The sequence below is a fragment of the Streptomyces sp. NPDC030245 genome, assembly GCF_055572995.1.
Genome location: NZ_JBVICF010000003.1, coordinates 694,514 through 749,700, shown reverse-complemented (window position 1 = coordinate 749,700; position 55,187 = coordinate 694,514). Strand labels below are relative to the sequence as shown.

The following is a 55,187-nucleotide window of genomic DNA, read 5'->3' as shown; positions in this document are numbered from 1 at the left end:
CGCAGCGGGTCAGGTCGGCGGGGGTGCGGGCGCCGAGCATGGTCTGCAACGCGGCGAGCTGGTCGAGCCATGTCGAGATCTGCGCGATCAGCGCGGAGACGCCCTCGTCCTTGAGGGTGCGGAGGAATCCGCCGGACGCGCCGACGCCGGAGGCGCCGAGCGCCAGCGCGCGGGCGACGTCGAGGGCGTTGCGCACGCCGCCGGAGGCGAGCACGGGGATGCCGACGTCCTGGTTGTCGAGGAGGCAGGCCGCGGTGGACTGTCCCCAGCCGTGCATGAACGCGTACTCGCCGAGTTCGCGCCGGCCGTTCTCGATGCGGGCGAAGTCGGTGCCGCCGCGCCCGCCGAGGTCGGCGACCTGCACGCCGAGGCTCTCGATGAGCAGGACGGTCTCCCGGCTGAGGCCGTTGCCGACCTCCTTGACGATGACGGGGACCTCGACGGCCGCCGCGATCTTCTCGATCTGCGGGACCCAGGAGGAGAACGACCGGTCGCCCTCGGGCATCGGGGTTTCCTGCGCGGTGTTGATGTGGATCTGAAGGGCGTCGGCCCGCACGAGGTCGATGGCGCGCTGCACCTTGTCGACCGAGGCCGTCGCATTGACGTTGGCCAGCACGAACCCGTCGGGGTTCTCCTTGCGCAGCACGCTGAACGTGTCGGCGCAGGACGGGTCCTTGAAGTAGGCGCTCATGGAGCCGGAGGCGACGGCCACGCCGGTCTCGCGGGCGGCGATGGCGAGGTCGCGGTTGATGATGCCGGTGCTGACGCTGCCGCCGGTCATCGCGTTGATGTAGAGCGGTACCGGCCAGGAGATGCCGGCGAAGGTCGTGGCCAGGGACACGTCGGGCCGGTCGAGGCCGGCCAGGGCGTGGTGGACGAACGACACCTCGTCGAACTGGTTGTGTCCGCTGTGCTGCCGCTGGTGCTCGACGGCGAGGCGGACGTGGTCGTCCTTGCGTTGAGAGATCATTCTGCGTTCCCTTCCATGGCGGGACGGATCGGCAAGGGCCGCACCCCCGCCGTGGTCCACCGTTTCCGTACGTGGGCGATGTCCGGTGCCGCGTCGGCGTCGAGCAGTGCGATGCCGCAGTCGCCGCCGCCCGCCCCCGAGGGCTTGGCCGCGCCGCCGACGGCTTCGGCGGCGTCGCACAGCGCGGTCAGCCTTGGTGTGAAGATGCCGAGTCCGGCGTCCTCGTCGATGCGCGCCAGCTCCTGGCGGGCGCGCCGGATCTGGCGCAGCAGGCCGTCGGGGTCGGCGCGGTCCAGCGCGTCGGCCGCGGCGTGCACGAAGTCGTTGCTGGTCTCCACGAACCTCCGGTGGGAGGCGCTGCCCCGCCAGGTCTTCCGGTCCAGGCCGGCGACGAGGGAGGGGGTGGAGGCGGGTGTCCCGGTCCAGCCGACTTCCAGTGAGAGGGCCGCGGGCCGCGGCAGTGCGCGTACGTCGTGGCCGGGCCAGGGCACGCGCAGGGCCTCCTCGACGCCCGCTCTCGCGGCGAGGTCGAGGACGGCGGCCCGGTCGGGTGCCCGGTAGGCGATCCAGCCGCCCCAGGTGCCCGCGGCGAGGTCACCGCCGGAGGCCTTGGGTTCGAGGCCCGCCGTGGCGAGCAGCGCGAGGCGGTAGCGGGCGTCGCGCGTCAGGTCGAGGCCGCAGTGGGCCGCCACGGCGGCGACGGTCGCCACGACGACCGCGCCGCTCGACCCGAAGCCGAACTTGGTGCCGTTGTCGTGGAGTTCGCTGCTGACGGAGATGTCGAGCGCGGGCTCGGGCAGGCCTCGTTCGGCGAGCAGCCTGGCGACGGTCTCGATGGCCGCCGCCACGTGGGCGAAGCTCTCGCGGAGCAGTTGTGCGTCCCGCGGCTGTGCCCCGGCGAGCCGGCCGTCCCGCCATCGGCAGTGGGCCGGGCGCGGGGCGAGGTCGGAGGACAGTACGACACCTGGGCCGCCGGGGCCGCCGGGGTCGGACACGGTGACGGTGACGTACCGGTCGACGGCGATCAGGATCGCCGGGTTGCCCGGCTCCACGACCGCGTACTCACCCGCGACGAACAGCTTGCCCGGCGCGCGCCGGACGGTGGTCGGCCGAGGGGTCACCGTCCGTCCTCGGTCAGGAGGCGGGCGCCGGGGCCCGGGCGGGCGATGTGGACGGCGCCGCCCTGCGCGGCGGTGCGCACGGCGTCGGCGACCCGGTCCGCGTCGGCGGCGCGGCAGAGGACCTTGACGTTGGGCCCGGCGTCCATGGTGGCGTAGGCGGGCACGCCGTCGCGCCGCAGTTGCAGCACGCTGTCGAGGACGGTGAGCGAGGCGGGTGACATGTAGCGCACGGCGGGGCGGGCGGCCAGCATCGTGGCGTGCATGCCGAGGGCGTTGCGTTCGGCGATCTCCCCGACCGCTTCGAGGTCGCCGCGGCCGAGCGCCCGGCGCATGTCGGCCAGGTCGTCCTTGCTGGAGACGGCCCACGGTTCGTAGAGCGGCGAGGTGTCGACGGTGCGTCGCATGGCCGCCCGGCTGGACACGTCCTTGGGTCCGGCGTTGACGACGGCGACGACGAGGGCGGGGTCGAGGGGCGCGGTGGGCACCGGTTCGGCGTACGAGCTGAGGTCGGCTTCCTCGTCGGTGCCGGTCTCACTCCCGGCGTGCCAGACCACGAAGTCCCCGAAGAGGGACCGGGAGGCCGAGCCGGAGCCGCGCCGGGCGAGGCGCGAGAGCGCGACGGCGTCGAGGTCGAGGCCGTAGGCGGCGGCCGCCGCCACCGCCAGGGCGGCGAAGCCGCTCGCGGAGGACGCGAGGCCCGCCCCGGTGGGCACGGTGTTCTCGGTGTCGACGACGGCCCGGTCGGCGACGCCCGCCCGCTCGCGCACCAGGTCGAGGAAGGTGACGATGCGCCGCAGCGCCTCGCCTTCCGCCGGGGTGCCGCCGAGCGTCACCTCGTCGTGGGCGGCCCCGGGGGTGAGCCGGACGCGGGTGGTGGTCGGGAAGATGTCGAGGGTCATGGACAGGCTGTCGGTGCGCGGCAGGATGAGCCGCTCGTCGCGCTTGCCCCAGTACTTGATGAGTGCGATGTTCGGGTGCGCCACGGCGGTCGCGGTGCCCGCCGTGCCCCCCGGTGCGGTGCGCACCGCGGTGGTGGTCCGCTGTTCAGCGCCCATGTCCGGCAAACCCCCTCAGCGGTACGACCCATGTCTGTACGGCGCCGGCTTCGTGCAGTCGCCGGGTCACCGCGCTCGCCTGCTCCGACTGGGTCAGTGCGAGCACGCAGCCGCCCATGCCGCCTCCGGTGATCTTGGCGCCGAGGCTGCCCGCGGAGACCGCGCCGTCGACCAGCGCGTCGATCCGCTCGGTGCTCAACCCGGCGGCGCGCAGCAGCTCGTGATACTCCGTCATACGTGAGCCGAGCTCTTCGGGCTTGCCGTCGGCCAGGGCGTGCCGGGCCTCGTCGGTCAGCTGGGTGGCGCGGCGCACGAACCGGTCCTGTGCTCCTTCGTGGCGCTGGAAGCCGTCGCGCAGCAGGCCGACGGCGTCCTTGGTGCGGCCCACTTCGCCGCTGTCGGCGACGATGAACAACCCTTCGCAGCCGATGGGCAGTTCCTCGGACCGGCCCTGCTGGAACAGGAGCGGTCCGGGGGCGCCGACGGCGGTGGCGTCGACGCCGCTGGCGCGGCCGTGGGCCACGTTCTCGGCGGTCTGCACCAGGTCGAAGGCGGTCTGCGGGGTGACCTCGCGGTCGAAGAGGTCGGCCAGGGCGAAGACGACGGCCCGCGCGCATGCCGCGCTGGAGCCGAGTCCGCGGCCGGGCGGGATGGCGCAGTCGAGGATGACGTCGAGGTGCACGTCGTCGGCGACGTTCATGGTTGTCCGGAATTCGGCGGTGAGCCGCCGCAGCCAGTCGGATGCCTGGGTGGCGACCGGCCGCGAGGCGGAGCCGGTCATCGTCAGAGACACGTCGCCGGTGTCGCCCGGGGCCCTGGCCGACCATCCGGCGCTCGCCGTGACCGTCAGCTGGGGCACCGGGAGTGCGAGCGCGGGAGCGCCGTACACCACGGCGTGCTCCCCCAGCAGAATGGTCTTCGCATGGGCGCGGCCGATTCCGACCGAGCGGGCCCGACGTATTTCCGACACCCCCTCCGCCGAGGTCGGTGGTGTCAACGCACCCAGCTCCCTTTGTCTTTTCTGCATGGAGATCGCATCATCCAGATTTCTAGGAAGGAACCGTTCCAGAGAAAAGGGCTTGGGGAGAGGCGATGTCCTCGCCTCTCCCCAAGCCCTTGGCAGGTCCGCCCCGGCGGGCGGGGAGCGGTGTCAGCCGTCGGCGCGCAGCAGCTTCTCCACGCGCTTCTGCCACTGGTAGTACGACGCGATCTTGTGGTACTCGCCCTTCGGCGTCGACGCGATGCCGTAGACGTAGTTGCGGCCCTCGGTGTCGTAGGGCGCGCTCTTGATGAGCCGCTCGAACGTCGGGGCGAGGTCCACCGGGAGGCCCAGCGGCTCCGGCGTCATGACGGAGTACGTGAACCGGTTGATCTTCGGCGAGTCCCAGTTGAGGGTGACGTAGATGACGAACGAGCGCTCGCAGAACCTGAGGAGCTCCTCGCTCGGCTCCGCGAGGCCGAGCTCGCCGAGGATCGCCCGGACGCCCTGCTCCTCGAAGACCCCGGCCGGCACGCGGTCGCCGACGCCGCCGCCGAAGTACAGGTTCATCGTGCGCTTCGAGTAGTCGATGCCGACCGTGCTCACCATGTCGGCGATGCCCCACTTCTCGAAGAAGTCGAGGTTCGCGGCGACGGCGTCCGGGATGGACGGGAGCTTGATCAGCTCGGAGACCTTGCCGAGGTTCTCGGCGCTGGGGAAGGACCAGGTCTTCGTGAAGCCGCCGGCGACGCCGAAGTCGACACCGCAGCTGGTGATGGGGAGGTTCTGGTGGACCTCCTTCAGCAGGCTGCCCGCGGGGTGGTCCGTCTTCGGGGTGAGGTCGTGCTCCAGGGCGCGGGCGTACGGGTCGAAGCCCTGGGGGAGCATCGTGAAGCGGCAGTCGAGGTCGTCCGCGCTGCTGCCGGTGGAAGCCCGGAAGGAGATCACGGAATCCGCGATCACGTCCTGGAAGGCATTCAGGATGGGCCACACCTTGTCGTGCGAAGCGGTGACGTCCACCAGCTGAGCCGTCTTCTCGATGATCGAGTAAAGCTCTGTCAGGTCGGCGCTTTCCGACATGGTTCCTCCACTGATCGAATGACCGAATGCTCGAATTTGGCGAATTCGCCGGGTTACATCACAACTTAGGATCGTCAATCCCCCCACCGTCCGCGAAAATCGCAGCAAAAGGGAGGGGGCGCCATCACGCGATGGAATGCGAAGGGGAATCGGTACTGCGTCGAGCGCGGACTCGGCCTCGCCGGCACGAACCGGCGGCTACGGCTCTCGACCCACGGCCTCGCGGCGGGTTTTGGGCAGAGTCGGCGTGCAGAAATAGTGACACGGGCGGCGCCTTCGAGCCAAGGCCCACCTGAAGTGACCCGGGTCACACCCGGGTGAAGTCGCGCCGGGGCCCCGCCAGTTGGGCGGGGCCCCGGTCGGTGCAGCTCAGAGATACGGTCGGTGCAGGTCGGACGTCCTGCCGGCACGGCTCACACGTACTGGCAGATGTCCCTTCGCAGGAACGAACCGTGCCCGGCGCGGCCCGTGTACACGCGGTCGTCGAGCACCGGCACACCACGGGACAGCACCGTCTCCACGCGTCCCGTCACTCTCTTGCCCTCGTAGGCGGAGTAGTCGACGTTCATGTGGTGGGTCCGCGCCGAGATGGTCTGCTCGGCGTGCGGGTCGTAGATGACGATGTCGGCGTCGGCGCCCGGGGCGATCGTGCCCTTCTTCGGGTAGAGGCCGAACATCCTGGCCGGTGTCGCGCAGGCGATCTCGATCCAGCGGCGCCTGCTGATGTGCCCCTCCACGACCGCCTGGTGCAGCAGGTCCATGCGGTTCTCCACGCCCGGCATGCCGTTCGGGATCTTCGAGAAGTCGTCGCGGCCCAGCTCCTTCTGCCCCTTGAAGCAGAAGGGGCAGTGGTCCGTGGAGACCACCTGGAGGTCGTTGGTCCGCAGCCCGCGCCACAGCACCTCCTGGTGCTCCTTCGGGCGCAGCGGGGTCGAGCAGACGTACTTCGCGCCTTCGAAGTCGGGCTCCGCGAGGTTGTCGGTCGACAGGAAGAGGTACTGCGGACAGGTCTCGCCGAAGACCGGGAGTCCGTCGTCCCTGGCCCTGGTCAGTTCGGCGACGGCCTCGCGCGCCGACACGTGCACCACGTACAGCGGCGCGCCCGCCACCTGGCTCAGCCTGATGACGCGATGGGTCGCCTCCGCCTCCAGGAGTGCCTTCCTGACCTCCCCGTGGTGGCGGGGGTCCCGTTCACCGCGCGCAAGGGCCTGTTCCACCAGGACGTCGATGGCGAGGCCGTTCTCCGCGTGCGCCATCACGAGGCCGCCGTTCGTGCCCGCTCGCTGCATCGCCCGGAGGATCTGCCCGTCGTCGGAGAAGAAGACGCCGGGGTAGGCGGTGAACAGCTTGAACGAGGTGACCCCGGAGGAGACGAGGGTGTCCATCTCCTTGAGCGAGGACTCGTTCACATCGGACATGATCATGTGGAATCCGTAGTCGACCGCGCACCGCCCGGCCGCCTTCTCGTGCCACGTGTCGAGGCCCTCCGCGAGCGTGCCGCCCTTGGGCTGGATCGCGAAGTCGATGATGGTGGTGGTGCCGCCCCAGGCCGCGGCGCGGGTGCCGGTCTCGAAGGTGTCCGACGCGAGGGTGCCGCCGAACGGCATCTCCATGTGCGTATGGGCGTCGACGCCGCCCGGGATCACGTACTTCCCGGTGGCGTCGAGCACGCGGTCGGCGGTCCACCCGTGGCTGCCCCGGGTGGCCAGCGCCGCGACCCGGCCGTCCGCCACCAGGACGTCGACGGGCAGTTCGTCGGAGGCCGTGACGACCAGGCCGCCGGTGATCAGAGTGCGGGTACTCATGTGGTGCGCTCCCTTTCCTGCGGGCCTGCGAGGATCGTGCGTACCCGAACTACGCGCTCCGCAGTGCGCGTTCGAGGATCGCAGCGCCCTCCTCCGCCTCCGCGACGGTCAGCGAGAGCGGCGGGGCGACGCGCAGCACGCTGGTGTCGTGGCCGCCGCCCTTGCCGACGAGCAGGCCGCCCTCGCGGGCCGCTTCGAGTACGGCGGCGGCCGCCCGCGGGTTCGGCCGGTCCGTGCCGGGCTCGACCAGTTCGATGCCGATCATCAGGCCGCGCCCGCGCACCTCGCGCACGACGGGCAGCTGGGCGCAGATGGCCCGCAGCCGCTCGATGAGGAGCCCGCCGACGCGCCGCGCGTTGCCCTGGAGGTCGTGCTCCAGGAGGTACGTGAGGTTGGCGAGGCCGGCCGCCATGGTGACCGGGGAGCCGCCGAACGTCGAGATGGAGTTGGCGTCGAGGGAGTTCATGACCTCGGCGCGGGCCACGACGCCGCCGACCGACATGCCGTTGCCGATGCCCTTGGCGAAGGTGAGGATGTCCGGCGGGCCGTGTTGCGCGTGTGCCTGCCAGCCCCAGAAGTGGTCGCCCGTGCGGCCCCAGCCGGTCTGCACCTCGTCGGCGATCCACAGGATGCCGTGCTCGTCGAGGACTTCGCGGAACGCGGCGTACAGGCCGTCGGGCGGCGAGGTGAAGCCGCCGACGCCCTGCACCGGCTCGGCGATCAGCGCCGCCACTCCCCCGCGGGTCTGCCCGAGCATGTCCCGCAGGTCGGCGACGCAGGCGGCGGTGAACTCGGCGTCGCCCATGGCCGCGTACGGACCGCGGCTGCGGCCACCCCCGTGCACGTACAGCGTCTGGAGGGGCGAGAGGCTGGTCGGCGACCACGACTGGTTGCCGGTGATGCCGACGGTCGTGAAGGACCGTCCGTGGTAGCTGTTGCGCATCGCCAGGATCTGGTTCGAGCGGCGGTGCGCCGTGGCGAGCAGGAGGGCCGCGTCGTTGGCCTCGGTGCCCGAGGTGGTGAAGAAGACGCGCGCGTCGGGGATGCCGGACAACGCCGCGATGCGCTCGGCCAGTTCGACCATCGGGCGGTTGAGGTAGAGCGTGGAGGAGTGAATAATTCTGGCCGCCTGCTCGCTCACCGCCTTGGTGACCTCGGGCAGGGCGTGCGCCGTCATGGTGGTGAGGATGCCGCCGAAGAAGTCGAGGTACTTGTTGCCGTCGGCGTCCCAGACGTGGCGGCCCTCGCCGTGGGTGAGTTCGAGCGGCCGCTGGTAGTAGAGCGCGAGCCAGTCGGGCAGCACCGCCCGGTGGCGGTCGTACAGATCGGTCACGGCTGCACCAGCCCTTCGTAGGCATCGGGACGGCGGTCGCGGTAGAACGCCCACTGTTGGCGTACTTCCTCGATGAGGCCGAAGTCGAGGTCCCTGACGACGAGTTCTTCCGCCTTGTCGCTCGCCGGTTCGCCGACGAACTTGCCGCGCGGGTCGACGAAGTAGCTCGTGCCGTAGAAGTCGTTGTCGCCGTACTCCTCCTGGCCGACGCGGTTGATGGCGGCGACGAAGTACTCGTTGGCGACGGCGGCGGCGGGCTGTTCGAGCTGCCACAGGTGGGCGGAGAGGCCGCGGTGGGTGGCGGAGGGGTTGTAGACGAGCTGGGCGCCGTTCAGCCCCAACTGCCGCCATCCTTCGGGGAAGTGGCGGTCGTAGCAGATGTAGACGCCGACCTTGCCGACCGCGGTGTCGAAGACGGGCCAGCCGAGGTTCCCCGGCTTGAAGTAGTACTTCTCCCAGAACCCCTTGACCTGGGGGATGTGGTGCTTGCGGTACTTGCCGAGGTAGCTGCCGTCGGCGTCGATCACGGCCGCGGTGTTGAAGTAGAAGCCGGACTGCTCGACCTCGAAGACGGGGACGACGATCACCATGCCGGTCTCGCGGGCGAGTTCCCGCATGCGGGTGACGGTGGGGCCGTCGGGCACGGGTTCGGCCCAGCGGTAGTGCTCGGCCTCCTGGACCTGGCAGAAGTAGGGGGCGTTGAAGACTTCCTGGAAGCCGATCACCTTGGCGCCCTGCCGGGCCGCCTCGCGTGCGTGCTCCTCGTGCTTGGCGATCATTGACTCGGTGTCGCCCGTCCAGGTGGCCTGGACCAGTGCGGCGCGTACGACGTTGGCCATGAGCTGCTCCTTCGTAGGCCCGTGGGAGGGCGTCGATGAGCTTCTACGCACGTAGACCTGCTGCGTGGATCAGGAAAACGTATGCCTCCGCCGAGGGGCTGAGCAAGACCATCGCCGTCAACCGGCGGAGTCGATCATGTTTCGCACCCGAGCGGGCCAGAAACGGGCAGGGACGATCCCGGTCAGGCGCTGGTCCCAGGCTCCCTCAGACGCTGCTCCCTGGCCCCCTCAGGCGCTGGTCCCAGGCTCCGTCAAGCGCTGAATCCGGCTACGCGCAGCGCGTGCACCAGGTCCCAGTGGTGCGCGTCCGAGACCTGCCGGGCCGTCTCCAGGAGCAGGGGCACGAGGCGCCGCGGGTCCGCGTGCGCGCACCGGGCCACGTCCTCCGGGGTGCGGACGCGGAGGCAGGAGTCGAGGAGCGCGCGGGCCTCCGGCTCGCGGCCCGCGTCGATCAGCGCGAGGACCGCCTCGGCGATCTCCGGCGCGGGGCGTGCGACGCCCTGCCGCAGCAGCTTCCCGCAGTCGTCGGCGCGGCCCGCCCCGGCCAGCGCGTCCGCCAGCGCGACGAGTTGGCCCGGCGGCAGCGAAGCGGCCTCCCACAGCAGGGTCTCCCAGTCGGCGCCGAGGCCCGCGCGGTGCAGTTCGACGGCGAACAGCGGCAGCCTGGCCGCGGGCCAGCCGGCGGCCTCGACGAGCACGCCGTGCGCCTCGCCGCCGCGGCCCTCGCCGCGGAGTGCGACGAGCTTGCGCACGGCGTCGGAGGTGGCGCGCCCGTCGGGGTCCTCGTCGGGGACGTGCGGCGCTTGTGGCGCGGGTACGGCGTCGGGGGCAGCGGCGTGCCGCCCGTCGTCGCCGAGACCGGCGAACCGCGCGCCACGGGGATGGCCCGCCGCGCGGTGCGCGGAGGGCTGCCGGGGCACACGCGGCTCGCCTCCCGGGGACGGGGCCGCCCCGAACCCGTCGTCCGTCGCGCCGATGTCCACCCACGACGGCCGTTCCACCTCGGCGAGGCGGTCCATCCGCTCCTGGAGTTCGGCGCAGCGGGCGGTCGCGCGCTCGTGGTCGTCGCGCACCCAGGCCAGGTCGAGGTTGATCCGGTCGGCCTCGTCGGCGTCGGCCGCGGCGGTCAGCCGGTGCGTCAGGTCGGCCTGCCGCTCCAGGGCGAGCCGCTGCTCCGTGAGCATCATGTCGAGCCGGTCGCCGAGGAGTTCGCGGCCGCCGGGTCTCGCGTCGTAGGCGGCGACCGACGCGCGGTGCAGGGCGCGCGCCACGGCTGCCTCGCGCTCGGCCTCCGGGAGGCCGCGGCCCGCCGCGAGGTCGTGGAGCAGCGCCTGCACCACGTCCCAGGGCGGCACCTCGGCGCCGTCGAGACAGGCGCGCATGCCGTCCGGGTCGCGCTGCCAGAACACGCCGCACCAGCCTGCTTCCTGGTCCAACCGTCCCAGCAGATCCCTCAAGTACTTCGCGAACTCCCGCACCTGCTGCGGGAGTTGTTCCCCTACCATCCGACCGGCACCGCCCCGTGGAGACTGGAGTCTTCCGGTCCGGAAGATAACACCAGACGTGTTACGGGACGACTACATGCAGTTTTCCGCACGTTGTGAAACCGGCACACCCGGAGCTCTCAGACGGCGGCCGGCTCGCACCGGACCACCAGCTCGTCCAGCGAGAGCCCCAGCACGGAGGCGAGCGCCGCCACGGTGAACAGCGCGGGCGTCGGCGCCCGCCCCGTCTCGATCTTCCGCAGCGTCTCCGCGGAGAGACCGGCCTCCGCCGCGACCGAGACCATGCTCCGCTCCCCCCGGGCCTCCCGCAGGAGCACTCCGAGGCGCTCGCCGCGCTCACGCTCTTCCGGGGTCAAAGGAGTCCGCACCATGCCCCCACCCTACCCGACCCCCGATTTGTATACCGGGATTCAAATACCGGTATAGTAATTGGCATGGTGGAACTCAAGACAGAGAAATCGATCGAAGCGATGCGCGAGGCGGGCCGCGTCGTGGCGCAGGCCCTCACCGCCGTCCGCGAGGCCGCGGCCGTGGGCGTCTCCCTGCTCGACCTGGACACGGTGGCGCGCGCCGTGCTCCGCGAAGCCGGCGCCTCCTCCCCCTTCCTCGGCTACCGGCCGCACTTCGCGCCGACCCCCTTCCCCGCCGTCATCTGCGCCTCGGTCAACGACGCGATCGTGCACGGCATCCCCGACGCCTACCGCCTGCGCGACGGCGACCTCGTCTCCATCGACTGCGGCGCCCACCTCGGCGGCTGGGCGGGCGACTCGGCGATCAGCTTCACCGTCGGCCAGCCGCGCCCCGCGGACGTCCGCCTCATCGGCACGGCGGAGCGCGCCCTGGCCGCGGGCATCGCGGCGGCGGTCGTCGGCAACCGCGTCGGCGACATCGCACACGCCATCGGCACCGTGTGCAGGAAGGAGGGGTACGGCATCCCGGAGGACTTCGGCGGCCACGGCATCGGCCGCCGGATGCACGAGGACCCCGGCGTCCCGAACGAGGGCCGCCCCGGCCGCGGCATGCCGCTGCGCCCCGGCATGGTCCTGGCCATCGAGCCGATGGTGATCGCGGGCGGCGGCGACGGCTACCACCCCGCGCCGGACGGCTGGACGCTGCGCACCAACGACGGGAGCCGCGCGGCGCACGCCGAGCACACCGTCGCGATCACGGAGGACGGCCCCAGGATCCTCACGGCACTGTGACGCGACGAGGGCACGCCCCGGCGCGGGGCCCGCGGACAGCGGCGGGGGCGCGGCAGGCCCGCGCCGGCTCCCTGCACGCGGCGCCGCACGACTGATGACCCGGCCCGCGCCGTCCGCCGCGTGGGCGGACGGCCCCCTGCGCGGCACGGACGCCGACCGCACGTCCGTGCCGCGCCCGGACGACGCTGACCGAGGCTCCCTATGGACCGCGCGTGGCGGCCCCGGCTCACCTGCCGGGGCTGACCACCATCGCCGACCCGCCACCCCTGCGGACCTTCTCCGCCGCCGCGAGCCACCTGCCGTCCGGCAGCCGCTGCACGCCCGTGGCCGCGCCGATCTCCGGGTTCTGCTTGAAGGAGTGCCCGATCGACTCCAAGGACCGCCTCGTCCGGCTGTCCCACAGCCCCGGTTCGAGCTCGGTCTGCGCGGCGTTGCGCTGGCTGGCGCGCGGCGCGGCGATCGCGTCGACCAGGGGCAGGCCCCGGTCGAGGAAGCCCGTCAGGGTCTGGAGGACGGTCGTGACGATGGTCGCGCCGCCCGGCGAGCCGAGCGCCACCACCGGCTTGCCGTGCTTGAGCACGATGGTCGGGGCGATCGAGGAGCGCGGCCGCTTGCCGGGCCCCGGCAGGTTCGGGTCGTGCACTCCGGGGCTCGCGGGCGCGAAGGAGAAGTCGGTGAGTTCGTTGTTGAGCAGGAAGCCGCGGCCCGGGACGGTGATGCCGCTGCCGCCGGTCGACTCGATGGTGAGGGTGTACGCGACGACGTTGCCCCACTTGTCGGCGACGGTCAGATGCGTGGTGTTCTCGCCCTCGTACGTCGTCGGGGCCGCCTTGCCGCCCGTGGCGCACGGCCGCGGGTGGCGCGGGTCGCCGGGCGCGAGCGGGCTTCTGAGGACGGCGTCGTCCTTGATCAGGCACTCCCGCGAGTCGGCGAACCGCTGCGAGAGGAGCTGCTTCGTCGGTACGTCCTCGAAGGCCGGGTCACCCACCCAGCGCCCCCGGTCGGCGAACGCGACGCGGCTCGCCTCGATGAAGCGGTGCAGGTACTTCGTCTTCGACGCCTTGGACAGGTCGGTGCGCTCCAGGATGTTGAGCGCCTCGCCGACGGTGGTGCCGCCGGAGGACGAGGGTGCCATGGAGTAGACGTCGAGGCCGCGGTAGGAGGTCTTCGTCGGGGCCTGGTGTTTGACCGCGTACGCCTTGAGGTCCTTGAGGGAGAGGTCGCCCGGCCGTACGACGCGGTCGGCGTCCGGGTCGACGGGCGGCTTGTTCACCGTGCGCACGAAGTCCTCGGCGAGGTCGCCGTGGTAGAGCGCGCCGACGCCCTTGCGGGCCAGTTCCCGGTAGGTGCGCGCCAGGTCGGGGTTCTTGAACGTCGAGCCGACCACGGGCAGTCTGCCGCCGGGCAGGAAGAGCTTCGCCGAGGCGGGGAAGTCCTCGAACCGCTGCTGGTTCGACTCGGTCTGCGCACGGAAGGTCGCGTCGACCGTGAAGCCGTCGCGGGCGAGGCGCTCGGCGGGCTTCAGAAGCGTGCCGAGGCGCTTGGTGCCCCAGCGGTCGAGTGCCGACTGCCAGGTGGCGGGGGTGCCCGGGGTGCCGACGCCGAGGCCGCTGGTGACCGCATCCTGGAAGGGGATCGGCTTGCCGTTCTCCAGGAAGAGCCCGGAGTCGGCGGTGCGCGGGGCGGTCTCGCGGCCGTCGATGGTGCTGACCTTGCGGGTCGCGGCGTCGTAGTGGACGAAGTAGCCGCCGCCTCCGACGCCCGCGGAGTACGGCTCGGTGACGCCGAGCGCGGCGGCGGTGGCGACGGCCGCGTCCACGGCGTTGCCGCCCTTGCGCAGGACCTCGATGCCGGCCGCCGAGGCGTCCGGGTCGACGCTGGCGACCGCTCCGCCGTGGCCGACGGCGACGGGCGTCTTCTCCGGTGCGGCCGGTTCCGCCGAGCGCGCAGAAGAAGGGGGCGCGGCCGCACCCACCGACACCAATACCCCTCCGACCGCCCAGAGCGTCAGATTCCGTACGACAGCGCGACGCATTCGTACCTCCTGTCAACAACGGTCTGCGCAGCGTAACTTCGGAACCACCGTCGCGACAGGACCATCTCGAACAGGGTTCCGGCGGGCCGCTAACATGCGCCCCCATGACTGACGACGTGCGCACCATCGTGCTCGGCCTGGCCGGCGGCCTGCTCGCGGTCGGCCTCGGTGCCGCCCTCGGCTGGCTCGCCCGCGGCCAGCTGTCGAAGCGCAGGCTCCGCCGCAAGCAGGCCTTCTTCGGGCTGCCCGACAACGCCGAGTCGCTGCTCGTGGTGAACCGTGACGCGGGCGGCCCCGAGCCGACCGTGGTCCGCCAGGACGTCTTCGCGCTCCTGGAGCTGGCCGCGGTCGTCAAGGAGTGCGGGGCGCACTCCCAGCTCGTCGCGCACGACACGGCCCAGCAGGGCTTCGGCGAGCGCACCGAGTTCTGCGTGGGCAACCCGGTGGCGAACCGCCGCATGGCCGCGCACATGCACTCCCTGCTGCCGGGCGTCCGCGTGAACAGCGAGCCCGAGCCCGTGCCCGACCGCGGCGCCTTCCAGATCGGCTCCGAGCGGTACCGCCTGGAGCCCGGCCTCACCGAGTACGTGATCCTCGCCCGCCTCACCGCCGACCAGGGCCAGGACGCGCGGCCCGTCTTCCTCTTCTGCGGCCAGCGCGCGGTGACCAGCCAGGCGGCGACCCGCTATCTGGCCCGCCACCACGAGAAGCTCGCCCGCAAGCACGGCAACAGCTCCTTCGTCCTCCTCCTGAAGATCGTCAATTCGCAGGCGTACGGACCCGACGTCGTGGAGCTCGTCGGGGACGTGACGCGCGCGGCGCAGACCCCGCTCCCCACTCCGTCGGCCCGCACCTCCCATCGCGCCAAGTGACGCGCCCCTCACCCTGCGCCGACCCGACCCGGCCCCTTATGTGATCTAGCGGGGAATTTCCGGACAACAGGCAACCCGTCCGGCCGATCGTCCCTCTCACCGTGCAGTCCACATTCGCACGGAGGTACGTTCCTTGACCCCCCAGAGCTCTTCGAGCCGCCGACGCCCCCTTCGCACCCGCCACGCGGCGAGCGCGGGCCTGGCGGTCCTCGCCGCCGCCCTGACCGCCTGCTCGGGCGGCAGCGGCTCGTCCGGCGCCGCCGAGGCCGCCGAGAAGCCGAAGATCTCGGTGAACCTCTCGGGTCAGCAGGCTCAGGCGGGCAAGCCCGTGAAGGTCAGCCTGGCCGACGGCCGGCTCAAGAAGGTCACCGTCGCCGACGACAAGGGCGCGAAGCTGCCCGGCAAGGTGTCGGCGAACGGCTCCACCTGGACCTCGGAGCGCAAGGCCGCGCCCGGCACGGCGTACCGGGTCGAGGCGAGCACCGACAAGGGCGGCAGCGCCAAGGCCTCCTTCAAGACGGCCGCGCCCAAGCAGGTCAACAAGGTGACGCTCACCCCGGGCAAGAACTCCGCGGGCGGGTTCCCCACCGTCGGCGTCGCCCAGCCCCTGTCGATCACCTTCGACCACCCGGTGCGGAACAAGGCCGAGGTCGAGAAGAACCTGAAGGTGACGACCTCGAACAACACGACGGGGTCCTGGGGCTGGATCAAGAACTACGACGGCAAGGACCGCGTCGACTGGCGCCCCAAGGAGTACTGGAAGTCCGGCACGAAGGTGAAGCTGGACGCCCGGCTCAACGGCATCGACTCGGGCGGCGACGACTGGTTCGTCCGCGACTACGCGACCGGCTTCACGGTCGGCGAGAACCAGGTCGTCAAGGTGAACCTGGACAGCAAGACGACGACGCTCACGCGCGACGGCAAGACCGTGAAGTCGGTGCCGATGTCGGCCGGCACCCCCGGCGGCGAGAAGGCCTCCTGGGGCGGCACCTCGGTCCTGATGTCGAAGGAGGGCACGATCAACATGCGCTCCGAGACGGTCGGCCTCACCGGCAGCAACAGCTACAACAAGATGGTCGACTACTCGATGCGGCTGACCTGGTCGGGCATGTACGCGCACGCCGCCCCGTGGAACGCCGCGTACTTCGGCAACACCAACCACAGCTCGGGCTGCGTCGGCATGAGCACCGGCGACGCGGGCTGGCTCTACCGCGAGGCCCAGATAGGCGACCCCTTCGAGGTCACCGGCAGCGGCTCGAAGGGCGTCCCGGACCCGGGCAACGGCTTCGGCGAGTGGAACCTCTCCTGGTCCGAGTGGCAGGCGAAGAGCGCCCTGAAGTAACCGTGCCCCCTTCAACGATCGTTACCGGGGCGTAACTTACCGACGGGTTACCACCGGTAAAGGTTCGCGGTTACCGTCGGGTCACTTTGCACTTTCAACGAGTGAGGAAGTGACCCGTGAGAGCTCCGCTCCCCCACCGGGCCCTGCGTACGACCACCGTGGGCGCCGTCTCCGCGACCCTCGTCGCGGGCGCCGCCTTCGGTCTCGCCCCGGCGGCGCAGGCGGCCCCCGCCGCCGCGCCGGCCGCGAGCGCCGCGGACGTACGCTTCGTCGACATACCCGGCGACGGCGGCACGGTCCTCAAGGCCAACGTCTTCACTCCCAAGGGCGCGCAGCCGGGCACCCGGCACCCCGCGATCGTGCTGCCCACCAGCTGGGCGATGCCCCAGATCGAGTACGTCGCCCAGGCCCAGAAGCTCGCGAACTCCGGCTATGTGGTGGTCAGTTACAACTCTCGCGGCTTCTGGCAGTCCGGCGGCGAGATCGAGACCGCGGGCCCCGAGGACATCGCCGACGCGTCCAGGGTCATCGACTGGACGCTGGCGAACACCCCTGCCGACCCGGAGAAGGTCGGCATGGCGGGCGTCTCGTACGGCGCGGGCATCAGCCTGCTCGCCGCCGGGCACGACAAGCGGGTCAAGGCCGTCGCCGCGCTGAGCGGCTGGGGCGACCTGATCGACTCGATCTACAGCGGACGCACGCAGCACGTCCAGGCCGCCGCCCTGCTCGGCGGCGCGGGCGTGCTCACCGGCCGCCCCAGCGCCGAACTCCAGCAGACGCTCAAGGACTTCCTCGGGTCCAACCTGGACAAGGAGGACGAGATGATCGCGTGGGGCGCGAAGCGCTCCCCCGCCACCCATCTCGACCGGATCAACGACAACGGCGCGGCCGTCATGCTCGGCAACGCCTGGGGCGACACGCTCTTCCCGCCGAACCAGTACGCGGAGTTCTACGAGCGCCTGACAGGACCCAAGCGCCTGGAGTTCCGCCCCGGCGACCACGCGACGGCCGAGGCGACCGGCCTGCTCGGCCTGCCCAACGACACCTGGACCTCCACGCAGCGGTGGTTCGACCACTACCTCAAGGGCGCGGACAACGGCATCGACAAGGAGCAGCCGGTCCAGATCAAGTCCCGGTCCACCGGCGGCTACGAGGGCTATCCGGACTGGAAGTCGGTCGGCCCCACCCGTAAGAAGATCGCCATGGCGGGCACCACCACGATCCGCGCGAACGTCGACTCGGGCGCCAACGGCGGCATCGCGATCCTCTCGAACGCCCTGGAGCAGTTCCTCAAGGTCCCGCCGACGGCCTCGGTGCCGCTGCTCCCGCGCCGCTACACGGGCGTCTGGCAGTCGGAGCGGTACGCGTCGGCCCAGCGGGTGCGGGGGACGGCGAAGCTGCACACCACGCTCACCAGCACCAAGGAGAGCGGCACCCTCGTCGCGTACCTCTACGACGTGGGCCCGCTCGGCCTCGGCAAGCTGGTCAGCAACGCGCCGTACACCTTCCACGGCAAGACGCCCGGCAAGCCGTTCGGCGTGGACCTGGAGCTGTTCTCCACGGCCTACGACGTCCCGGCGGGCCACCGGCTCGCCCTGGTGGTCGACACGGTCGACCCGCTCTACATCGAGCACAACCCGTCCGGCGCGCAGCTGACCTTCTCCTCGCCGGCGACGGACCCGTCGTACCTGTCCGTACCCCTGCGCGAGCAGTGATCTCCGGCTGCTGCCGGGTGGGCCTGCTTCAGCTACCGCGCACCTGGCAGCAGCGTCCCTGGTTCCGCCGGGGCCACGTCCGCGGCCTCGGTCTTGGGATTGCGCCGCTGACGCCTGGACACCCACTGGGCGAACCACGACAGCAACATGCACATCCCGATGTAGATCGGTGAGATCACCATGACAACGGGGATGAACGGCAAATCGTAGTCGAGGTTCGACGCGATGAGCTTCCCGGCATGGAGGAACTCCTCGTAGGTGATCAGATATCCGAGCGAGGTGTCCTTCAGGGCCACCACCAGCTGGCTGATGATGGCGGGCAGCATGGCCCGCACGGCCTGCGGTGCGAGGACGTGTCCCATGACCTGTGTCTTGCGCATTCCGAGCGCGTAGGCCGCCTCCCGCTGTCCCCTCTCCACGGAGTTGACGCCGGATCGGAAGACCTCGGCGAGTACGGAGCCGTTGTAGAGCGTGAGCCCGGTGACCAGCGCGGGCAGCGGCTGGACCTTCAGCGCCACGAAGACGAAGAAGATCATCACGAGCACGGGCATCGCGCGGAAGAACTCCACGACGAGCGTGGCGAGCCAGCGCACGGGCCGGTGGTCGGAGAGCCGTCCCATGGCGAGCAGTCCGCCGAGCGCGAGCGCGAGAACGGCGGAGATGGCGAAAGCCTTGAGCGTGTTGCCGAGGCCCCGCAGAAGCAGCTCCTGGATGCCCTCGTACTCGAACGGCGTCCACTTCGTGGCCGTGAACTGGTCGGTGTCGAACAGCAGGTACAGGACCCACCCGACGAGCGCCAGCACGATCAGGGTGGAGAGGACGCCGTACAGCTTGTGGCGGCGCACGGTCTTCGGGCCCGGGATGTCGTAGAGGGCGGTGGAATCGTGGGAGAGGGCTTTCATCGGGCGACTCCCCAGCGCTTTTCGAGGACATTGAAGATCGCGCTGATGGCGAGGGTGATGATGAGGTAGCCGAGGGCGATCCAGACGAACGTCCAGATGATGTTGTAGCCCAGCTCGCTGAGCGTCTTGTACGTGCCGAGCAGTTCGGTGACGCTGAACGCGCCCGCGATCGCCGAGTTCTTGGCGAGCGCGATGAGGTTGGAGCCGACCGGCGCGATGACGGACCGGAAGGCCTGCGGCAGCACGACCACCGACAGCGTCTGCCCGAAGCTCATGCCGAGGCTTCTGGCCGCCTCGCCCTGCCCCTTGGGCACGGTGTTGATGCCGGACCTGAGCGCCTCGCAGATGAAGGCCGAGGTGTAGCAGCCGAGGGCCAGCACGGCGAACACCTTGAAGGGGAGCACGAGTCCGAAGCGCGGCAGGCCGAGGAGCACCGCGAAGAAGAGCAGCGTGAGCGGGGTGTTGCGCAGGACCGTCACCCACACCGTGCCGAACGCCCGGAGGGACCCCACGGGCGCCACCCGGAACGACGCCATGACGAAGCCCAGCAGGAGCGCCAGGAGCGAGGCGAAAACGGTGAGTTCGACGGTCCCGAGGAAGCCCTCGCCGAACGTGGAGAAGTTGTCTGTCAGTACGTCCACGACGCCTCCTCAGCTCGCCGGGTAGCGGTCGATGGCGGGCGGTTTCGGCGCGGGGACCCCGGAGAGGCCGAGCGTGGCGTCGTACGCCTTCTTCCAGTCGCCGTTCTTCTCGCCGGCGGCGAGGGCGTCGTCGACGGCGAACCGGAGGGCGTCGTCGCCCCGGGGCACCCCGATGCCGTACGGCTCCTCGGAGAACGGCTTGCCGACCACCTTCAGTTCGTCGGGCACCTTGGCCGCGTAGCCGATCAGGATCGCGTCGTCGGTGGTGACGGCGTCGACCTGATAGGTCAGCAGGTTGTCGACGCAGACCGAGTACGTGTCGTAGGCGACGAGGGTGGCCTTCGGGTGCTCCTTCTGGATCCGCTGGTACGGGGTCGATCCCGCGGCCGAGCAGACACGCTTGCCGGCCAGGTCCCCGGGTCCCTTGATGTCGTCCTCGTCGCTGCGCACCAGCAGGCCCTGGCCCGCCAGGTAGTAGGGGCCGCCGAAGCCGACGAGCTTCTTGCGGTTGTCGTTGATGGTGTAGGTGCCGACGTAGTAGTCGATCTGCCCGTTCTGAAGGGCGGTCTCGCGGTTGGCCGACGCGATGGTCTTGAACTCGATCCGCCGGGGGTCCAGGCCGAGCGAGGCCGAGACCAGCTTGGCGATCTCGATGTCGAAGCCGGAGTAGGTCCCGGTCGCCGGGTCCTTCTCGCCGAGGTAGGGCTGGTCCTCCTTGGCGCCGACGACGAAGCGGCCGCGGCTCTTCGCCTTCTTCCAGGTCCCCGACTCCGGCAGCTGGAAGCCGGTCGCGATCCGGTACTTCGGCAGCTCGTCGGCGGCGGGCCCCTTGGTGGGCGGGCTGCCCTCCTTGCCGCACGCGGCGGCGGCGCAGGCGGCGAGCACGAGCGCCGCGAGCAGGCGCGTCGTACGCATGGAGTCTCTCCTCACGTCCCCTCCCCCGTCAGTGCTTGAGGATCTTGGAGAGGAAGTCCTTGGCGCGTTCGCTCTCCGGGCGGGTGAAGAACTCCTCGGGGGTCCGGTCCTCGACGATGCGGCCGTCGGACATGAACACGACGCGGTTGGCGGCGGAGCGGGCGAAGCCCATCTCGTGGGTGACGACGACCATGGTCATGCCCTCCCGCGCGAGCTGCTGCATGACTTCGAGGACCTCGTTGATCATCTCGGGGTCGAGGGCCGAGGTCGGCTCGTCGAAGAGCAGCGCCTTGGGGTCCATGGCCAGCGCGCGGGCGATGGCCACGCGCTGCTGCTGGCCGCCGGAGAGCTGTGCCGGGTACTTCTCGGCGTGCGCGGCCAGGCCGACGCGTTCCAGGAGTTCGCGGGACCGCTGCTCCGCCTCGTCCTTCCCGCGGCCGCGCACCTTGATCTGGGCCAGGGAGACGTTCTGGAGGACGGTCTTGTTTGCGAAGAGGTTGAAGGACTGGAAGACCATGCCGACCTCGGCGCGGAGCCTCGCGAGTGCCTTGCCCTCGGCGGGCAGCGGCTGCCCGTCGAGCCTGATCTCGCCCGACTGGATGGTCTCGAGCCGGTTGATCGTCCGGCAGAGCGTTGACTTGCCCGACCCCGAAGGGCCGATGACCACGACCACCTCCCCCTTGCCGACGGTGAGGTTGATGTCCTGGAGGACATGCAGCTCTCCGTAGTACTTGTTCACATCGCGCAGCTCGATCAAAGGATCGACGGCCATGGCAAGACCTGCCCACTCTCAGCTGTGTACGTCCGCGCAAACTATCCACGTGAAAACGGGACTTACTGGACGACACGTACTTATGGGCATTAACCGTATTTGACGCAATTCCGGTTACGTCTGCCGTGCTCGGAGCCTCCTCCTCACGTCTCGGAGGCCTCTCCATACACCTGTGACAGCTGCGGCGCCCCCTGCACCGCCCAGTCGAGCCCCGCCTCGACGACGTGGATGTCCCGCCCGGTCTTCAGCCGCACGACGGGGCTGCCGCCCGGCCAGACGTGCCAGGTGGCGCCCGGCACCGTCCGCACCACGACGGTGCCCAGGTAGAGCCCCGCGTCGTTGCCGAGCCAGGGCAGCAGCTCGGGATCGTCGCGCCAGCGCGGCAGGAGCTGGTCCAGGGCCGCCAACGACGCCGGGGAGTCGTCCAGTTCGAGCCCGGCGGCGCTCGCCTGGGAGCGGAGCAGCTCGCACTCGGAGAGCAGCGCGGCCACGCCGTCCGGGTCCTCCTCGAACGCGGCCGCGAGCCCTTCGGACCCGTCCGTCCCGGAGTGCCGCCTGCGCCATTTGTCGAGGAACGGAATGTTCATGGTCGGCCTCTCCGTCGGGTGGCGCCCGCCGGATGCGCGGCCTGGCGCTGATTCCGTATGTCCAAGATTCCGTGTGTCCAAGAATGTATCTTGCATCAGTTGATCACGGAATGAGCGGATAGGGGCGGGGGGCCCGTGACGGCCCGGCCTGCTCCGACCCCGGCGGCCGCGGCTGTCGACCGGGGTCGTACACCCGTGGTCGATTCCCGGCGCACGGCTTGCTGGCTACGATCGGCGCATGTCAGCCACCCCGCCGATATCCCTGCTCAAGCAGCCGGTATCCCTGCTCAAGCACGCGACGCCGGGCGTCTGGGCGGCCCTCGCCTGGTGGCTCGGCATGGTCTCCGCCGCCCGTGCGTACTACGGGATCTCGTGGCTGCCGACCAGCACGCAGGAGGCGCCCGAGCCGTGGGAGTGGCTGCTCGTGGCCGTCGCGGCGGGCACGGCACTGGCCGTAGTGCGGCTGCTGGGCCGCCGCCCGCTGGTGGCGCTCGGGCTGCTCGTCGCCGCCTCGTACGTCGCGACCCTCGCGATCGGCGCGACGAACATCGGATTCGCGCAGTACGCGGCGGTCGACATCGCCATGGGCTACGTCGTGGCGACCGGGGCGCGCCGGGCCCGCGCCACCGCCGTCGTCCTGGCGCTCTGCGCCCTGCCCGGCTACGCGCTGCTGCGGCAGCTCCTCGGCCTTCCCCTGCGCCTCGACCACACCCTCAGCTCCAGCTGGTCCGACTGGCGGACCGTCGCCCTGACGGCCGCCGTCGCCTGGCTGGTCGGCAACTCGGTGCGGCAGGCCCGCGCCTACACGGAGCGGCTCGGCGCGCAGGCCGCCGCGCAGGCCGTCACCGCCGAACGGCTCCGCATCGCCCGGGAGATGCACGACACGGTGGCGCACAGCATCGGCATCATCGCGCTGCAGGCGGGCGCGGCGGCGCGGGTCGTGGAGACCCAGCCGGCGGGCGCGCGCGAGGCGATGGTCGCGGTGGAGAAGGCGGGCCGGGAGACCCTGGCCGGGCTGCGCCGGATGCTGGGCGCGCTGCGCGAGAGCGACCCCGGCCACGGACCGCGGAGCGCGCGGGAGCCGGTGCCCCGCGGTCCGGCCGAGGGCCTCGCGGACGTGGCGCGGCTCGCCGCGTCGACGACGGCCGCCGGGGTCCGTGTGGACGTGGTGTGGCGCGGTGAACGGCGGCCGCTGCCCGCGGACGTCGACCTGTCGGCGTTCCGCGTCATCCAGGAGTCCGTCACCAACGTGGTGCGGCACGCGGGCGTCACGTCCTGCACGGTGTCCGTGGACCACCGCGACGAGGAGGTCGTCATCGAGATCGAGGACTCCGGACGGGCCCGCCCAGGTGCGCGGCCGCACGGCACCGGATACGGCCTGCTCGGCATGCGTGAGCGCGTCGCCCTGCTGCACGGCGAGTTCAGCGCCGCGCCACGCCCCGAAGGCGGCTTCCGGGTGAGCGCCCGGCTGCCCGTCCCGGCCGCGGCGGGCGCCCGATGACGATCCGCGTCCTCCTGGTCGACGACCAGCCCCTCGTCCGCACCGCCCTGAGCATGGTCATCACCGAGGCCCCGGACATCGAGGTCGCCGGTGAGGCGGCGTCGGGCGACGAGGCGGTCCGCCGGTGCGCCGAGCTGCGCCCGGACGTCGTGGTCATGGACATCCGGATGCCGGGCATGGACGGCATCGAGGCCACCCAGCTGATCACGTCGGGCCGGGCGCCCGCGCACGTCGTCGTCCTGACCACGTTCGACGACGACGATTACGTGTACGGGGCGCTGCGCGCGGGGGCCGCCGGGTTCCTCGTGAAGGACATGGCCCTGGACGACATCCTCGCGGCGGTGCGGACCGTCGCGAGCGGCGACGGCCTGATCGCGCCGAGCGTCACACGCCGCCTCATCAAGGAGTTCGCGGACCGTCCCGTGCACACGCCGCCGCGCGACGCGCCGGTCGAGGGCATCACGCAGCGCGAACGCGAGGTGCTCACCCTGGTCGGCCGCGGCCTCTCGAACACCGAGATAGCCGGGGAGCTCTGCCTCAGCGTCGCCACCGCGAAGACCTATCTGACCCGGCTGCTCGCCAAGCTCGGCGCCAGGGACCGGGTGCAGCTGGTGATCATCGCGTACGAGAAGGGGCTGGTGTCGGCGGACCGCTGACGGGCCGTCCGACGCGGCCGGCGAGTTCGCGTCGCGTTCACACGCCCCTCATTGACTTGCCTCCCGCGTCTCCTTAGCTTCGTGGCGCATCCGCCAACTCAGGAGGGGTCTGTCGTGCGCCGACGTAGACGTATCTGGGGGGCGGCCGCCGTGCTCGCCCTGCTCACGGGCCTCGTACCGGTGGCATCGGCGCAGGCCGCGGCCCCGCACGCACCTGTGCCGCTCCCGCTGGAGCGGCTCTTCGACAACCGCGCGGTGAGCGACGACGCCCGGCCCGCCGACGCGGACTTCGACGGGGCGGGCGGTTCGCTCTCCGCGCGGGACCTGGCGGCGGCGGGGTGGACTCCGGGGCGGTCCCTCGCCGTCGACGGGGCCCGCCTCACCTGGCCGCGCACCACGCCGGGCGCCCCGGACAACGTGCGGGCCGACGGGCAGTCGGTGCGGCTGCGCGGCCGGGGCGACGCCCTCGCCTTCCTGGTCGCGGGCACGGGCGGCGAGGCGAGCGGCACGGGGACGGTCCGGTACCGGGACGGCTCGCGCGGCGGCTTCCGGCTCACCGCCCCGGACTGGCGTTCGGGCCCGCTCGCCACGAAGTCCGTGGCCCTGCCGCACATCAACACGCCCGGCGGCCGGCTCGCCGAGAAGGCACGTCTTTACGTGGTGACCGTGCCGCTGGCCCGGGGGCGCGAGGTCGCCTCGGTGCGGCTGCCGCGCGACCCCGGCGCCGCCGACCTGCACGTCTTCGCGCTGTCCGTGCGGACGGAGGCGAGGGGCTGGACGGGCACCTGGTCGGCGTCGACCTCGGGCTACACGGCGGTGGCGCCCTGGGCCGACCGGACCGTGCGGCTCGTCGTCCACACGAGCACGGGCGGGCCGCGGGTCCGCGTCCGGCTCGACAACACCTTCGCGGCGGCTCCGGTACGGATCGGCGGCGCGACGGTGGCGGTGCAGGGGTCCGGAGCGGGCGCGAAGGGCGAGCCCCGGAGGCTGTCCTTCCGCGGCTCGTCCAAGACGGAGATCCCGGCGGGCGCCCAGGCGTTCAGCGATCCGCTCGACTTCGACGTGCCCGCCGACGCGAACCTCCTGGTCAGCTTCCACCTGCCGGGTCCCGTGGCGGCGGCCCCCGTGCACAGCCAGGCCATCCAGCGGTCGTACGTCAGCGGCCCCGGGGACCACACGGCTGACGGCTCCCCGGCCGCGTACACCTCGACGATCACGACGTGGCCGCTGCTCACCGGCGTCGACGTGGGCGGCGGGCCCGGGTCCGTGGTGCTGCTCGGCGACTCGATCACGGACGGCGTGAAGTCCACGCAGGACGCCAACCGGCGCTGGCCCGACGTCCTGGCCGACCGCCTCCGGGCCCAGTCCACCGTGCCGCGCTACGGAGTCCTCAACCAGGGCATCTCCGCCAACCGCGTGGTCGCCGACCGCTACCCCGGCGACGGCGTCTCCACCGACACGGGCGGCGTGAGCGCCCTGCACCGCCTCGACCGCGACGTCCTCGCCCAGACGTCGGCACGCACCGTCGTCGTCTTCGAGGGCGTCAACGACGTCCGCTGGGGCGCCTCGGCCGACCAGGTGATCGCCGGCCTGCGGGAGATCGCGGACCGCTCCCACGCGCGCGGGCTGCGGGCGGTGGCGGCGACGATCGCACCGTGCGAGGGCGAGAGGCTCTGCACCGCGGCCGCCGACGCACAGCGCGAGAAGGTCAACGCGTACCTGCGGGGTACGGACGACTTCGACGCGGTGCTCGACTTCGACGCGGTGCTGCGTGATCCCGCCCGTCCGGCGCGGATGCTGCCCGCCTACGACAGCGGGGACCACCTGCACCCGGGTGACGCGGGGCTCGCGGCGCTGGCGGAGTCGGTGGACCTGCGCCTGCTGGTGCCGTGAGGTCTTATACGTCCAGGTCGACCACCACCGGTGCGTGGTCCGACGCGCCCTTGCCCTTGCGCTCCTCGCGGTCCACGTACGCGTCGGAGACGGCCTTCGCGAACGGCTCGTTCCCGTACACGAGGTCGATGCGCATGCCCTTGTTCTTGGGGAAGCAGAGCTGGCGGTAGTCCCAGTACGTGAACGGGTGGTCGTACTTCAGGGGGCGCGGCACGACGTCCGTCAGGCCCGTCTCGCGCAGGGAGGCGAGGGCGGCGCGCTCGGCGGGGGTGACGTGCGTGGAGTCGACGAAGAGCGCGGGGTCCCAGACGTCGTCGTCGGTCGGCGCGACGTTGAAGTCGCCGAGGACGGCGAAGGGGCGGGAGCCGCCCGCGTCCCCGGCGACCGCGGCCTTCAGGGCCTCGAACCACTGGAGCTTGTACGTGTAGTGCGCGTGGTCGACCTCGCGGCCGTTCGGCACGTACACCGACCAGAGGCGGACCGGGCCGCAGGTCGCGGAGATGGCTCGGGGCTCCTGCACGCCGTCGTACCCGGGGTCGCCCGGCAGGCCCGGGACGACGTCTTCGAGGCCGACCTTGGAGACCAGCGCCACGCCGTTCCACCGGCCGGTGGCGTGCACCGCCGACTCGTACCCCAGCTCGCGGAGGGCTTCGGCGGGGAAGCCCTCGGCCGTCGTCTTGGTCTCCTGTATGCACACGACGTCCGTGCCGGTGGCCTCCAGCCAGGCCAGGAGCCTCGGCAGACGAGCGGTGATCGAGTTCACGTTCCAGGTCGCAATGCGCATGCCTCACAACCTACCGGGCGGCACTGACAGTCAGAGGTCGGCGCTCTCCCCCGGCGTCAGACGCAGGTGCTCGGCCCCGCCGAGGGCGCCGATCTGGTTGTCGTAGATCGGCCGGGCGAGGTCGGTGAGGAGCGCGTCGTGGATGTCGTAGGCGCGCCGGGGCTTGACCTCGCGTACGTAGTCGATCACTTCGGAGATCTTGCTCCAGGGGGCCATGACGGGCAGCATCAGCGTCTCGACGGGCTGGTCGGGGACGGTGAGCGCGTCGCCGGGATGGAACACCGCGCCGTCCACCAGATACCCCACGTTCGTGATCCGCGGGATGTCCGGGTGGATGACCGCGTGCAGTTCGCCGTGGACCTGGACGTCGAACCCGGCGGCCGTGAACGTGTCGCCGTGCCCGACGGTGTGCACGCGCCCGGGGAAGGCGGCCGAGATCCGGTCCGCGACGGACCTGAGCGTCCAGATCTCGGCGTCGGGGCGGTCCTCCAGGGCAGCCCGCAGCTGGCCCTCGTCGAAGTGGTCCGGGTGTTCGTGCGTGACCAGGATCGCGTCGGCGCCGAGCGCCGCGTCGTCCTCGCTGAAGCCGCCGGGGTCGACGACGAGCGTGCGCCCGTCCTTTTCGAGACGCACGCACGCGTGGGACTTCTTCGTGAACGTGATGCGCTCCGCGCGCGTGGAGGAGGTGTCGGAGGAAGTCGTCATGCCTCCCATCCTGCTACTCCTGCGGCGTGGTTTCCTCACGGATCACGGCCTGCGCGACCTTGAAGGCGGAGTTCGCCGCGGGGACGCCGCAGTAGACGGCGGCCTGGAGCAGGACCTCCTTGATCTCCGCCGGGGTGAGGCCGTTGCGCAGCGCGGCCCTGGTGTGGAAGCCGAGCTCGTCGAGGTGGCCGCCCGCGACGAGCGCGGTGAGCGTGACACAGCTGCGGGAGCGGCGGTCGAGACCGGGCCGGTTCCACACCTCACCCCAGGCGTACCGCGTGATGAGCTGCTGGAAGTCTCCGGAGAAGTCGTCCGCGGCGTCGAGCACCCGGTCGACGTGCGCGTCGCCCAGCACCTCGCGGCGAACTTTCATCCCCGCCTCGTACAGGTCAGGTCCTGCCCCACCCACCACGGCCGCGGGCTGCTCCGCGGCGGCGATCTCGGCGACGGGCGCGACGGGCGGCGGGGCGAGGACGGGCTTGACGGGCGGCGCGGAGATCGCCGACTGCCCGACGGTCGCCTCGGTGGCGGGCTGCCAGGCCGACGTGAAGTGGCGTACGAGGAGGTCGGTGACCGCGGCGGGCTGCTCGACCGGCGCGAGGTGCGAGGCGGCGGGCACGACGGCGAGCCGCGCGTCGGGGATGCCGGCGACGAGCGTACGGGCCTCGCCCTGCCCCGTGACCTGGTCCTCGGAGCCCACGAGCACCAGCGTCGGCACCCCTATCCTGCCCAGCTCGGCGCGCACGTCGAAGGCGGCGAGGGCCTCGCAGGCGGCGATGTAGCAGCCGGGGTCGGTGGTCCGCACCATCTGCACGGCCCAGTCGGTGATGGCGGGCTGGGCGGCGGCGAAGCCGGGCGTGAACCAGCGGTCGGGGGCGGACCGGGCGATGGGGTCGAGACCGTTGCTGCGCACGATGACGCCGCGCTGGCGGAACTCGTCGGCCGTGCCGAACCGCGGCGACGCGGCGATCAGCGCGAGCGAGGCGACGCGCTGGGGGTGCCGGAGCGCGAGCTCGATGCCGATGGCGCCGCCGAAGGCGCAGCCCGCGTATCCGAAGCGCTGCACGCCGAGCTCGTCGAGCGTCGCGAGCAGCCGCTCGGCGAGCTCCCCCACGGACCCGCACGGGTGCGCGGGCGCCCCACCGTGCCCGGGCATGTCGAACCGGAACACGCGCCAGTGCCGGATCAGCTCGGGTATCTGCCGGTCCCACATGTGCCAGGTGGTACCCAGTGAGGCACCCAGGATCAGGACCGGGGCGTCTTCTGGCCCGTCGAAGCGGTATTGCAGGGTGCTCTTCGGTGTCTCGCTCACTCGCCCGACCCTCTCATCTGTCACGGACGTCCCTATAACAGGGGGGCGCTGGATACCGTTTTGACCGGGTTGAATACCTCGCGGGCCGCGTAGCGCTTGAGGCAACGAACAATTCCGCGACGGGTCTTCCCCTCCTTGATCCGACGCTCGTAGTAGTCCTGCGCGCGCTCGTATGACTCCTCGTCGCCGAGGGCACCAGCGCCGTGTACGCCTTGAACTGCACGAGTCTCAGCACGAGGGCCAGACCGCACAGGCGTGGGTGGCCTGAAGGCGCCACCCGCGAAGTCGTTTACTGTGCCCGCCGCTCAGCGGAGAGCTGCAAAGCCGAGCCTGGTGGTAAGCCCGACAACCGGTGCTCGGCGGCGGGTTACGCGAGACGATCGTTTGCGGCAGGGCTATTTGTAGTTTTCGTCGCCGACGAGGACGGACGTGAAGTACGTGGGGAGTCCGTGCCGGTCGCGTGGCACCTCCTGGGACGTCTCCCGCGTGAAGGCCAGGGTCACTCCCGGAATGAACGGCCGCTCGGGATTGGACGCGTCCACGGTCCAGCCGCGAGCTGCGGCTCGTTCCAGGATCTCGTCAGCCGGCGTGGTGAATACGTCGTCGCCCTCCAGGAGAACGCGCGTCGTGGACACTCGGCCTTCGCCGGGCCACCACAGTTCGACCGCGGTGACGCGCTCGTCCCTCTCCAGGAGTGCCTGGAATCCCACCCTGTCCAACTCGATGTCGAAATCGATTGAAGGGTCATGGGCGAAGGGGCCGAAGACCCTTGGTGTACCCCAGCCAGACACCGCTTCTACAGCCTCTTCGAGTGTCATGCCGAGCCTCACCGGCGCCACACCGCGAGGCGGGTCCAGCACGAGGTCAATGGCCATCCACGTTCACCTATTTCAGCAGGTCGTAGTCGATCGTCCAGTCGCGCTTCGTCAGCATGGCCTTCGGGCCAGTGCTCCTGGGTCTGGTTGCCCGCGGGGTCATAGGCGTATTCCTCGGTCCAGTTCTCGGCTGTGACGTGCCGCGGCCTGCCGGCCAGGTCCAGTTCGAAGGACGTACTTGTCCCGAGCAGCCGGTCGGATATTCGTTCCAAGAGCCCGTCAGCACGGTAGTCGTAACCGAGGTCTCGCACGATGCGGTCAGGAGTGGCCAGGACTTGCGATATCAGACGGTCGCATTCGTTCCAGGCTGAGGTGAGAGTGACGGGCCGGTCGGGCCGGCCGAAAGCCCGCGATACTTCGCGGCCCCGTGCGTCGTGAGCGAAGACCAGTGGGCGGCCGCCGCACCTTCCGACGTCCATCTGTTGTCGAAACTGTTCACGTTGTACGACAGCGTCCAGCGATCCCCTGTAAGCATCGGGCCTCCAACGCAGTGGTCCTTCGCGTGGCGAACACAACAGACCCAGCGCCGCACGGCGAACGCGGGCTCTGGGTCGGCTCTGCTCAGTACTTCGTCAACCGTCCGGGCCGCTCGAAGTAGAAGCCCCTGGGCCCCTGCCGCTCGCCACTCTCCCCAAGTGGTGGAGCCGCCGCGACACCCTCGACCAGTGCGCTGCCGTTGAGGACGCGCTTGCCGTCGAACCGGTGGCCGGTGAAGCCGAACATATGGGTTCCCCGGCCCAGCCGCAGCAGCCCCAAGGTGATGTGTGTCGCCGAGAGGGCCACACCGTCGGACACGAGCGGGATGGACAGGAAGAGGTTCTTCTTCTCGCGCGCCGCCGGGCCGGTCCACAGCGCAACGGTCACCCGAGGCTCGTCCAGGTCTGGGATGCACCCGCGCACGTAGTACGGCTTGGCGACCGGGGTGGTGGTGTAGTGCCACAGCGCATCCGCGACGGCGCACTGCGTACGGAACAGTACGTCTGGGGAGACGGTCGCTGGCGGTTGACCCATGACGGGCACTTCTGCACCCCTCTGCGGTAGGCGGTGATCACGCCGGTCCGATCCCCCGTACTCGAGGTTGCGCTGCTGGTCGGTCTTCTTGCCAGGTTTGCCGTCGAGGGCCGGCCGCGCGGACGAGATCCGGGAACTCTCCGGGCAACTGCCCGTGAAAGAACGCGGACGCGTGGCGGCATACCTGCGGAGCGGACGGCACCTGTGATCATCGCTCTCATGGGATTCACCGAGGACGTCGTGGGAAGCGAGTTCTCCGTCATGGGCGGGTCGGCTCTGCACAGTGACGGGACCTTCTACTGGCGCCGCGACACGGCCGAGTACGTGGAGGCCTACGGCACGGGGCTTCCCTCCGCGTTCATGGAACACGGCGCCCGATTGGCGTGGCGCGTGCCCTCCCTCACCGACGAAGAGGGACTGGAAATCGACGACTTCTTCGTGTTCCTCAGGTCGGGCTCTTCGCACACGGCCGCAGCTCGGTCGTAGAGCCGATGGTGCCACTCGTTGGCATCCGGGGCGGGGCGTTGCCGCACTACGGGGTTCGGGGCGGTCTCGATGAGGTGCAGGAGGGTCCAGGCGACGCCGTAGCAGTCGTCGGGGCCGAAACAGTCGGCCAAGGCGATGGCTTCCTCATCGGTCACCGGCTTGGCGATCGCGTCGAGTTGAGCGACGCGTCTGTCGATCTCTGCTTCGTCGGCGTCCCAGTCGGGGAGCGGGCCGTCGGAGACGAATGCATGCACCTCAGGAGTCATCCTCGGATTATCGGCTGGGCATTAGCCGGTGGCGACCGTTTGTGGTGCAGCGCGTGGGATCATCCATCCATGAGCAGTGATCTGGACGCAAGTGCTCTGGCGATCAATGTCGCGATCCCGCAGGCGCTCCGGTGGACGGATACTCGACGCGGGGAAGCGTTCACGCTGACCACGCTCAACGTGCGGCTCCTACCGGACGGTCATCTCGCCGTGAAGGCCTATGGCAGGCCGGTTGGTGGTGGCCGGGGCGGGTATGTCTCGTTCCCTGTCCCTGATGAACCCGAATTGGCGGCTCTGGTCTCCGAGGCTGCCAGTCGTGCCGGGGCATTGTGGGCCGCCCATCGTGGTCTCGGCTGATCTCTAGGACGCGGACGGGGGCCAGTCGCGCCCGGTGGGACAGCAGGGCCCGGAGCGCGCGTCGCGGTCCGGGCCCTGGCCCATGTGGTGCCGCCCTGCGGCGGCGATGTGTCAGCTCTGTGCGGTGTCGTCGCGCTCGGCCGCGCCCACCTTCTCGCGCATCTTGCGCACCAGCTCCGCCTTCTGGTCGGCGGCACCCTGGCGGTCGAGGTTGCGGTGCGGGCCGTTGTTCTGCCGCTCGGCGCGGGACAGCCTCTTGCGCTTGCCGCCGCCCATGCCCACAGGGTTGTTGATGTTTTTGCTCACGGGTTCTCCCGGAATGGTGAGGGTGTGAAGTGACCTACGGATTTATCGGTGGGGGACGGGCGCGGCGACATCGGAGTGCGTCAGCAGGAGCCCGTCACGCTCTCACTCGTAAATCGGCGTCTGGAAGAACATGACCGAGACGTTACCCGGTTTCGGCGGCCTCGCACACCGAGTTGTCCACCGACCGGACGGCAGCTGGCCTGCCTGCCGGCCCGGGGCGGGGGTCAGCTGCGTGGCGGCGTTCACGGAGCGGGCCGCGGGTTCCCCGTCGCGGGTTGGTCCGGCGCGGCGGATGGCGCAAAGCGTCCGGTCGTCCGGGAACGGAAGGGGTAGGGGCAGCTGCATGAGCGTACGAACCGCACGGACCGCACAGCCCGCACAGAGCACACACGCCGGCGCCACGCCGTACCTCGACGCCGCGGCAGTGGGCCGGCTCGTCCCTATGTCCGCCGCCGTCGACGCGCTGGAGGCCGTCCTCGGCGCGGGGCTCGATCCGGCCGCGGAGCCTGCCCGCGCAGTCGTGGACGTGCCCGGGGGGCAGCTGTTGATGATGCCGTCGGCCACGGCGTCGTACGCCGGCGTGAAGGTCGCCACCGTCACGCCGGGCAACGCGGCCCGCGGCCTCCCCCGCGTCCAGGGCATGTACCTCCTCCTGGACGGGGTGACGCACACGCCACTGGCCCTCCTGGACGGCATCGCGTTGACCTCGCTGCGCACTCCGGCGCTGTCCGGTGTCGCGGTGCGGCACCTGGCGGTCCCGGAGGCCCGTCGGCTGGTCGTCTTCGGGACGGGGCCGCAGGCCTGGGGGCACGTCGAGGCGGTACGGGCGGTGCGGCCCGCGCTGCGTCACGTCGATGTCGTCGCGCGGCATCCCGGCCGGGTGGCGGCCTTCGTCGACCGATGCCGCGCCGCCGGGCTCACGGCGGCCTCGGCGAGCCCGGAGGCCGTGGCCCACGCGGACGTGGTCTGCTGCTGCACCACGGCCCGCGAACCCCTCTTCGACAGCGCCCTGCTGCCCGGCCGTGCGACGGTCGCTGCGGTCGGCTCGCACGAGCCGGACGCCCGCGAGGTCGACGCCCCGCTGGTGGGCCGCGCCACGGTGGTGGCGGAGTCCCGCGAGGTGGCGGCGCGGGAGTGCGGCGATCTGGTGCTCGCCGCCGCCGAAGGGGCCTTCGACATGGCGGAGCTGCACACGCTGGACGCCCTGGTCCGCGGCGAGGTGCGGGCGGCCGACGGACGGCCCCGGCTGTTCAAGTCGGCGGGGATGGCGTGGGAGGACTTGGCGGTGGCGGCCGCCGCGTACGAGAAGTGGACGGCCGCCGAGTGACTGCCGCAGGCCCTAGGCCTCCACCGTCACCGCGTGCCGCAGCACCGCGTCGAACAGGTAGCCCTGCGTGTTGTGCACCGTCGTCTCCGGCTGGGTGCGGCCCGTGGAGTCCGTGGCGCGGGAGAGGAGTTCGGCGGGGCCGGACTTGCGGGGTGTCCACGGGATCGACCAGCGGGTCCAGGAGCCGCGCTGCCCGGGGTCGTGCAGGCGGGCGGCGCGCCAGGACGCGCCGCCGTCCGTGCTGACCTCGACCCGGGTGACCGCGCCGTCGGCCGACCAGGCGCGGCCCGTGAGCCGGTGGCGGGTGTGTGCGGACAGGCGCGCGTTCCAGGGGAGTTCGAAGGCCGACTTCAGGGTCTGGCGGGTCAGGGGGGCGCTGCCCTCGGAGGGGTACGCGTCGCCGTAGAGGCGGTAGAAGTCCGTGTTCCAGGGTGAGTAGAGGGGCACGGTCGAGACCTCGATGTCGCCCAGCCACTTGATCGAGGAGATGCCCACCCAGGACGGGGCGAGGAGGCGGACCGGGAACCCGTGGTCGGGAGGTAAGGGCTCGCCATTCATCTCATACGCCAGGAGGACGTCGTCCAGCGCCTTGGAGATCGGCATGGGACGGCGTACGCGACCGTAGTTCGTGCCGTTCGACGTGACGTACTCGTCGTCGAGGCCGCGCGGCATCACGTCCACCGCCCGCGGGGAGAGGCCCGCCCGGCGCAGGACGTCGGAGAGGCGGGCCCCGCGCCAGCGCGCCGCGCCGATGGCGCCCGTGCACCACGGGGTGCCGAGCACGGACTGGTTCTGCTGGGTCGTGAAGAACCTCCTGGCGTTGCCCGCGCACTCGACGAACGCCGTGCGTGTCACCGGGGGCAGGCTCCGCAGCTCGGCGAGGGTGAACTGCCGTGCCGCGCCCGTCAGTCCGTCGCCCCAGATCCGCAGCTTCCAGGACGCGGCGTCGACGCGCGGTGTCGTCGTGTGGTTGCGGACGAAGAAGTGCGAGACGGGCGTGGTGAGGCCGGTGCCCGCGAGGGCTTCGAAGCGGGTCTCCGCGTTCGTGCCGTGGATGGTGAACAGCTCCGGTGGCAGCGGCTTGACGATGCCCTCCCCCGCCGCCCGTGCCCGCACCGGCCGCGCCGCGCTCCCCGGGCCCGCCGCGCCCGCCGTGGGCGCCGACAGGGCGACCGGCAGCGCGGAGGCGAGGCCCGCGGCCGCGAGGAGCCGCACCATGTCGCGGCGCCCCACCCCTTCGGCGCGGGCCTCCCCGGCTAACCACTGGTTCAGTCTGCGCCGGTCGTACGCCGACTCCGATTCCGTGATTCTCGTCATGGCCCACACCGTAGGAGGCGGGGCCGGGCCTGGCCTGGAGATCGCCTCGATCTTCACAAGCCCGCAGTGTTCAGAGCGTCGGTACGTCCGTTCAGGGAGTCGTCGTCGACACCACGTACACCATCGGGTGCTCCGCGTTCGAACGGTCCACGACGACGTCCTGCGTCGGCTTCGGGTCGTCCTGCTCGTGCGTGAGGCCGGACCAGGGTCCCGGGCCCGTGAACTCCCAGCCGACGACGTTCTGGTCCCGCTTGCTGATGGTGATGTCGTTCGGCTTGAGGGCGCCCTCGACCGTGCCGATCTGCTTGAGGAACCTCTCCAGGCCTTCGTTGCTGGTGAGGAACTGGACGTAGAGGCGGCTGGTGCGCCAGTTGTTCGTCTCGTAGTAGGCGACCTCGTCCGAGTACGGCTGGACCGGCACCTCGTACAGGCGGCGCTGCACCTTGGAGGGCCAGCCCGCGGTGAGGCCGGTCGCCGAGTACTTGTCCTCCTTGTCGCGGCCGCTGTTGCGGCTCTGGTTCGCGGAGATCACCAGGTAGCCGGCGGGCACGCCGATGAGCAGCACGATGATGATCGCCGTCAGCCACCGGCGGCGGATCATGTGGCTGCGGTCCTCGGTCTTGCGGGCCTTGCCCCCGTCCCGGTCCGGCTCGGGTGCGCCGGGGCTGTCCGGGGACGAGGGCTGGCGGGGCACGGTCATCTACTGGGTTCCCTGGGCTGTGCGGTCGTTGGTGCGGCGCGCCTCTGCGTAGCGCTCGTAGCGTTCGTAGCGCTCCACGCGGCGGCGGTTGGCGCGGCGGAAGCGGCGGGCGACCAGGCGGGCCAGGTCGGCGGCGCCGACCATGCCGGCCTCGGGGCCGAGCTGCGCGCGGGCGATGCGGGCCTCGGGGCGGTAGCCGCGGCCGGTCAGATGGCGGCGGAAGGCGTCGCGGGCCGGGCCGATCAGGAGGTCGTCGGCGGCGCTGACACCACCGCCGATCACGAAGCAGGACGGGTCGAGGGCCGCCGCCAGGTTGGCGATGCCGACGCCCAGCCACTGGCCGATGTCCTGGAGCAGCTCGACGCACATCGCGTCGCCCTCGCGGGCCAGCTCGGTGATGAGGGGGCCCGTGATGTCGGGGACGCTGCCCTTGACGCGCTCGATGATGTTGTACGCGACCGGGGAGTCCGCGGCGGCGAGCTCGCGGGCCTCGCGGACCAGCGCGTTGCCGGAGCTGTACTGCTCCCAGCAGCCGCGGTTGCCGCACGGGCAGCGGTGGCCGCCGGGGACGACCTGCATGTGCCCGAACTCGCCGGCCACACCGAACTTGCCGCGCTTGACCTGGCCGTCCTCCAGGATCGCGCCGCCGATGCCGGTGCCGAGGGTGATCATGACGAGGTGGTCCTCGCCGCGGCCGGCGCCGAAGCGCCACTCCGCCCAGGCGGCGGTGTTCGCGTCGTTGTCCACCATGACCGGGACCGCGAGGCGGCCGGAGATGCGGTCGCGCAGCGGTTCGTTGCGCCAGGACAGGTGCGGGGCGAACAGGACGCGGTTGCGGTCCGCGTCCACCCAGCCGGCGGCGCCGATGCCGACGGCGTGCACGTCGTGGCGGTCGGAGAGGTCCAGGACCAGCTCGATGATCGTGTCCTCGACGACACGGGGGCTCTTCGACTTGTCGGGGGTCTCCGTGCGGAGCGTCTCCAGGATGTTGCCGTCGGGGTCGACGACGCCCGCCATCACCTTCGTGCCGCCGATGTCGATGCCGACGGTGTTGACGCGGGGCGCCGTCAGATGTGATCGGCGCTCACGCGTGCCCACGGTCCGCAGGACGGTGGCTCGTGCGGAGCCGCGGTGCGCGAGGTCGCGGTAGGTGCTCATTGCGGCGATTCTGCCTCACGCTCGCGGGGGCGCGCACACGGGACCCCGGGGCGGGGGCGCCGTTCCCGGTGACCCCGGGCCGGGTAGCTCAGGGGCGCGGGGAACTGCGCGCTCAGCCCACGAAAGGCCGCAGACGCGTCTGCCGAGCACTGAGCAGATGCGTCTGCGGCCACGTCGTGGCTGGTCGCGCAGTTCCCCGCGCCCCTGACGGGGCGCCCCCAGCCGTCAGGCTGAACCGCGGCCCTCCAGCTCATGACGGAGGTCGTCGAGTTCGGAGCCGCCCGCCATCTCACGGGTGAGGTCGTCGAGGGAGATCTCCGCGCGGGTGTAGGAGCCGGACATCACGCCCCGCTTGAGGAGGACGAACCGGTCCCCGACCAGGTACGCGTGGTGCGGGTTGTGCGTGATCAGGACCACGCCAAGACCCGCGTCCCGCGCCGCGGCCACGTACTTCAGGACGACGCCGGACTGTTTGACGCCGAGCGCCGCGGTCGGCTCGTCGAGGACGAGCACCTTCGCGCCGAAATAGACGGCGCGTGCGATCGCCACGCACTGGCGCTCACCGCCGGAGAGCGTGCCGATGGGCTGGTCCACGTCGCGCAGGTCGATGCCCATGCGGAGCAGCTCAGCGCGGGTCGTCTCGCGCATCAGGTCGACGTCCATGCGGCGGAACGGTCCCGTGCCCTTCGTCGGCTCGGAGCCGAGGAAGAAGTTGCGCCAGACCGGCATCAGGGGGACCACGGCGAGGTCCTGGTAGACCGTGGCGATGCCGAGGTCCAGGGCCTCGCGGGGCGAGCCGAGGCGCGTCTCCTCGCCCTCGATGCGGAAGGTGCCCGCGTCGTGCTTGTGCAGACCCGCGATGATCTTGATGAGGGTGGACTTGCCCGCGCCGTTGTCGCCGAGCACGCAGGAGATCTCCCCCGCGTGCACCTCCAGGGAGACGCCTTCGAGCGCGCGGATGTTGCCGTAGTACTTGCTGACGTCGTCGAGCTCGACGAGCGGCGTACGCCCGCCCCCGTCCTCGGGGACCGCGTCGGTCTGCGTCATGTCCGTGGTCACTTCGTCGCCTCCGCGCGCTTGCGGACCCAGTGGTTGAGCAGGGTCGCCAGGAGCAGCATCACGCCGAGGAAGAACTTGAACCAGTCGGAGTTCCACTCGGCGAACACGATGCCCTTGCTGACCATGCCGAAGATCAGCGCGCCGACGGCCGCGCCGACGGCGGAGCCGTAGCCGCCGGTGATGAGGCAGCCGCCGATGACGGCCGCGACGATGTAGATCAGTTCGTTGCCGACGCCCTCGCCGGACTGCACGGTGTCGTAGCTGAACAGCAGGTGCTGGCCGGAGATCCAGGCGCCGAAGGCGACGCCCATGTAGAGGCCGATCTTGGTCTTGGCGACCGGGACGCCGACCGCGCGGGCCGCGTCCTCGCCGCCGCCGACCGCGAAGATCCAGTTGCCGACGCGGGTGCGCAGCAGGATCCAGGTGGCGATCAGGATCAGGCCGAGCCACCACAGAATGGTGATCTTGAAGTCGACGCCGCCGATGGTGATCGTCGAGGCGAAGACGTCCTTGGCCGAGGAGAAGCCCTCCATGTCGGCGATCGACTTGGTGGAGACCGTGCCGCTGATCAGCTTGGTGAAGCCGAGGTTCATGCCGGTCAGCATCAGGAACGTGCCGAGCGTGATGATGAAGCTCGGCGGGTCCGTGCGCGTCAGCATCACGCCGTTGAAGACGCCGATGGCGAGGGTGACGAGCAGCGAGACGCCGACACCGACCCAGACGTTGGCCGTCATCTGGTAGCTGAACATCGACGAGACGAGGGCGGACGTCGTCACGAGGACGCCCGCCGACAGGTCGAACTCGCCGCCGATCATCAGCAGCGCCACCGGCACCGCCATGATGCCGAGGGTCGAGGCGGCGTACAGGACCGTGGCGAGGCTGGTGGCCTGGAGGAAACTGTCCGCGACGATCGAGAAGAAGATGAAGACGGCGACGGCGCCGACGACCGAGCCGAGCTCGGGGCGGCCCATCAGCTTCTTCAGCGGTGAGGTCTTGACCAGGCGTTCGTCGGTCCTGGAGGCCGGGGCGGGCGCGGGTGCGGGCGCGGGTGCTTTCGCGGTCATCGGGTCCCTCGCTTCGCGTAGTCCTCCAGCTCGTCCGCCTGGTCCTTGGTGACGATCTGCGGTCCGGTGAGGACGGGCTTGCCGCCGCCGAGGACGTCGGCGTTGTACTTGTACAGCCACAGCAGGTCGACGGCCTGGTAGCCCTGGAGGTAGGGCTGCTGGTCGACGGCGAAGCCGAGGTCGCCGGACTTCAGGCCGGCGGCGACCTTCTCGTTGAGGTCGAAGGTGTCGACCTCGGCCTTGCTGCCCGCGCTGTCGGCGGCCTTCACGGCGGTGTCGGCGAAGGGCGCGCCGAGCGTGACGACCGCGTCGATGGACTTGTCGGTCTGGAGGCGGGCCTCGATGGAGGACTGCACGTCGGGCATGTTGGTGCCGGTCACGTACAGGTTCTGGAGCTTGCCGTCGAAGGTCTTCTTGGCGCCTTCGCAGCGCTGCTCGTGGCCGACGTTGCCCTGCTCGTGCAGGATGCAGAGCGCCTTCTTCTTGCCGCGCTTGTTGAGCTCCTCGCCGACGGCCTCGCCCGCGATCGTCTCGTCCTGGCCGATGTGGGTGAGGGCGCCGAACTCCTTGGACTCCGCGGAACCGGAGTTCACCGTGATCACCGGGATGCCGGCCTTCTTCGCGCGGGCCAGGGCGCCCTTCATCGCGTCGGGCTTGGCCAGCGTGACGATGATCCCGTCGACCTTCTTGTCGATGTAGGAGTCCACGAGCTGGGCCTGTTGCTGGGCCTCGTCGTCGTGGGCGTACAGGAACTTGATGTTGTCCTTGACGGCGGCCTGCTTGGCGCCGCTCTGCACGATGTCCCAGAACGTGTCGCCGTCACCCGAGTGGGTCACCATGCCGAAGGTCCAGCGCGGTGTGTCCACCGCCGCCTTCCCGCCCGCGGCGGCCGCCTTGCGGGCGTCCTCCGCGCGCTTTCCGCCGGTACTGCTGCATCCGGTCAGTCCCGCGGTCACGCCGAGCACCGCCACCAGCACGGCGCCCACCGCGCGTACCCCTGTCTTCACCCTTGTCACGACGCCGTGCCCTTCTTGCTCTACTGCTCTGTGCGGCCGGTCCGGATCCCCGGCCCCAGCCGCCCAAGTATCGACCACGCGGATCACGCGTGTGTTCATCGGGTACCGCGAGCGGTGTACTTCTCCAGCTTCGGCACATCCTTCCTCGTGACGACGGCGGGTCCGGTGAGGACGGGCTTGCCGCCGCCCAGGACGTTGGCGTTCGTCTTGTAGAGCCAGAGCAGGTCGACGGCCTGGTAGCCCTGGAGGTAGGGCTGCTGGTCGACGGCGAAGCCGACCTCCTTGGCCTTGAGCTGCTTGACGACCTCGGCGTTCAGGTCGAAGGTGTCGATCTCCGCCTCGCTGCCCGCCTCGTCCTTCGCCTTCACCGAGTACGCGGCGATCGGCGCGCCCAGCGTGACGACGGCGTCGATGTCCTTCGTGGCCTGGAGTTTTGCGCTGATGGAGGACTGGGCGCCGGGCGCGTTGGTGCCCTCGACGTTGAGGTTCTCGACCGTGCCGTCGAAGGTTTTCCTCACCCCGGCGCAGCGCTGTTCGAGGGAGACGTTGCCCTGTTCGTGGATGACGCAGAGAGCTTTATTCTTTCCGCGCGTGTTGAGCTCCTCGCCGACGGCCTCGCCCGCCACCGACTCGTCCTGGCCGATGTGGCTGAGCGCCCCGAACCGCTCGGAGAACTCGCCGCCCGAGTTGATCGTGACGACGGGGATGCCCGCGTCCGCCGCCTTGCCGAGGACGGACCGCATCGCCTCGGGCTTGGCCAGGGTCACCACGATCCCGTCGACCTTCTTGTCGACGAAGGACTGGACGAGCTCGGCCTGGCCCTTGGCCTCCTTGTCGTTGGCGTAGAGGAACTCGACGTTGTCCTTGGCGGCCGCCTGTTTGGCACCGCTGCGGACGATGTCCCAGAAGGTGTCGCCCTCACCCGAGTGCGTGATCATCGCGATCTTCAGGCGGGGTGTGTTCACGCCCTTGCCGCCCCCGCCGCCGTCCCCGGAGGTGTCCTCGTCGTCCTTGCCGCCGGAGCTGCTACAGCCGGCCGCGAGCGCGATCACCGCCAGACAGGCCGTGACGCCCTTCGCCGTGCGGGATGTGCGCATGACCGTGCGGGATGTGCGCATGGTGGACCACCCCTCTTCTCCCGGCCGCCTCGGTGCGGCTGGGGGAGTTCTAGCGGGGCGCGCGCCGGAGCGTCAATGGCTTTGTCAGAACATTCTGACGCCCGGGGCCGAGGGGCCGTCTACGGCCGTACGAGGAGCTGGAACTCGAAGGAGTAGCGCGAGGCACGGTAGACGTGGGAGCCGAACTCGACCGCGCGGCCCGTGTCGTCGAAGGTGGTGCGGCGCATCGTGAGGAGCGGGGCGCCGGCCGGCTCGGCGAGCAGGGCGGCCTCCTCGGCGGTGGCGGCGCGGGCGCCGACGGACTGGCGGGCGCTGTGCAGGGTGTGGCCCGCGGCGCGCATGAGGCGGTAGAGGCCGGTGGCCTCCAGGCGGGTGCTTTCGAGGTCGAGGAGCCCGGTGGGCAGGTGGTTGCGCAGGTGGGCCATGGGTTCGCCGTGCGCGAGCCGGAGCCGTTCGACGACGTGCGTCTCGTCGCCCTCGGCGATCCCGAGGGCCGCGGCGACCTCGGCGCAGGCGGGCTCCAGGGCGTTGCGCAGGACGCGGGTCTCGGGGCGCTGGCCCGCCGCCTCCAGGTCGTCGTAGAGGCTGCTGAGCTCCAGGGGGCGCTTGACCTGGCTGTGCACGACCTGGGTGCCGACGCCCCGGCGCCGGACGAGCAGGCCCTTGTCGACGAGGGACTGGATGGCCTGGCGGACGGTGGGCCGGGACAGGCCGAGGCGGCCCGCGAGCTCGATCTCGTTGCCGAGGAGGCTGCCCGGGGTCAGGGCGCCGCGCTCGATCGCCGCCTCCAGCTGCTGGGCCAGCTGGAAGTAGAGCGGGACGGGGCTGCTGCGGTCGACGCCGAGCCGGAGGTCGACCGTGGGGTCCTGGACCGGCTTGTCCTGGGCTGTTCTGGCGACTGGTTTGGACACGGGGCGAGCGTAGTCCCAGGAGATGATGACGGGAAGTTCTTAAGTTCTGTTGTCCGGACAAACCATTGACAGGAGGGTCCGGCGTCGCGAGGGTGGGGCCATGCGCATCGGACTGATCGGAACGGGCCGCATCGGCACCTTTCACTCGGCCGTCCTGGCCCGCCACCCCGAGGTGACCTCCCTGGTGATCGCCGACGTGGACGCCGCGCGGGCGGCCGGTCTCGCGGCGCGGACCGGGGCGACGGCGGTGCCCTCGGTCGACGAGGTCTTCGCCGCGGGAGTGGACGCCGTGGTGGTCACGGCGGCGACGGCGGCGCACGCCGAGCTCATCGGCGCGGCGGCGCGCGCCGGCCTCCCGGTCTTCTGCGAGAAGCCCATCGCCCTCGACCTGCCGGGCACGCTGGCCGCCCTCGCCGAGGTCGAGGCCGCGGGCACGGAGCTCCAGCTCGGCTTCCAGCGGCGCTTCGACGCGGGGTACGCGGCGGCCCGCGAGGCGGTGCGCGCGGGCCGGCTCGGGCGGCTGCACACCGTGCGGGCGATCACCTCGGACCCGTGCCCGCCCCCGGCCGCGTATCTGCCGCTCTCCGGGGGCCTCTACCGCGACTGCCTGGTCCACGACTTCGACATCCTGCGCTGGGTGACGGGGCGCGAGGTCACGGAGGTGTACGCGACCGGCTCCGACACGGGCCCCGCGATGTTCCGCGAGGCGGACGACGTCGAGACGGCGGCCGCGGTGCTCACCCTCGACGACGGCACGCTCGCCACGGCCACCGCGACCCGGTGCAACGGCGCGGGCTACGACGTACGCATGGAACTGGCCGGGGAGCTCGACCAGTTGGCGGTCGGCATGGACGAGCGCACCCCTCTCACCTCGGCGGAGCCGGCGGGGCCGCCCGCCCCGGCCAAGCCCTGGCCCGGTTTCCTGGAGCGCTTCGCGCCCGCGTACGAGGCGGAGTTGGCCGCCTTCGTGGAGGTCGTGCGGGGCGAGCGCGCGAACCCCTGCGACGGCCGCGAGGCGCTGCACGCCCTGCGGATCGCCGAGGCGTGCGAACTGTCGCGGCGGGAGCGGCGGCCGGTGCGGCTCGCGGAGATCACGGAGAGCACGGCGATCACGGAGTCGTACGGGGGGTGAGCTCGCGCGTGCCGGTCAGGCCGTGGAGAGCACCGTGCCCTGGGCGATCGCGCACAGCGTCTCGCCGCCATCGCCTCCTTCGCCGCCCTTGCCACCCTCCTCGTCGACGGTGAACAGCTCGCAGCGGACCACCGCCTGGCGGCGGCCCGAGTGGGCCACGACGGCGCGGGCGACGAGCTTGGTGCCGGTCGCGGGACGGACGTACTGGATGGAGAAGCCCGAGGTCAGCACGGCGGGGCCCAGGGTGGTGCCCGCGGCGAACGTGATGCTGTTGTCCGCCGCGTAGGCGAGCACACCGCCGTGCACGAAGCCGTTCTGCTGGTGCAGTTCCTCGCGGATGCCGATCTCCAGGGTGGCCGCGCCCCCGCCGAACCGCGTCACACGGGCCCGGACGAGGCGGCTGAACGGCTGGGCGTCCAGCACCTTCTGGGCCATGCCGAGGTCGGCGGGGTCGGACACCACCTGATCGGGCACCGTCTGGTCAGGCACCGGCTGGGCCGGTGACGAGTGATCGGGCACCGGCCCGCCCGGCGACGCGTGTTCGGTCATGCCCGAACTACTACCACCGGACGGGAAGCCGCCGCATCCCCCTGATCAAAGTCCCCGGCAGCCACTCCCCCGGTGGCCCGTCCGGGGCGAGGTCCGGGCAGCGCTCCAGGAGCGAGCCGAGCGCGATCCTCGCCTCGATCCGCGCGAGCGGGGCACCCAGGCAGTGGTGCAGGCCGTAACCGAACGCGACGTGGCCCTGCGGGGCCCGGCGGATGTCGAAGCGGTCGGGCTCGGGGAAGCGGGCCGGATCCCGGTCGGCCGCGGCGAGGCCGACCCGCACGATGGAGCCCGCGGGGATGACGAGGCCGCCCAGCTCCGTGTCCTCGGTGGCGAAGCGGTACGTGGCGCCCTCCAAGGGACCCTCGAAGCGGAGGGCTTCCTCGATGGCGTTGTCGAGGAGGGACATGTCGGCGCGGAGCGCGGCCAGTTGGTCGGGGTGGGTGAAGAGGGCATGCACCGCGTTGCCTATCAGATTGACCGTCGTCTCGTGGCCGGCTATCAGCAGCACGAAGGCCATGGCGCGCAGCTCGTCGGGCGAGAGGCGGTCGCCGTCCTCCTCGCCCGTGGTGCGGATCAGGGCGCTCAGCAGGTCCTCGCCGGGCGCCGCCCGCTTGGTCGCGACCAAGTCGTCGAGGAACCCCGCCAGTTCCACGAAGGCGGCGGCCTCCTCCTCCTGGGTGGGCGAGGCCACGATGCCGTTCGACATGCGGCGGAACGCCGTGCGGTCGATGTCGGGGACGCCCAGGAGCTCGCAGATGACGGTGATGGGGAGCTGGAAGGCGAGCGCTTCGAGCAGATCGCCGCGGCGGGTCCTCGCCGTCTCGCCCCGCAGGAGCATCTCGTCGAGGAGGTCGTCGGTGATCGTCTGGATGCGGGGGCGCAGCGCCTCGACCCGGCGCATGGTGAACTCGCGGGTGATGAGCTTGCGCAGCCGGGTGTGGTGGGGCGGGTCGGCGATCAGCAGATGCGTGCCGATCAGCCCCTCCTCGCGGAACGCGAAGCCCGCGCTGACGGAGGACTTGGCGAAACGGGGGTCGGTGAGCGCCGTCCTGCACTCGTCGTACCCGACGATCAGATAGGCGTCGCCGATGTCCTCCGGGGGTGGCAGGCGGACCCGGTGGACGGGTCCGAGGGCGCGCAGCTCCGCGTAGACCGGGTGCGGGTCGTCTCTGAACCGCTCGCCGTACGTCGCCAGGTCGATCGTGTCCGCCATGCGGGTCTCCTCCAGTTGTCCATGAGATCAACGCACCGGCCGCGGCGCGGAGTTCCCCTCAGCCGTTCTGTTCAGCCGTCCTGGTCGAGAAGGCCCGCGTCGTGCACCAGCAGGGCGATCTGCACCCGGTTGTTGAGGTCCAGCTTCGTCAGGATGCGAGAGACGTGCGCCTTGACCGTGGCGACGCTCAGGTACAGCTGGGCGGCGATGTCCGCGTTGGAGCCGCCGCGTCCGACCGCGACGGCCACCTCCCGCTCGCGCTCCCCCAGCGCGGCCAACCGCTCCGACGCGCGCCGTCTGCGGTCCAGTTGCGGGTCGGCGCCGGTCACCCGGGTGATCAGCTGCTGCGTCACCGTCGGGGAGAGCACCGGTTCCCCGGCGGCCACCGCGCGCACCGCGGCGACGATCTCGGCGGGCGCGGTGTCCTTGAGGACGAAGCCCGCCGCGCCGGCGCGCAGGGCGCGCAGCACCTGCTCGTCGGCGTGGAACGTGGTGAGGACGATGACCTCGGGGGCGCCGGGGCGCCTGCGCAGGGCCTCCGTGGCGGCGAGGCCGTCCATCCTGGGCATGCGGATGTCCATCAGGACGACGTCGGGGCGGACTTCGCCGACCAGCGGGGCGACCTCGGTGCCGTCGCCCGCCTCGCCCACGATCTCGATGTCGTCCGCGCCGCCGAGCATGAAGGAGAGCCCGGCGCGCACCAGCGGATCGTCGTCGACGAGCAGCAGCCTGATGGGTTTCATGACGCCCACGGTAGCCAGGCCTCCAGGTGGAATCCGCCGTCGGGTCCCGGCGCGTGCCGGAGGCTGCCGCCCGCGAGGGAGGCCCGTTCGGCGAGGCCGATGAGGCCCTGTCCGGAACCGGGCACATGGGGTACGTCACCGGGTGGTGCGGGGTTGCGCACGGACAGGGTCAGGCCTTCGCCGGGCGCGCCGGTGACGGTCACCGTCACCTCGGCGCCGGGGGCGTGTTTGCGGGCGTTGGTCAGGCCTTCCTGGGCGATGCGGTAGGCGGTGCGGCCGAGGGCGGCGGGCACGGCCGCGGGGTCGGTGACGTGGTTGTCGAGGACGACCTTCATGCCCGCTTCGCGGACTTCGGCGACGAGGGTGTCCAGGGCGGCGAGCGTGGGCTGCGGGCGGCCGGAGGCGTCGGTGTCGCCGCCGCGCAGCACGCCGATGACCTGGCGCAGGTCCTGGAGCGCCTCGTGCGCACTCTCCCTGATGACGCCCGCGGCCCGCGCGATCTCCTCGCGGGGCGCGTCCGGGCGGAACTCCAGGGCGCCCGCGTGGACGCTGAGCAGGGTGAGGCGGTGGGCGAGGACGTCGTGCATCTCGCGGGCGATGTCCTCGCGGGCGAGCCGCTGGGCCTGTTCGGCGCGGAGCGCGGCCTCGTTCTCGGCGCGCAGGGCACGGTCGCGCAGGCTGAGCAGGAGGGCGCGGCGAGAGCGCATGAACATGCCCCAGCCGATGACCGATACGGTCACCAGGACGCCGAAGGCGATGGAGACCCCGTACGGCATGTCCTTGTCGGGGCGTAGCCAGTAGGTGAGCGGGAGCACCGCGATCGAGGCTCCGCCGACCCATGCGACGTACCGGAAGGGCCGGTGCACGGCGAGGGTGAAGAGGGCCGCCGCCGCGGCGCCGCCCGCCGTGTCGGAGGCCACCGCGACCGGCACCATCGCGACGGCGAGGCCGAGCGGCCAGCGCCTGCGCAGCCAGACCGCGGCGCAGGCCAGCGCGCCGATCACCTGGTCGAGCTCCGCGGCTCCCTGGGAGACGTGCGGGTTGTCGATGACGGCGTCGGCGCCCACCATCCCGATGCAGACGGCGGCGAGGAAGCAGCTGAAGTCGGCGAGCCAGTCGCGCGCGGTCCGCCGCGTCCGGCGCCCCGCGCGGTCGGGGTCGAACTCCTGGGCGAGGGCGGAGGGCAGCGCCCACGGAGCCCTGACCAACGGTCCGGACGCGTGGCCGGCGGCGGGCTCCGGCTCGGGCCGCCGCGTGGGATCAGTGCCGCTCATGGTCGACAAATCTACGCACCTCGGGCGGGCGCGGACGCGCCTCGCGCATGATCGTCCACCAAAGTCGCGCGGGTCGTCGACTTTCGGACCGCTCACGGGGAAGATCCCCGCCCCGCGGCGGATGTCCGCGGGCAAGGCACGGGACGAGGATCTTCCGTATGCGTATGAAGGATGTGAAGCGGCTGCTGGAGTTCCTCGGCGTGGTCCTGCTGTTCCAGGGCGCGGCAGGACTGATCCACCGGCTCACCGGCGCACTGGCCGGGTGGGGCCTGGTGCAGCGCGCCGGCTTCCTCGACGGCTACGAGACGTACGCGAGCGTGGCACTGATCGTGCTGGCCTGCGCGGTGTTCGCCGCCGTGCGGAGCTTACGGAGCCTGTCGGCGCGCTGAGAGGTCGTGTCAGCAGCCGTGGTCGACCAGGTCGAAGGAGGCGTAGTGGTCGGCGGTGTAGTAGTCCTCCTGGCTCTTCTGGCCGGTGACGATGCGGCGGGCGCCGCGGTCGTCGGAGCCCGGCGTGATGACCGTGTACTCGTGGTAGTAGCCGGAGCTCTGCTGCGGCAGCTCACCTTCGCGGTTCTGGAAGACGGTGCCGTCCTGCGGGAACGGGTAGGGGCCGCCCGCCGCGATCAGGTCGAGGGTGTCGTGCGCCTGGGAGGGCAGCGCGGAGTAGCAGATGGAGCCAACCGCGGCGACGGAGGGGGCGGCCGAAGCGGCGGGGGCGGCTGGTGCGGCGCTCGCGGTGGCCGCCGTGGCCGTGGGGCCGCCGAGGAGGAGAGCTGCGGCGAGGGCGGTGGCGCCGAGGAATCGGCTTCGTGGGGTTCGTGGGGGGATTCGCATGGGTCCAGTGTGACGCGCGTAGAGGTTGGCGTGTCAACGACAAGTCTGTGAAGTTTTCCGGGAGTTAACCACCCGCCGCCGCCCGGCCACCCCGCCGAAACGCCTGGCCACCCCGCCGCCACGGGGCACCCGGCCCTAGTAACTGCCGTACTCCGGGCGCCCCTCTCGCTCATACGTACTGATGACGACGCCCTTGGACGTCGTGCGCGACCGCGTGTGCCGGAACGCCGTGGGAAGCGCGCCCTCCCCGAAGAGGCGTTTGCCGGTGCCGAGGGCGACCGGGAACGTCAGGAGGTGCAGGGTGTCGATCAGGTCGTGCGCCAGCAGGGAACGGGCGAGGCCGCCGCTGCCGTGCATCTGAAGCTCGCGGCCCGGCTGCTCCTTGAGCGCGCTGACGTCCTTGACCAGGTCGTCGCGGCCGATGATCCGCGTGCCCTGCCAGTCCGCGCCGGTCAGAGTGGTGCTCGCGACGTACTTGGGCAGTGAGTTGAGCCGCGAGGCCACCGGGTCGTCGGGGTCCGTCATCCTTGGCCAGTAGCCGGCGAAGATCTCGTACGTGCCCCTGCCGAGCAGGAAGGCGTCGGCGCGGTCGAAGACCTCGTTGACGAAGGCGCCGAAGTCCTCGTCGCCGTAGGGCACGGACCAGCCGCCGTGCTCGAACCCGCCGCTGCGGTCCTCGTCCGGGCCGCCCGGGGCCTGCATGACGCCGTCGAGGGTGACGAACTGGGTGAGCGTGAGCTTCATGGCGAGCACCTTCTTTGCTTCTTCCGCGTCTTCGCTGCGTTCGCTGCGTTCGCTGCGGCGTCCCCGCGGCGGGGGACGCCTCTCACCACTCAGACCCCGCGGCCGCCGAAAAGTCATCGCCCGTCGGCGGACGCGGAGATACGTGTCCGATGCCCGCCAGCCCTCACCTGCTCGCGCGACTTTTATTGAACCCGCAAGCACTTGCTGAAGCAGTGAAACAACACGGAAGAGGTAGGGACATGTCTTCTCTCACCGGCAGGACGGCCCTGGTCACCGGCGGCAGCCGCGGCATGGGGGCGGCGATCGCGCTGCGCCTGGCCGAGGCGGGCGCCGATGTGGCGATCACTTATGTGCGGGGCGAGGACGCCGCCCGGGAGGTCGTCGCGAAGATCGAGTCGATGGGGCGTCGCGGTTTCGCGCTCCGGGCGGACGCGGCGGACGCCGGGGACGCGGCGGGCGCGGTGGACCGCGCGGCCGACGACCTGGGCGGCCTGGACATCCTGGTGAACAACGCGGGGATCGGCGTGCTGGGCCCCATCGGCGACCTGACCCTCGCGGACATCGACCGGGTCATGGCCGTCAACGTACGAGGCGTCTTCCTGGCCTCACAGGCGGCGGCCGCCCGGCTCCGCGACGGCGGCCGGATCATCACCATCGGCAGCTGCATGGCGCAGCGGGTCCCCGGCCCCGGCGGCACCCTCTACGCGACCAGCAAGGCCGCGCTGATCGGCCTCAACAAGGCGCTGGCACGGGAGTTGGGCGGCCGGAGGATCACGGCGAACCTGGTCCAGCCGGGCCCGATCGACACCGACATGAACCCGGCGGACGGCCCCTTCGCCGACGGCCAGAGCGCCGTGACCGCCCTCGGCCGCTTCGGCTCCCCCGACGAGGTGGCGTCCCTGGTCGGCTACCTCGCCGGCGACGACGCGGCGTACATCACGGGTACGGAGCTGTCGGTGGACGGCGGTCACGCGGCCTGAGACCCACACGCCGGGGGCGGGACATGGGTGCGGGGCGCACCGGGGCTGTCCACCCGGTGCGCCCCACGTTTTGTGGGGGCGGTCAGCCGCCCAGTTCCTGGTGGCGGGCCGTCAGCCTGGATGTGCCGGTTTCGGTGAGGGAGCCGAACAGGCGCAGGCGGGAGATGCCGCCGTCCGGGAAGATGTCGACGCGGACGTGCGTGCCGACGACCGGTGCGGGGAGGACGAAGCGGTGGTTGGTGTCGGGCTGGAGGCGGGTGCGGGGCAGCGCCTCGGTCCACTCCCCCGTCTCGCCGTCACGTACCGAGAGGGACGCCCAGCCCGCCGAGTTGCCCTTGAGGTAGGCGGTGTCGATCTCCACGGCGCGGATCTCGGACTGCTGGACGAGGCGGTAGCGGATCCAGTCGTTGCCGGTGTCGCGGCGGCGGCGGGTCTCCCAGCCGTCGTCCATCTTGCGGGAGCGGCCCGGCTGGATGGTGTTGGTGGCCGGGGAGTAGAAGCGGTCGGAGGCGTCCTCGACCTGGCCGCCGTTCTCCAGGGCGACGACGTCGAACGTGCCGAGTGCGGCGAGCCACTTGGGGTCGGCGACGACCTCGCCGTACACGCGCAGGCGGGCGATGCCGCCGTCCGGGTGCTGGTTGACGCGCAGGTGCGTGAAGCGCTGCTCGACGTCGACGGCGAAGCCGTTGGCGGCGTGCCCGCCGATGGGCGTGCGGGGGACGAGCGTCGTCCACTTCACGCCCTCGCCGCAGAGCTCCTCCGGCGTCGGCGAACCCTCGACGCTGGTGCCCTCGACGGAGACCGCCTGCGGGTAGTTGCCGCGGAAGTGCGCGGTGTCGATGACGATGCCGCGTACGACACCGGGCGCGCCGAGGCGCACGAGCGCCCAGTCGTGGTCGTCCTCGGTGGGCCACGGGTGCTCGGCGGACACGCCGCGCCTGCGGCGGGTCTCCCAGCCGTCCATGACCTTGCCCTTGTGGCCGAAGTGCTCGGGGTCGAACACGGCCGGGTGGGCGAGGAGCAGGTTCTCGCGCATCGCGAAGAACTCGTCGTTGGCGGCGATCACACCGGCGCCGAGCTGCCGGTCGGCGAGGTTGGCGTACTGGGTGAAGGGGAAGTCGGCCGTGCGGTAGTCGGCGTAGGGCTCGCCGCCGCCGTAGGGGCTCGCGTCGCCGGTGAAAGTAGGTATCGCCGTCACTGTTTCAGTTGTTCCTTTCCAGAAGTCGGCCTGCGGGTTCGCTGAACTCGCCGCCGTGCAGGATGCGTTCGCCGCGCAGCCAGGTGGACTTCACGACGCCGCTGAGGGTCTTGCCCGCGTACGCCGTGACCCGGTTCCGGTGTTGCAGCTCCGCGGGGTCCACGGTGAAGGTCTCGTCGGGCGCGAGGACCGCGAAGTCGGCGTCGCGGCCGGCCTCGATGGCGCCCTTCTGGTCGAGGCCGACCAGCTGTGCGGTGCGCTGCGACATCCAGCGCACCACGTCGTCGAGGGTGTGACCGCGCCTGCGGGCCTCGGTCCAGACCGCCGGCAGGCTCAGCTGGAGTCCGGAGATGCCGCCCCACGCGGTGGCGAAGTCGTCGGTCTTCAGGTCGGCGGTGGACGGGGAGTGGTCCGTGACGACGCAGTCGATGGTGCCGTCGGCCAGCGCCTCCCACAGCAGGTCCTGGTTGCCGGCCTCGCGGATGGGCGGGCAGCACTTGAACTCGCTGGCGCCGTCCGGGACTTCCTCGGCGGTCAGGGTGAGGTAGTGGGGGCAGGTCTCGACGGTCAGCTCGACGCCCTCGCGCCGGGCGGCGGCGATGAGCGGCAGCGCGTCGGAGGAGGACAGGTGCAGGACGTGCACGCGGGCGCCGATCCGCTTGGCGACGGCGATGAGGCCCTCGATCGCGGTGTCCTCGGAGATACGGGGCCGGGTCTGGAGGTAGTCCGCGTACTTGGGGCCGCTCTTGTGCGGGGCGGCGTCCAGCTCGTGCGGGTCCTCGGCGTGCACGATGAGCAGTCCGCCGAACCCGGCGATCTCGGCCATCGAGGCGGCCAGCTGGTCCTGGTTCAGCTCGGGGAACTCGTCGACGCCCGAGGGCGAGAGGAAGCACTTGAAGCCGTAGACACCGGCGTCGTGCAGCGGCTTGAGGTCCTGGACGTTGTCGGGGAGGGCGCCGCCCCAGAACCCGACGTCGATGTGGGCCTTGCTGCGGGCGACGTCCTGCTTGGTGCGCAGGTGGTCCACCGTCGTCGTCGGCGGCAGCGAGTTGAGGGGCATGTCGATCAGGGTGGTGATGCCGCCGGCGGCCGCGGCGCGGGTGGCGGTCCAGAAGCCCTCCCACTCCGTGCGGCCCGGGTCGTTCACGTGGACGTGCGTGTCGACCAGGCCGGGCAGCAGGGCGTCGTCGCCGAAGTCCTCCAGGCGCGCGCCGTCCGGCACCTCGGCGTCGTACGCGGCGACGGCCACGATCTTCCCGCCGGAGACGGCGACCGAGGCGGCCCGCGTCCCTTCCGGGGTGACGACCCGGGTCGAGCGGAGCACCAGCTCCACGCTCCGGCCCGCCGTCGCGTCCACGTCCACGTCCCTTTCGGACACCCGCGTCCCCTCTCTTCTGTTCCGCTGCACAGACCTTTTGCTTCCGCTTAACGGAATTCAACGTTCTGTTGAAGGAGTTTTCACGCTTGCGGCGGCGGCGTCAAGGGTCGACTTCCGGGGGCCCGGGTCAACCCTCTCCGCACTGGACGTTTCCACAGAGTGGAATTATGATTCCGTCTGCCAGAACGTAGCTACGCACAACGAGACCCCCGAAGGCTCCCGGGACAACCCTGCGGAGACACGGACAAACGCCCCCTGACCGGCGGCGACGGCATGCCGAGCGACGGCCCTCGGGAAGAACCGACCGGTAGGCTGCTTCCTTGCCCGCCAGCACCGAAAGGAACGCGCCGTGCCGACGTCAAGCGCCAGCGACGCCCCTGCTGAAATCGCCGCCTCCAAGCCCCCCGCCGCGAGCGGCGGCGTCCAGTCCCTCGAGCGCGCCTTCGATCTGCTCGAGCGGATGGCGGACGCGGGGGGCGAGGTCGGTCTCAGCGAGCTCTCCGCCAGCAGCGGCCTGCCGCTGCCCACGATCCACCGCCTCATGCGCACGCTGGTCGCCTGCGGGTACGTACGCCAGCAGGCCAACCGGCGCTACTCGCTCGGCCCGCGCCTGATCCGCCTCGGCGAGTCGGCCTCGCGGCTGCTCGGCACCTGGGCGCGGCCCTACCTCGCCCGCCTCGTCGAGGAGACGGGCGAGACGGCGAACATGGCGCTGCTCGACGGCGACGAGATCGTGTACGTCGCACAGGTGCCGTCCAAGCACTCCATGCGGATGTTCACCGAGGTCGGCCGGCGGGTCCTGCCGCACTCCACCGGCGTCGGCAAGGCGCTGCTCGCGCACGCGTCGCCGGAGGAGGTCCGGGCGCTGCTCGCCCGCACCGGGATGCCGGCCGCCACGGAGAAGACGATCACCACGCCCGAGGGCTTCCTCGACGCGCTGGAGATCGTGCGCCGCACGGGGTACGCGGTGGACGACAACGAACAGGAGATCGGCGTACGGTGCCTGGCCGTGCCGGTGCCCAACTCGCCGACGGCGGCGGCGATCTCCATCTCCGGGCCCGCGGGGCGGGTGACCGAGGCGGCCACGGAGCGGATCGTGCCCGTTTTGCAGGAGGTGGCTGTGGAGTTGTCGGAGGCGTTGGTGTCCGCCGGGGCCGGGTCTGGCTCCTGAGCCTTGGGCGGGGCACTGAACCGCCGCTTCGCGGCGGAGATCTCCCACCCACCCACCCGTGCGCCCCGCGACGTCATTGCCTGATAGGGGCCTGGAGCGCTGTGCGGCGCAAGCCGCCACCCGCCCGCCCGTGCGCCCCGCGACGTCATTGCCTGATAGGGGCCTGGAGCGCTGCCGCCTCCGGGGTCAGAGTGCGGAGTGTGCGGCGCAAGCCCCTCGGGAGCGTGGGAGCCGGGACCGTGAGGATCGGGCACGGGGCGTGGGCGTGGACGTGACGGTGGGTTCGGGGTGTGATGCGTCTGTGCGGGCGTGCGCCCAGGACCAGGAGGTCGTCGAGGCGCGTGGCCACGTCGCACAGCGCGCGGCCGGGGCGCGCCCTGATCACCCGGCGTTCGACCACGACGCCGGGCGGCGCGCCACCGAAGACGTCGTCGAAGGCCCGGTCGAGGCGGGCCCGCGCCTTTGTCCACCAGTACCGCGCCCGCTCCCGGTCCGGGTGGCGCAGCGCGAGCGCCTCCCCCTCCGGGGGCTCCCACGCGAGGACCGCGACCAGCACCCGTCCCGTACGCCGCGCCTCCGCCACGCCGGCCCGCAGCGCCGCGAGGCTCGCCAGGGAGCCGCTGACCCCCACCACGACGCGCCCCGCCCCGGCAGCCGCCGATCCGTCCCCCGCCGGTCCGTCCACTGACATCGGTCTCCCCTTCCCAGGCCAAAACAGCGCCAAAACAGCCGCGCAGGCCAGCCGCCGCGCTCGAAACCGGAGTCTGTACGCTGATTGGCCCGGAGAGCAGGGCCAATCAGTGGGAGTTGGCATGGCAGACGCACGCGTGGTCCACACGGTGGACAGGAGGCTGGGCAGCCGGCAGCTGGCCGGTCTGCTGACGGGCACCGTGGGCGAACGCCCCGGCTACCGCGCGCTCGCCCACGGCGTGCGCACCCTCCTGCTCGACGGCCGCATCCCGCTGCACGCCCGGCTGCCCGCCGAACGCGAGCTCGCCTCGGCGCTGGGCGTCAGCCGGGCCACCGTCACGGCGGCCTACGACGTGCTGCGCGAGGGCGGCTACGCGCGCAGCCGCCGCGGCGCGGGCACCTGGACCGAGCTGCCCCAGGGGCAGCGGCCGGCCAACGTGGCGGCGTTCCCCGCGGGCGACGACGTCCTCGACCTCGCGATAGCGGCGCCCGGCGCCCCGGAGGCGGAGCTCCGCGCGGCGCTCACCGCGGCGGGCCTGATGCTGGCCGAGCACGCGCCGACGCCGGGCTACCACCCGTACGGCATACCGGAGTTGCGGGCCGCCGTCGCCGAGCGCTTCACGCGGCGCGGCCTGCCCACGCTGCCCGACCAGATCCTGATCACCACCGGCGCGCAGCACGCGCTGTCGCTGACCCTGTCCCTGCTGGGCAGGCAGGGCGACCGGGTCCTGGTGGAGAACCCGTCGTATCCGAACGCCCTGGACGCGATCCGCGGCGCGGGTCTGCGGGCGGTTCCGGTGCCGGTCACGGAGGACGGCTGGGACTGCGGCCTCGTCGAGTCGTCGCTGCGGCAGGCGGCGCCCCGCCTCGCGTACCTCGTACCGGACTTCCAGAATCCGACGGGCTGCCTGATGCCGCGCGAGCAGCGGCTGCGCGTCCTGGAGACGGCCCGCGCCACCGGCACCTGGCTGCTGATCGACGAGACCATCGCCGACATCGCCCTCGACGGGCCGCCACCCGCACCCTTCGCCTCGCTCGCGGGGCGCGGCATGGGCGAGCAGATCGTGACCTTCGGGTCGTTGAGCAAGTCCCACTGGGGCGGGCTGCGGATCGGCTGGGTGCGGGCCGGGTCGGGGCTGATCACCGAGCTGGCGACGGAGCGCGTGCCGAGCGACATGGCGACGCCCGTCATCGAGCAGCTGGTGGCGCTCCACCTGCTGCGCGGCATGGACGACGTGCTGCGCGAGCGGCTGCCGCGGCTGCGGGCGCAGCGCGACGCGCTCGCCGCGTCGCTCGTCCGGCACCTGCCGGAGTGGCGGTGGCGGGTGCCGCCGGGCGGGCTGTCGCTCTGGGTGGACCTGGGGCGGCCGGTCGCGTCCGCCCTGGCCCGCGCGGCGCTCGCGCAGGGCGTGCGGATCGAGGGCGGCTCCCGTTTCGGGGCGGACCCGGGGACGCACGAGCACCGCCTCCGCATCCCCTTCACGCTCCCCGCGCCCCGGGCCGAGGAGGCCGTACTCCGCCTGGCCAAGGCCCTGGCCGGTGATCTGCACCCCACCGCGGCCGACACCGCCCGGCGGCACTGGGTCGCATGACCGCACGCGCAGCAGCACTGGTTCGCGTGACCACACGCCCGGCGGCACTGGGGGCGGGCGCTGGAGGCCATGCCCGGCGGCACTGCGTCGCATGACCGCATGCCCGGCGGCGGCACTGGGTCGCATGACCGCATGCCCGGCGGCGGCACTGGGTCGCATGACCGCATGACCGCATGCCCGGCGGCGGCACTGGGG

At 71.5% G+C, this 55,187-nt stretch carries 54 protein-coding genes (1 of these 54 cut by a window edge); 14 read left to right on the top strand and 40 right to left on the bottom strand.

From position 1 onward, the window contains the following. The 10 genes from fni to ACZ4Z4_RS11760 all read right to left on the bottom strand — a co-directional run. Positions 1-970, bottom strand: partial view of a type 2 isopentenyl-diphosphate Delta-isomerase gene (fni, locus tag ACZ4Z4_RS11805; protein ID WP_468325639.1) — the 5' portion only. The gene continues 122 nt to the left of window position 1, outside the view; 970 of the gene's 1,092 nt are visible here — the first part of the coding sequence; the start codon lies at positions 968-970; its stop codon lies beyond the left edge, outside the window. Continuing rightward, entirely contained in the window at positions 967-2,091 is a 1,125-nt protein-coding gene (locus tag ACZ4Z4_RS11800; RefSeq protein ID WP_468325636.1) for a phosphomevalonate kinase, read from the bottom strand. Before ACZ4Z4_RS11800 ends, fni begins: the two co-directional genes overlap by 4 nt. Next, positions 2,088-3,146 carry a diphosphomevalonate decarboxylase gene (gene mvaD / locus ACZ4Z4_RS11795; RefSeq protein ID WP_468325633.1) on the bottom strand — a complete coding sequence of 353 codons (1,059 nt, stop codon included), beginning with the start codon at positions 3,144-3,146 and terminating at the stop codon, positions 2,088-2,090. The genes ACZ4Z4_RS11800 and mvaD overlap by 4 nt, the downstream gene beginning before the upstream one ends. After that, positions 3,136-4,116 (bottom strand): mevalonate kinase, encoded by a 981-nt coding sequence (mvk, locus tag ACZ4Z4_RS11790; RefSeq protein WP_468325630.1) that lies wholly within the window; start codon positions 4,114-4,116, stop codon positions 3,136-3,138. Before mvk ends, mvaD begins: the two co-directional genes overlap by 11 nt. A gap of 180 nt (positions 4,117-4,296) precedes the next feature. Beyond that, a complete protein-coding gene (locus tag ACZ4Z4_RS11785; protein ID WP_468325628.1) occupies positions 4,297-5,205 on the bottom strand; it encodes an aromatic prenyltransferase in 909 nt (302 codons plus the stop codon). Positions 5,206-5,618: 413 nt separating this feature from the next. Further along, the gene (hydA, locus tag ACZ4Z4_RS11780) at positions 5,619-7,010 is read right to left on the bottom strand and encodes a dihydropyrimidinase (RefSeq protein WP_468325625.1); all 1,392 of its coding nucleotides are present in this window, start codon (positions 7,008-7,010) and stop codon (positions 5,619-5,621) included. A 49-nt stretch (positions 7,011-7,059) separates the two neighbouring features. Further along, positions 7,060-8,343, bottom strand: coding sequence for an aspartate aminotransferase family protein (locus ACZ4Z4_RS11775; RefSeq protein ID WP_468325622.1), 1,284 nt, complete (start codon positions 8,341-8,343; stop codon positions 7,060-7,062). Continuing rightward, on the bottom strand, positions 8,340-9,182 hold the full coding sequence (locus ACZ4Z4_RS11770) for a nitrilase-related carbon-nitrogen hydrolase (RefSeq protein ID WP_468325619.1): 843 nt from the start codon (positions 9,180-9,182) through the stop codon (positions 8,340-8,342). Before ACZ4Z4_RS11770 ends, ACZ4Z4_RS11775 begins: the two co-directional genes overlap by 4 nt. Positions 9,183-9,433: 251 nt before the next feature. After that, on the bottom strand, positions 9,434-10,687 hold the full coding sequence (locus tag ACZ4Z4_RS11765) for a hypothetical protein (protein ID WP_468325616.1): 1,254 nt from the start codon (positions 10,685-10,687) through the stop codon (positions 9,434-9,436). Positions 10,688-10,806: 119 nt separating this feature from the next. Then, positions 10,807-11,058, bottom strand: coding sequence for a helix-turn-helix domain-containing protein (locus ACZ4Z4_RS11760; RefSeq protein WP_468325613.1), 252 nt, complete (start codon positions 11,056-11,058; stop codon positions 10,807-10,809). A 63-nt stretch (positions 11,059-11,121) separates the two neighbouring features. Here ACZ4Z4_RS11760 and map point away from each other — a divergent pair, with 63 nt between their 5' ends. Further along, positions 11,122-11,889: a type I methionyl aminopeptidase gene (gene map, locus ACZ4Z4_RS11755; RefSeq protein ID WP_468325610.1), complete on the top strand. Its 768-nt coding sequence runs from the start codon at positions 11,122-11,124 to the stop codon at positions 11,887-11,889. Between the two features lie 226 nt (positions 11,890-12,115). Here map and ggt read toward each other — a convergent pair whose 3' ends face one another. After that, positions 12,116-13,924: a gamma-glutamyltransferase gene (ggt, locus tag ACZ4Z4_RS11750; RefSeq protein ID WP_468325607.1), complete on the bottom strand. Its 1,809-nt coding sequence runs from the start codon at positions 13,922-13,924 to the stop codon at positions 12,116-12,118. A gap of 104 nt (positions 13,925-14,028) precedes the next feature. Between ggt and ACZ4Z4_RS11745 the strand changes: the two genes are divergently transcribed. From ACZ4Z4_RS11745 to ACZ4Z4_RS11735, 3 genes are all read left to right on the top strand, one after another. Continuing rightward, positions 14,029-14,796, top strand: coding sequence for a hypothetical protein (locus tag ACZ4Z4_RS11745; protein WP_468325604.1), 768 nt, complete (start codon positions 14,029-14,031; stop codon positions 14,794-14,796). 133 nt (positions 14,797-14,929) lie between these two features. Continuing rightward, a complete protein-coding gene (locus ACZ4Z4_RS11740; protein WP_468325602.1) occupies positions 14,930-16,138 on the top strand; it encodes a L,D-transpeptidase in 1,209 nt (402 codons plus the stop codon). Between the two features lie 116 nt (positions 16,139-16,254). Then, positions 16,255-17,853 (top strand): CocE/NonD family hydrolase, encoded by a 1,599-nt coding sequence (locus ACZ4Z4_RS11735; RefSeq protein ID WP_468325599.1) that lies wholly within the window; start codon positions 16,255-16,257, stop codon positions 17,851-17,853. A gap of 32 nt (positions 17,854-17,885) precedes the next feature. On the opposite strand, the gene ACZ4Z4_RS11730 is transcribed toward ACZ4Z4_RS11735, so the two are convergent. From ACZ4Z4_RS11730 to ACZ4Z4_RS11710, 5 genes are all read right to left on the bottom strand, one after another. Continuing rightward, complete coding sequence (locus tag ACZ4Z4_RS11730; RefSeq protein WP_468325596.1) at positions 17,886-18,755, bottom strand: amino acid ABC transporter permease; 870 nt, start codon at positions 18,753-18,755, stop codon at positions 17,886-17,888. Next, the gene (locus tag ACZ4Z4_RS11725; protein ID WP_468325593.1) at positions 18,752-19,396 is read right to left on the bottom strand and encodes an amino acid ABC transporter permease; all 645 of its coding nucleotides are present in this window, start codon (positions 19,394-19,396) and stop codon (positions 18,752-18,754) included. The genes ACZ4Z4_RS11730 and ACZ4Z4_RS11725 overlap by 4 nt, the downstream gene beginning before the upstream one ends. Before the next feature lie 9 nt (positions 19,397-19,405). Then, positions 19,406-20,311 (bottom strand): glutamate ABC transporter substrate-binding protein, encoded by a 906-nt coding sequence (locus tag ACZ4Z4_RS11720; RefSeq protein WP_468325590.1) that lies wholly within the window; start codon positions 20,309-20,311, stop codon positions 19,406-19,408. Between the two features lie 28 nt (positions 20,312-20,339). Continuing rightward, the gene (locus tag ACZ4Z4_RS11715) at positions 20,340-21,083 is read right to left on the bottom strand and encodes an amino acid ABC transporter ATP-binding protein (RefSeq protein ID WP_468325587.1); all 744 of its coding nucleotides are present in this window, start codon (positions 21,081-21,083) and stop codon (positions 20,340-20,342) included. A gap of 143 nt (positions 21,084-21,226) precedes the next feature. Further along, positions 21,227-21,670 carry a DUF6278 family protein gene (locus ACZ4Z4_RS11710; protein ID WP_468325584.1) on the bottom strand — a complete coding sequence of 148 codons (444 nt, stop codon included), beginning with the start codon at positions 21,668-21,670 and terminating at the stop codon, positions 21,227-21,229. Positions 21,671-21,908: 238 nt separating this feature from the next. Between ACZ4Z4_RS11710 and ACZ4Z4_RS11705 the strand changes: the two genes are divergently transcribed. From ACZ4Z4_RS11705 to ACZ4Z4_RS11695, 3 genes are all read left to right on the top strand, one after another. Continuing rightward, positions 21,909-23,171, top strand: coding sequence for a sensor histidine kinase (locus ACZ4Z4_RS11705; RefSeq protein ID WP_468325582.1), 1,263 nt, complete (start codon positions 21,909-21,911; stop codon positions 23,169-23,171). Then, on the top strand, positions 23,168-23,827 hold the full coding sequence (locus ACZ4Z4_RS11700) for a response regulator transcription factor (RefSeq protein WP_468325579.1): 660 nt from the start codon (positions 23,168-23,170) through the stop codon (positions 23,825-23,827). The genes ACZ4Z4_RS11705 and ACZ4Z4_RS11700 overlap by 4 nt, the downstream gene beginning before the upstream one ends. 114 nt (positions 23,828-23,941) lie before the next feature. Next, positions 23,942-25,720, top strand: a complete 1,779-nt coding sequence (locus tag ACZ4Z4_RS11695) for an SGNH/GDSL hydrolase family protein (protein ID WP_468325576.1) — start codon at positions 23,942-23,944, stop codon at positions 25,718-25,720. 4 nt (positions 25,721-25,724) lie between these two features. On the opposite strand, the gene ACZ4Z4_RS11690 is transcribed toward ACZ4Z4_RS11695, so the two are convergent. The 6 genes from ACZ4Z4_RS11690 to ACZ4Z4_RS11665 all read right to left on the bottom strand — a co-directional run bounded on the left by ACZ4Z4_RS11690 (position 25,725) and on the right by ACZ4Z4_RS11665 (position 31,159). After that, positions 25,725-26,504 (bottom strand): exodeoxyribonuclease III, encoded by a 780-nt coding sequence (locus tag ACZ4Z4_RS11690; RefSeq protein ID WP_468325573.1) that lies wholly within the window; start codon positions 26,502-26,504, stop codon positions 25,725-25,727. Between the two features lie 30 nt (positions 26,505-26,534). Next, positions 26,535-27,167 carry an MBL fold metallo-hydrolase gene (locus ACZ4Z4_RS11685; protein WP_468325820.1) on the bottom strand — a complete coding sequence of 211 codons (633 nt, stop codon included), beginning with the start codon at positions 27,165-27,167 and terminating at the stop codon, positions 26,535-26,537. Positions 27,168-27,222: 55 nt separating this feature from the next. After that, positions 27,223-28,521: a bifunctional 3-oxoadipate enol-lactonase/4-carboxymuconolactone decarboxylase PcaDC gene (gene pcaDC / locus ACZ4Z4_RS11680; protein WP_468325571.1), complete on the bottom strand. Its 1,299-nt coding sequence runs from the start codon at positions 28,519-28,521 to the stop codon at positions 27,223-27,225. Positions 28,522-28,916: 395 nt separating this feature from the next. Continuing rightward, on the bottom strand, positions 28,917-29,396 hold the full coding sequence (locus tag ACZ4Z4_RS11675) for a hypothetical protein (RefSeq protein ID WP_468325568.1): 480 nt from the start codon (positions 29,394-29,396) through the stop codon (positions 28,917-28,919). Positions 29,397-29,957: 561 nt separating this feature from the next. Continuing rightward, positions 29,958-30,407 (bottom strand): hypothetical protein, encoded by a 450-nt coding sequence (locus ACZ4Z4_RS11670; RefSeq protein ID WP_468325565.1) that lies wholly within the window; start codon positions 30,405-30,407, stop codon positions 29,958-29,960. Between the two features lie 332 nt (positions 30,408-30,739). After that, the gene (locus tag ACZ4Z4_RS11665; protein WP_468325563.1) at positions 30,740-31,159 is read right to left on the bottom strand and encodes a hypothetical protein; all 420 of its coding nucleotides are present in this window, start codon (positions 31,157-31,159) and stop codon (positions 30,740-30,742) included. Between the two features lie 69 nt (positions 31,160-31,228). Here ACZ4Z4_RS11665 and ACZ4Z4_RS11660 point away from each other — a divergent pair, with 69 nt between their 5' ends. Beyond that, positions 31,229-31,516, top strand: a complete 288-nt coding sequence (locus tag ACZ4Z4_RS11660) for a hypothetical protein (protein ID WP_468325560.1) — start codon at positions 31,229-31,231, stop codon at positions 31,514-31,516. 111 nt (positions 31,517-31,627) lie between these two features. Here ACZ4Z4_RS11660 and ACZ4Z4_RS11655 read toward each other — a convergent pair whose 3' ends face one another. After that, positions 31,628-31,822 carry a DUF6243 family protein gene (locus ACZ4Z4_RS11655; protein ID WP_468325558.1) on the bottom strand — a complete coding sequence of 65 codons (195 nt, stop codon included), beginning with the start codon at positions 31,820-31,822 and terminating at the stop codon, positions 31,628-31,630. Between the two features lie 343 nt (positions 31,823-32,165). Here ACZ4Z4_RS11655 and ACZ4Z4_RS11650 point away from each other — a divergent pair, with 343 nt between their 5' ends. Continuing rightward, positions 32,166-33,149 (top strand): ornithine cyclodeaminase family protein, encoded by a 984-nt coding sequence (locus ACZ4Z4_RS11650; RefSeq protein WP_468325555.1) that lies wholly within the window; start codon positions 32,166-32,168, stop codon positions 33,147-33,149. 12 nt (positions 33,150-33,161) lie between these two features. On the opposite strand, the gene ACZ4Z4_RS11645 is transcribed toward ACZ4Z4_RS11650, so the two are convergent. The 8 genes from ACZ4Z4_RS11645 to ACZ4Z4_RS11610 form a co-directional block, all read right to left on the bottom strand. Next, positions 33,162-34,466, bottom strand: a complete 1,305-nt coding sequence (locus ACZ4Z4_RS11645) for a sulfite oxidase (protein ID WP_468325552.1) — start codon at positions 34,464-34,466, stop codon at positions 33,162-33,164. 91 nt (positions 34,467-34,557) lie between these two features. Next, on the bottom strand, positions 34,558-35,166 hold the full coding sequence (locus ACZ4Z4_RS11640; protein ID WP_468325549.1) for a sugar kinase: 609 nt from the start codon (positions 35,164-35,166) through the stop codon (positions 34,558-34,560). Further along, positions 35,167-36,324: an ROK family glucokinase gene (locus tag ACZ4Z4_RS11635; RefSeq protein ID WP_468325547.1), complete on the bottom strand. Its 1,158-nt coding sequence runs from the start codon at positions 36,322-36,324 to the stop codon at positions 35,167-35,169. A gap of 225 nt (positions 36,325-36,549) precedes the next feature. Beyond that, the gene (locus ACZ4Z4_RS11630) at positions 36,550-37,371 is read right to left on the bottom strand and encodes an ATP-binding cassette domain-containing protein (protein WP_468325544.1); all 822 of its coding nucleotides are present in this window, start codon (positions 37,369-37,371) and stop codon (positions 36,550-36,552) included. Positions 37,372-37,379: 8 nt separating this feature from the next. Continuing rightward, complete coding sequence (locus ACZ4Z4_RS11625) at positions 37,380-38,447, bottom strand: ABC transporter permease (protein ID WP_468325541.1); 1,068 nt, start codon at positions 38,445-38,447, stop codon at positions 37,380-37,382. Then, positions 38,444-39,433, bottom strand: a complete 990-nt coding sequence (locus ACZ4Z4_RS11620) for a sugar ABC transporter substrate-binding protein (protein WP_468325818.1) — start codon at positions 39,431-39,433, stop codon at positions 38,444-38,446. Before ACZ4Z4_RS11620 ends, ACZ4Z4_RS11625 begins: the two co-directional genes overlap by 4 nt. A 125-nt stretch (positions 39,434-39,558) precedes the next feature. Beyond that, positions 39,559-40,560: a sugar ABC transporter substrate-binding protein gene (locus tag ACZ4Z4_RS11615; RefSeq protein ID WP_468325815.1), complete on the bottom strand. Its 1,002-nt coding sequence runs from the start codon at positions 40,558-40,560 to the stop codon at positions 39,559-39,561. Positions 40,561-40,700: 140 nt separating this feature from the next. Beyond that, a complete protein-coding gene (locus tag ACZ4Z4_RS11610) occupies positions 40,701-41,492 on the bottom strand; it encodes a GntR family transcriptional regulator (protein ID WP_468325539.1) in 792 nt (263 codons plus the stop codon). A 100-nt stretch (positions 41,493-41,592) separates the two neighbouring features. On the opposite strand from ACZ4Z4_RS11610, the gene ACZ4Z4_RS11605 reads away from it, so the two are divergent. Next, positions 41,593-42,624: a Gfo/Idh/MocA family protein gene (locus ACZ4Z4_RS11605; RefSeq protein ID WP_468325536.1), complete on the top strand. Its 1,032-nt coding sequence runs from the start codon at positions 41,593-41,595 to the stop codon at positions 42,622-42,624. A 15-nt stretch (positions 42,625-42,639) separates the two neighbouring features. Here ACZ4Z4_RS11605 and ACZ4Z4_RS11600 read toward each other — a convergent pair whose 3' ends face one another. The 4 genes from ACZ4Z4_RS11600 to ACZ4Z4_RS11585 form a co-directional block, all read right to left on the bottom strand. Next, positions 42,640-43,059 (bottom strand): PaaI family thioesterase, encoded by a 420-nt coding sequence (locus ACZ4Z4_RS11600; RefSeq protein ID WP_468325812.1) that lies wholly within the window; start codon positions 43,057-43,059, stop codon positions 42,640-42,642. 124 nt (positions 43,060-43,183) lie between these two features. After that, complete coding sequence (locus ACZ4Z4_RS11595) at positions 43,184-44,386, bottom strand: cytochrome P450 family protein (protein WP_468325533.1); 1,203 nt, start codon at positions 44,384-44,386, stop codon at positions 43,184-43,186. A gap of 71 nt (positions 44,387-44,457) precedes the next feature. Continuing rightward, entirely contained in the window at positions 44,458-45,129 is a 672-nt protein-coding gene (locus ACZ4Z4_RS11590) for a response regulator (RefSeq protein ID WP_468325531.1), read from the bottom strand. Further along, a complete protein-coding gene (locus ACZ4Z4_RS11585) occupies positions 45,126-46,403 on the bottom strand; it encodes a sensor histidine kinase (RefSeq protein WP_468325528.1) in 1,278 nt (425 codons plus the stop codon). Before ACZ4Z4_RS11585 ends, ACZ4Z4_RS11590 begins: the two co-directional genes overlap by 4 nt. A 164-nt stretch (positions 46,404-46,567) precedes the next feature. On the opposite strand from ACZ4Z4_RS11585, the gene ACZ4Z4_RS11580 reads away from it, so the two are divergent. After that, on the top strand, positions 46,568-46,792 hold the full coding sequence (locus ACZ4Z4_RS11580; protein WP_468325525.1) for a hypothetical protein: 225 nt from the start codon (positions 46,568-46,570) through the stop codon (positions 46,790-46,792). A 9-nt stretch (positions 46,793-46,801) separates the two neighbouring features. Here the strand turns inward: ACZ4Z4_RS11580 and ACZ4Z4_RS11575 are convergent, their stop codons facing one another. After that, positions 46,802-47,239, bottom strand: coding sequence for a guanyl-specific ribonuclease (locus ACZ4Z4_RS11575; protein ID WP_468325523.1), 438 nt, complete (start codon positions 47,237-47,239; stop codon positions 46,802-46,804). A 135-nt stretch (positions 47,240-47,374) separates the two neighbouring features. Beyond that, complete coding sequence (locus ACZ4Z4_RS11570) at positions 47,375-47,983, bottom strand: dihydrofolate reductase family protein (RefSeq protein WP_468325520.1); 609 nt, start codon at positions 47,981-47,983, stop codon at positions 47,375-47,377. Between the two features lie 239 nt (positions 47,984-48,222). On the opposite strand from ACZ4Z4_RS11570, the gene ACZ4Z4_RS11565 reads away from it, so the two are divergent. Further along, a complete protein-coding gene (locus ACZ4Z4_RS11565) occupies positions 48,223-48,963 on the top strand; it encodes a 3-oxoacyl-ACP reductase family protein (protein ID WP_468325517.1) in 741 nt (246 codons plus the stop codon). A gap of 82 nt (positions 48,964-49,045) precedes the next feature. On the opposite strand, the gene alc is transcribed toward ACZ4Z4_RS11565, so the two are convergent. Both alc and allB read right to left on the bottom strand, forming a co-directional pair. Beyond that, positions 49,046-50,161, bottom strand: a complete 1,116-nt coding sequence (alc, locus tag ACZ4Z4_RS11560) for an allantoicase (protein ID WP_468325514.1) — start codon at positions 50,159-50,161, stop codon at positions 49,046-49,048. Between the two features lie 4 nt (positions 50,162-50,165). Further along, on the bottom strand, positions 50,166-51,539 hold the full coding sequence (gene allB, locus ACZ4Z4_RS11555; protein WP_468325512.1) for an allantoinase AllB: 1,374 nt from the start codon (positions 51,537-51,539) through the stop codon (positions 50,166-50,168). Positions 51,540-51,888: 349 nt separating this feature from the next. Between allB and ACZ4Z4_RS11550 the strand changes: the two genes are divergently transcribed. Beyond that, the gene (locus tag ACZ4Z4_RS11550) at positions 51,889-52,710 is read left to right on the top strand and encodes an IclR family transcriptional regulator (protein WP_468325509.1); all 822 of its coding nucleotides are present in this window, start codon (positions 51,889-51,891) and stop codon (positions 52,708-52,710) included. A gap of 145 nt (positions 52,711-52,855) precedes the next feature. Here the strand turns inward: ACZ4Z4_RS11550 and ACZ4Z4_RS11545 are convergent, their stop codons facing one another. Then, positions 52,856-53,401: a universal stress protein gene (locus ACZ4Z4_RS11545; RefSeq protein WP_468325507.1), complete on the bottom strand. Its 546-nt coding sequence runs from the start codon at positions 53,399-53,401 to the stop codon at positions 52,856-52,858. 121 nt (positions 53,402-53,522) lie between these two features. On the opposite strand from ACZ4Z4_RS11545, the gene yczR reads away from it, so the two are divergent. Then, positions 53,523-54,992, top strand: a complete 1,470-nt coding sequence (gene yczR, locus ACZ4Z4_RS11540; RefSeq protein ID WP_468325505.1) for a MocR-like transcription factor YczR — start codon at positions 53,523-53,525, stop codon at positions 54,990-54,992. Positions 54,993-55,187: the final 195 nt, after the last annotated feature.

Bases quoted from the DNA above. Each gene is read 5' to 3' on its own strand.
- ACZ4Z4_RS11785 (WP_468325628.1), bottom strand. From the start codon at position 5,205: ATGTCGGAAAGCGCCGACCTGACAGAGCTTTACTCGATCATCGAGAAG.
- ACZ4Z4_RS11595 (WP_468325533.1), bottom strand. From the start codon at position 44,386: ATGGCGGACACGATCGACCTGGCGACGTACGGCGAGCGGTTCAGAGAC.
- ACZ4Z4_RS11715 (WP_468325587.1), bottom strand. From the start codon at position 21,083: ATGGCCGTCGATCCTTTGATCGAGCTGCGCGATGTGAACAAGTACTAC.
- ACZ4Z4_RS11625 (WP_468325541.1), bottom strand. From the start codon at position 38,447: ATGACCGCGAAAGCACCCGCGCCCGCACCCGCGCCCGCCCCGGCCTCC.
- map (WP_468325610.1), top strand. From the start codon at position 11,122: ATGGTGGAACTCAAGACAGAGAAATCGATCGAAGCGATGCGCGAGGCG.
- ACZ4Z4_RS11580 (WP_468325525.1), top strand. From the start codon at position 46,568: ATGAAGGATGTGAAGCGGCTGCTGGAGTTCCTCGGCGTGGTCCTGCTG.
- ACZ4Z4_RS11590 (WP_468325531.1), bottom strand. From the start codon at position 45,129: ATGAAACCCATCAGGCTGCTGCTCGTCGACGACGATCCGCTGGTGCGC.
- ACZ4Z4_RS11745 (WP_468325604.1), top strand. From the start codon at position 14,029: ATGACTGACGACGTGCGCACCATCGTGCTCGGCCTGGCCGGCGGCCTG.
- ACZ4Z4_RS11670 (WP_468325565.1), bottom strand. From the start codon at position 30,407: ATGGGTCAACCGCCAGCGACCGTCTCCCCAGACGTACTGTTCCGTACG.
- ACZ4Z4_RS11765 (WP_468325616.1), bottom strand. From the start codon at position 10,687: ATGGTAGGGGAACAACTCCCGCAGCAGGTGCGGGAGTTCGCGAAGTAC.
- ACZ4Z4_RS11575 (WP_468325523.1), bottom strand. From the start codon at position 47,239: ATGCGAATCCCCCCACGAACCCCACGAAGCCGATTCCTCGGCGCCACC.
- ACZ4Z4_RS11690 (WP_468325573.1), bottom strand. From the start codon at position 26,504: ATGCGCATTGCGACCTGGAACGTGAACTCGATCACCGCTCGTCTGCCG.
- ACZ4Z4_RS11770 (WP_468325619.1), bottom strand. From the start codon at position 9,182: ATGGCCAACGTCGTACGCGCCGCACTGGTCCAGGCCACCTGGACGGGC.
- ACZ4Z4_RS11605 (WP_468325536.1), top strand. From the start codon at position 41,593: ATGCGCATCGGACTGATCGGAACGGGCCGCATCGGCACCTTTCACTCG.
- ACZ4Z4_RS11640 (WP_468325549.1), bottom strand. From the start codon at position 35,166: ATGACCGTGCCCCGCCAGCCCTCGTCCCCGGACAGCCCCGGCGCACCC.
- ACZ4Z4_RS11565 (WP_468325517.1), top strand. From the start codon at position 48,223: ATGTCTTCTCTCACCGGCAGGACGGCCCTGGTCACCGGCGGCAGCCGC.
- ACZ4Z4_RS11700 (WP_468325579.1), top strand. From the start codon at position 23,168: ATGACGATCCGCGTCCTCCTGGTCGACGACCAGCCCCTCGTCCGCACC.
- ACZ4Z4_RS11615 (WP_468325815.1), bottom strand. From the start codon at position 40,560: ATGCGCACATCCCGCACGGCGAAGGGCGTCACGGCCTGTCTGGCGGTG.
- ACZ4Z4_RS11630 (WP_468325544.1), bottom strand. From the start codon at position 37,371: ATGACGCAGACCGACGCGGTCCCCGAGGACGGGGGCGGGCGTACGCCG.
- ACZ4Z4_RS11645 (WP_468325552.1), bottom strand. From the start codon at position 34,466: ATGACGAGAATCACGGAATCGGAGTCGGCGTACGACCGGCGCAGACTG.
- ACZ4Z4_RS11585 (WP_468325528.1), bottom strand. From the start codon at position 46,403: ATGAGCGGCACTGATCCCACGCGGCGGCCCGAGCCGGAGCCCGCCGCC.
- ACZ4Z4_RS11665 (WP_468325563.1), bottom strand. From the start codon at position 31,159: ATGACTCCTGAGGTGCATGCATTCGTCTCCGACGGCCCGCTCCCCGAC.
- ACZ4Z4_RS11710 (WP_468325584.1), bottom strand. From the start codon at position 21,670: ATGAACATTCCGTTCCTCGACAAATGGCGCAGGCGGCACTCCGGGACG.
- ACZ4Z4_RS11720 (WP_468325590.1), bottom strand. From the start codon at position 20,311: ATGCGTACGACGCGCCTGCTCGCGGCGCTCGTGCTCGCCGCCTGCGCC.
- ACZ4Z4_RS11675 (WP_468325568.1), bottom strand. From the start codon at position 29,396: ATGGCCATTGACCTCGTGCTGGACCCGCCTCGCGGTGTGGCGCCGGTG.
- yczR (WP_468325505.1), top strand. From the start codon at position 53,523: ATGGCAGACGCACGCGTGGTCCACACGGTGGACAGGAGGCTGGGCAGC.
- ACZ4Z4_RS11570 (WP_468325520.1), bottom strand. From the start codon at position 47,983: ATGAAGCTCACGCTCACCCAGTTCGTCACCCTCGACGGCGTCATGCAG.
- ACZ4Z4_RS11705 (WP_468325582.1), top strand. From the start codon at position 21,909: ATGTCAGCCACCCCGCCGATATCCCTGCTCAAGCAGCCGGTATCCCTG.
- mvaD (WP_468325633.1), bottom strand. From the start codon at position 3,146: ATGGGCGCTGAACAGCGGACCACCACCGCGGTGCGCACCGCACCGGGG.
- ACZ4Z4_RS11635 (WP_468325547.1), bottom strand. From the start codon at position 36,324: ATGAGCACCTACCGCGACCTCGCGCACCGCGGCTCCGCACGAGCCACC.
- ggt (WP_468325607.1), bottom strand. From the start codon at position 13,924: ATGCGTCGCGCTGTCGTACGGAATCTGACGCTCTGGGCGGTCGGAGGG.
- ACZ4Z4_RS11650 (WP_468325555.1), top strand. From the start codon at position 32,166: ATGAGCGTACGAACCGCACGGACCGCACAGCCCGCACAGAGCACACAC.
- ACZ4Z4_RS11660 (WP_468325560.1), top strand. From the start codon at position 31,229: ATGAGCAGTGATCTGGACGCAAGTGCTCTGGCGATCAATGTCGCGATC.
- ACZ4Z4_RS11545 (WP_468325507.1), bottom strand. From the start codon at position 53,401: ATGTCAGTGGACGGACCGGCGGGGGACGGATCGGCGGCTGCCGGGGCG.
- ACZ4Z4_RS11730 (WP_468325596.1), bottom strand. From the start codon at position 18,755: ATGAAAGCCCTCTCCCACGATTCCACCGCCCTCTACGACATCCCGGGC.
- ACZ4Z4_RS11600 (WP_468325812.1), bottom strand. From the start codon at position 43,059: ATGGCCCAGAAGGTGCTGGACGCCCAGCCGTTCAGCCGCCTCGTCCGG.
- hydA (WP_468325625.1), bottom strand. From the start codon at position 7,010: ATGAGTACCCGCACTCTGATCACCGGCGGCCTGGTCGTCACGGCCTCC.
- ACZ4Z4_RS11760 (WP_468325613.1), bottom strand. From the start codon at position 11,058: ATGGTGCGGACTCCTTTGACCCCGGAAGAGCGTGAGCGCGGCGAGCGC.